This window comes from Candidatus Ulvibacter alkanivorans (genome assembly GCF_003333325.1).
GTDB lineage: Bacteria > Bacteroidota > Bacteroidia > Flavobacteriales > Flavobacteriaceae > Ulvibacter_A > Ulvibacter_A alkanivorans.
Genome location: NZ_QOLC01000025.1, coordinates 1 through 57,384 on the forward strand (window position 1 = coordinate 1; position 57,384 = coordinate 57,384).

The following is a 57,384-nucleotide window of genomic DNA, read 5'->3' on the forward strand; positions in this document are numbered from 1 at the left end:
TAAGTCCAATGTCAAAAGCACCGATAAAATAAACTTCACATATAGATAATGCGTTGAGGATCAATAGGACTTGGATATCCAACACACTTCATTTAATTTTTAACCATATTGTTTTTAAATTATTGAAGATGTCCAATTCATCTAAGACTGCAAACGCCATTACATCTTCAAAGGCAATGAAGAGTGAAACAATAAAAGAAGTTCTAACGCTAATCAGATCAACCTATGAAAATGCTAAATAAACTTCTCTACATTGTTTTTTTCTTGAACGCTTTAAATTGCTATAGTCAACAAATCAAGGAGGATTCACACATCTATAGCGGTTTTACTGTAGGAAAAGCTTCAGACAATAGTTTTACAAGAACAGAACCTGCAATTCTAAATGTTACATTCCCTGGAAACGATAGTATTCCAAACAGCTATAGCATAGATGGTTATTTAGCCTACGACATGAAATTTAATCCAAAATGGTCACTTTCTTTACAGGCAGAAAGACATAAGAACACATTGATCGAGAAAGAACAGGACAATTTTCAATTTGGGATTACCGTAAAAAAGCTTTGGGAAATAGGAAGCAATCCGCCACCAGTAACCTTGTCAACTGGAAAGAAGATAACTTATCCTTGCTTTTATTTAAATTCTGAGCTTAACATTAAATATTCACAAGATGATAAAAAGAATACTAAAGGGCTACAGGTCATTGGTGCGTTCAGTTTTGAACTTCCCAATCCAAGAACTAATTTGAAAGAATTTGAATTTCTCAGACCTTTCCAATATTTTCCTGGGGATACGAGAAAAAATGGAGGCAAAGCTTCTTTTTATCCCTCCGATTTAATCCAAATTTACCATACCCATAATATTGGAGTAGAGCATTTGGAATATGAGAATTTAACAATACTAAATACTAGCTTTGGGATTAAAATTTTCCCTTTCAGTGGTTTGCTTTATAGAGAGTTTGAAAAATATGGAATCATCGAACTGGGCTATAGTTTTGTGGGAAGAACAGATATTTTATCTTCGGACAGTCAGCTTTATGTTGGTCCTCTAAGAACTTACAATGCCAAGATCAATTTTTGGTTTGATGATGACAAGAAAAGAGTTTTGTCGATTGGATATGAGCATATAAATGGTGGAAATCCACTTAAAGGCCTTGAAAAAAATAAATATGGACAAATAGCGATGAGCGCTCTTATAAAACAATAAGTTTTCAGATTGATCGTCCTTGTTCAACATCTTTTGATTGCCTGTTACGAATCTTTTGAAGTTGGATCAACCGTTTGTTGCGCTCTATATCCTGATCCAGCAATTGTAGTTTTTCCAATGGATAACCCAAGGTAGAGAGGCGGTATTTTCTGCCCTTCAAGATTCCATATTGACTACCCCGTTTATATAATTCGTATCCCTTGGATTTCAGTAGTGTTAGGAAGTTTTTCGAGGATATTGCTTTATCATATATCTCCGCAAGGTGGAGTTGCAGTCGTTGCTTTTTGGAAAGCCTACCAGTTCTGAGCTGTAGCTGGTATTCAGCATCTTTTAGAAGTGAGAGGTCTTTTTTTTTGAATGGTCGACCTTACTGTGCTCCAACCTTAAAAACCTGTCCTGATAGCGTTCCATATTCTGCTTCAGTTCCCTAAATTTAGATCGTGATAGCCGTTTTACCTTACCTCCCAGTTCAACAGCAGACACTATTACATGTATATGTAAGTGGTCTTTGTTACGATGCATAGAAGATACTATTAGGGAATTAGGACTACGCTCTTTTGCATACGTCCTTGCTACCTCCAACAAGGCATTTTTAGATAAGTGTTTGGAATCCTTGGCGTGAAAACTCAATATCTCGTGGTAAGCACGATTCGCTTTGGCGTGCGGAATGAATCGCTTATCGTTATTTGTCTCAAACTGCACCAGCATATTGTCAATACGAGCTTCGAGAACAGCTGCTTCCAATGCAGGGTCTCCTTTGGACTGTATAAGCTCCTTGTGATATTTTCGGTCGCCACGAATGGCGCGTGAAAGTACGAAGCCATCTTCCGTCAGATCGTGCCCTACGAGAATATACCGCAGGACATTCGACAAATTTGCTTTGCTCTTAATGGACTTGCTCTTGATAATCATGGTCAGACTATAAGTTTTGAGAACCGCAGTTCAAGTTCTTCTATTCGGTCAAGTATATCCTCTATCTGCGGAGAGTCACCGTTTTCTTCCAAGAGCGCCATGAGTTGCATCAGCTTTTGATGGATTATCGTCAGTTGCTCCCTATCATAGCTTGATGTAACACCAAGGCCCAATCTATCGAAAATGGTTCGGTACAAAAACTTGGAAACACTCATGTCTCCCTTTTGATCTTTGATACGTCTCAGGGCATCAGGGGCAAAACCAAGGGTAAACTCCTTACGAAATTTCCTTCGTTTTCTGTTGTATTCCCTGTGCCATAATCTGTAATACCGCTTTTTTGCCTCGATGACCTCTTCCTTGGTAGGATTGGCATCTGCTTTGAATACAGCGTCTAAATAGTCATGGATACTATTATATTCCATCATACAAACAATTATGGATTACCGATTTTGTGTTCCAAATACCTCTCGAAGACCCGTTCTGCTTGAATATTTGCATAGGTCGCCTGTTGAAAATATGTTCCAGCCCTTTGTGGGGTTGGCAGCGGCACACCACAATATGCACTGTCGCCACGTAGGATGGCTTTTTTGATGTTCTGAATATGAGTATACTTTTCCATTTTTATTGAGTTTTAGTTTGTTCGTTTATCGTATCATATTCCCTGTATTTGTCAAAGTTTAAATATTGGACTGAATAATTTGCGTTCAGGGATTCATCCTGTTCAGGGGCGGGAAGCGCCATATAGCGAACCAATCTGGACTGTTTGTAAAATGGGTACACCTTGCATTTCAAAGGTTGCATGCCACTTGGGACGACCAGTATATGATCTTTGCGCATCGTACGGACTTCATCAGGCGTCATCAGTTTGCGCCTTTTTGTATGCCCATTGTCATCATCATATTCATATTCCCCGAGCGTGTCAGAGATGGCACGGCTCTCATCCGAGAGTCCAGTAAAATATACCTTCACATTGGCATTGTTCAGGATGGTCTTCCCGTTGTGCATACCATAGTTATGGTAGAGCTGGTTCTCCGATTGGATCACCCCCATAATCGGCATCGCAAACTTGCGGGAATTTGAGATTATGTTCGCAAGGTTTGGCAGGTGCAAGCTCGAAAGTTCTTCCAGAATTACAAATACGTCCTTATCATTTTTGCTCGGAAGGCTCCTGAATACATGGGCGAAATATTGCTCCCAGAAGATTGAGAGTATCGTGCTGTAGTACTGAATATCCGATAATGGACAACGGAGGAATATGGCCGTCTTTGTCATGCGCAGGCTTTCAAAATCAATGGTGTCGACACTCGTTAGGTCGCACAGGTTCTCATCCTCTCCCAAGAATGCCAGCGAAGCCTGTGCAGAACTGATGATGGATGCCCTCGTATTTTCACTATTACCCATGAGCGAGAGGAACTTGCGCCATAGGTGTTTCGGGGTGGTATCGGCAAAATAGGCCTCAATTATTTTCGGTTCCCCTGCGAGTACCTCAAGGATACGATAGACATTGGCAAGATTTTGATGGATACGGGGTTCCGTTGCCCGTAGGTGGTGGATGCACAATCCGATAAGCTCGGTTGCCTTGAGCGTCCAGAAATTTGATTCCTTACTTGTGGCACGCACCAGCATACTGGCGACCTTGTTCACATCGGCATTGGTCTGGATACGATGGAGCGGATTATAATACAGGGAATTTGAAGTATCCCCAAAATTGATTTCCTCCACCGTATAGCCACGGTACAAAAGAAAATTCTTGGTTTTGATGAGCTCACCCGATGGATCGTTTATAATGAGGCTCCCACCGTTTTTATCGTTTCCAATGTTGAAGATGGAAGGGTATATTATCGTTGTCGTCTTACCACCTCCGCTCGGTGATATGACCATCAGGTTGTTACGGGACTGGCGCACCGAGAGATGCTTTTTTCCCGTTATTGAAAATCCATTGTACCGTACCGAGATGAGCTTGGATGGCCTTGCATATCTTGCCGTTAGGCTATGGTTCTTGCCTGCTATCTTGAGCAGGATACTGTCAAGGAACTCTTCCGTCCTCTCCAGCGCTCTTATGTTTATGTTCTTTAGATTCATACTATTGATGTTTATGTTAATTTCCTGAGAATTGCTCTAAACAGTTTGTTGAAAGCCTTAAGGAAGAGTTCCGATCCACGCGTCAACATATACAGGCAGATCAGGAACATCTTCAGTAAAAACCGCAGTAAGGTTATTGCTGTGTTCATGGTATATGATTCAGTTCGTTCGGGATTCAAATTCGATCGCGATGCCCAATTCTCCAAAAAGTTCCTCGTAGAGATTGCGCATCATACCGAAGCGCCTGTCCTGTTCCATAGTTTGGGGCTGGTAGACCACTACTACCTTCAGACCCTGCCAGTTTCGGTCTATCTGGGCAGACCGCTCAAGAAACAGCGCCATTACTTCTTCGGGCTTGTTCTGCAACAGTTCCATATCCGCCCTGCGGTGCACCGAGAACCAATCGCTGTTGTTCTCCTGTAAGTCCGAATAGAGATAGAGCAATGTATGGCTTAGGCTATCTTTTTGCAGATGGGCAATCTCTTCCATCAGGGGTATCCAGATAGAAGAAAATCGGTAGGTCTCCTCTTGCTCTGGTCTTTCGAGCAAGGCATCGATTTCCGAGAGAAATTCGCCGACAAGTACATCACGTTCCAATTGGTTCCCCATAAGGGCATTCCCGCCTTCAAGGTGGAGCTGTTGGTGGCCATTGTGCTGGAGGCTGTTGATTGTTCGGTAACGAAAGGTGGCGGATCGCCAAGGCTCCGTATCCAGTCCAAAGCCTTTTTTAATGGTCCCAGGGTCGGGCCTCGCGATAAAATCCACCTCCGTTTTGTCCTCCAAGACCGAGATGACGGTTCCCGTATGTTCCGTATCGGTGCAGGCCGATAGTATCAGCCCGATCACCAGTATATAGCTATAGTGTTTCATAATTCTTGTGTTTTAAATGGTTAAACCTTTATAGAATGATGGGAGCATTGCTATGGGATGCTCAAAGAACTTGGGCACCTTGCCGTCGCTCCGATGGATGCAGTTTGTGCTGTAGAAGGTCTTGAGGGACTCTTCATAGAGCCGCTGTATCAATTCTTCCACATCGTGGGCGTAGATCTGTATCTGGGTGCGGGCAAGCTCGGATTCCTTTTGTTTCTTGTGTACCTGAGCAATGGAAACCTTGAGAGCCTTCACCTCCTTGGCAATCCGCTGCTCGTCCTCTTCTGCGATACGGTAGGTATCCCATATCCTTTTCTCGTTCCGGCTGAGTCCCTTGAAATGGACGACCGCAGCCGCTATGGTCGTAATGAACATATTCAGGCAGGCGAAATAGAAGGCACCAGCACCATTGCCAAATACCATACTGCCTTTTAATGTGGTAGTCCTGAATATGCCGAGTACATAGAACACCATAAAAAGTAGTCCAAAAACCACGAAGGCAATAGCCCTCCGCTGGTTCGGCGTCCTTCCCTTGGCAATGATATCGGGCAGGTGCTCGGCGGTAAAGAAAATCCCGATACCGATGGCAAGCCCAATAATATAGGATGTTAGCAGGGGGTAGCCCATGGCCTGGAGTGCTGCGCTCGATATCAAGGTATCCACCAAGATGAGGAACATCAGTGCGATCCTTGTCCACCGATAGCGTTTGGCTTTCTTCTTTAGGGTATGGTCACATTTTTCTACCTCCCGCTTTTTGATGCGGTGGTCGGTACCCTTCTTCTCAAGTTCACTGTTGAGTTCTTTCAGGGTACGTTTGGTCTCTTCCTTATCGGCAAGGATGTGGTGGGATTCGATCTCCGATTGGAGCTCCTTCTTTGCGGTCATCATCATCTTGCTGTAAGCTCCGCCTATGACACCACTATATACATCCTTCTCGCATTCCGGTTCCGGCTTGCTGGGTTGCATATTCCCGAGGTCTTTGCCCAAGGGAATCGCTATCTCGTTCTTGATCGTTTCGTGCTGCTCCAACAGCTTCTTCTCAAGGTCTTCCACACGGTAGCGGAAGACGGTGATGTTTTCGTTTTCTTTAAGATTGTTCTTGATGTTTGTTTTCATAATTCAATTTTTATGGGATTTATAAATAAAGAGGACATCCCGAAATATTCGGGATGCCCTTAGATCATTAGCTTTTGCCAATCAAGAAGTTAAATCTATGCTCTGCATCTATATAGCTTTTCGCATAAAAAGATTGGCTGCTTTCGCTATCATAGATGACATAAAAGCCCGTCTGCGGGTCTTGAAGAAACTCGATTTGATTTTCTTTATCCAGTATCCTCATAGAGAGGATGCGGTCATTGGTCTGAATTCCAAAGTTTTTGTGGAAAGCACTTTGGGGCTCTTTTCTAACACTACTTTTCATAACTTTTGTTAGCATTAAGGGTTAATAAAAACCGGCTGAGACAAAAGCTTCAAAGAGAGTTCAGGAATTCAATAGATCGATTGTATGGATAAAAAAAGGTATTTTGAATATGAAATTGTGAAGAATAAAAAAAGCTTAATTTGAAACGGTGTCTCAAATTAAGCTTTCAAAAGAGACAAAATTGATTTGACCCGTAAAAAACAGGTGCGAATCCAAAGATTCTAATCAAATTCCCGAATTAATCGCTACGAGTGGCTTCTTATCTCTTTGATGCTAAAGTAGTTATTTTCTGTATAACCGCCAAAAAAAATCTGTACATTTATAAAACTTATGGACATCCAATACAACAGGAAACGTTTTATTTCCGTGATGGAACTGAGCTCATCAGGCATCAAGACAATCTCTGCGGCACCCTTCCATATCAAGAACAGAACCGACCTTTCAAGGTTTTCGGATAACCGAAAGCATATCTTTAGGCTCCATAATCTGATCGACAATGAAAATAATTTAGATATAGATGGCTTCAAGGAAAATCTTCTACCTGAAATAATAAAGCATTACCGTCTGATCAACAATTCGAGAAACCCTCAGGCTTTTCAGATAGTCCTAACAGGTTATTATAGGGAATTAAAGAACAAGGAAGAGGTTTTGGCAATTCTCAATCAATCAATAAAAGAAAAGTCCCTGAGCAGGAGTTATTCTATTTCAATTTTAAAGGAAGCTGATGAATCAAGGTTGCCATTTTTGGCTTGGAAGAACACCGCCTCTTTAGATGAGCGTATTTTTTCCAATGAGGATCAAAAGAAGGATACATACTTACACATTGACATTGGGGGAGCAACGACAGAAATTAGTGTAACAAATGATATTAATGATTTTTCCAATACAATAAGTTTGGAAAATGAAATCACTAAACTAGTTGAACAAATACTTGATACTGAAAAATTAACTGAAAAAATACTCAACAATATAATTTTAGATCTATGCTCAAAGGTTTTGGATGTATTTGTAGATAAATTTAAAAGATTCCACACAATTGACTTTGCCGTGGCCTCTGGGAGTGCTGTTAGTTTACAGCACCAGCTATTGAATCCAGAAGTAAGCGAACTTATACCTATTGATACTCTTGAGGATTCAATTCAGATAGCAAGAATCAAAAACAATCATTCATTTGATAGCATTCAACAAAAAGAGATTTACTACAGAACATTATTGGGTTCTTATGTTTTGAAGACCCTCTTGAAATATGCCAAAGTCGACTCTTACTTTCTTAATATTGCCAATCTGAGAATTGGATGTATCTACGATATGATGCTCAAACTAAGGGAAAACAAAAGCCCTTATTTATAAGGGCTTTTTGGGAAGCTGGATTTTTATGATCATATTCCCCAAATCTTAATTGTCTCCCAGTTTTCTATGTCGCTGTACTTGGCAGCAAAGCCACAGAGAATAGCATCATAGTGAAGGCTAATGGATTTAATCAGTATCCGTTTGGCGTTATTGCCCTCAGTCTCTTTAATCTCGTGTTTGAGGTACGCCAGTCGACGTTCCTTGTTCTCTTTTTCTATTTCCTTCAGGAAGTCTTGCAATGGAATATTCAGTTTTTCGACGTCTATTGCGAGGATCGTTGTAAATTCTTTTTGGCTATTACCCATGATTATGTTCTGTTTTGATTTAATAGAATCATAGCATACATAGGAATATTGTCAAACCTTCAACTCTGGTAGTAGTGGGTTATGCCGAGGGCGATTGCGTCAAAAATTTTTAGGGCATAATGCTCTGGTTCGTGGGATTTTCTCTTGCCGGGAAGTGACACGGGCAATTGCTTTACGTTCTCAGATATGACCTTGGCGATCTCATATTTGGAATGGGCATTAAAGGCCTTGAACACGAACCGAATATCGTTCCTCGAATATTTCGAGACAGGGATTTCCTTGGATTCGGCATATTTTTCAATGCTGGATATCGCGCGCCTGACCCGTTTGCTTTTCCTTGACCCAAAACCATCCGCATCCTCAAGGATGACCAGCTCGGGAAGGTAGAAGGTAATCTTTTCCTTGACCTTCCTAAGAACGTCTCTGTTCCGTATGGGATATTTGTGCAGCACCACATTATAAGCTCCCAATACTGTAAGGGCATCCTTGAGTATCGCCAGACTGAAGCCCCGTGCGTGCACGAATATCGCCATCACGACACGGCTACGCCTATTCTCCTGTATCTCTTGACCCATACGGCTCGATATCCTTTAATCTATTGACAATCTCCGATAAATACGATAATTTATAGACGTTCTTCGATGAGCTATGAGCCTTAAATTCAGCGATGAGTTTTTGGCTCCGCGCTATGAGCGTATCGGCAATGTGCTTATAAATAGGTGCAAACAGCTCCCGTAGCGATGCATCGAAGAGCATATGGTATGTCAGGAGCAATTCTGGCGGCGGATTCCGATGTCCGTGTTCGTAGCGCACAAGGTTACTCGCTTTCATCTCCAGTAGGACGGCAACATCTTTCTGGTCGAGCGGTGACTCGGTGCGTAGGTCTTTTAATAAAGTTCTAGAATGTATCATATAAAAAAGTGCCGTGGGGGTTATGCTCCACCGGCACTTTTTATTGTAACAACACTCGGTATCTGTTCTATGCACCATAGTGTATTCAGGAAATTATCCAAACGGATAATTTTTTCCGCGGTCGCTCGATATTCCGTGGATTGGTTCGGGATAAGTCGGTACGCCCAGTATTTTTACTGGGAAGGGGTTGCGCCCAATGACCGCACATTTTCTGCTTTGGAAATGACCGTATAGTTTTCCTGGTCAATGACACGCCCACAGTCGTGACAGGCATACAAGCCCTCCCAGATACCCTCAAAGGGTTCAACGGAAGCCCCGTTGCCGTCACAGGTACCAAAACCGCTTGCCATCGTGTGGTTTCCACAGAGGCACTCCCAATGGTCACCTCCATTTGACACTTCAATACGTTCGCTTTCTTTCATAGCTTGAATATAGCATCGCACACATTGAGGTCAACAATCACTTTTTCTGTTTTTGCAAGCAAAAACAATTGTGCCCCAAATATGCACTCCATCAGTTCAGGGGATGCTTGAGCATCTGGCCACGCAGGTGTTCGGCAGTAGCAGAAAGATAGATGGTCGTGGTGGAAATATCACTATGTCCCATCATCTTGGAAAGGGAATAGATATCGCACCCACCCTCTATCATCAGGGTGGCAAAGGTATGCCTGAGCCTATGGATGGTAAATTCTATCCTTGAGATATCCTTGAGGGTACGCACGACACGTCTAAGTCCAGAGTCGGTATAGCCTTGGTTCCTGTTGAAAGAGGTAAAGAACTCTGGACAGGTCTTCATCAGTTTCTTACGTTCGTTTACATAGCGTTTGAGGCTCTGTGCAAGGGTATGGCTCATTGGGATAATCCTGTCCTTGGCACCTTTTCCGTTGCGGACGAAGAGCGTCAAGTTCTCGATATCGACGTCCAGAACGTGCAGGTTGAAGAGTTCGGACTTACGGAGACCTGCATAGAGGAAGGTGGCGAATATGGCGTGGTTTCGGTATCGGAGGAAGGAACTTGGGTAGGGATAGTTCAGTATGATTTCCAAGAGCCGCTTAGCATTCTCTGTGGTTATCTTCTTGGGTATTGTCTTAGGTATCTTGGGCGTCTCGATGTCCTCGATGTAATTTTTGGGCAGATGCCCCTTGTCCACGCAATATCGGAAGAAGACGATGAGGGATTTGTGGTAGGTCATAAAGGTGGCGGGCTTCCAGTTGCGGTGTACCCGACCGTTGATAAAAAAGTGCCTGACACCCTCATCGGTGACCTCTTCGATCTTTGTTATCTCAAGTGATTTGCAAAAGAAACTTATGGCAGAGCGGTAGCTCCTGACGGTCTTCTTGGAATATCCCTTTATGTAGAGCGAATGGTCAAAAAAGCCATCCGCGATGATCTGTATATCCATTATTGATTTTTCGGTCGATACGGTTTTGACCAAGTTTGAGCCACCATTGGGAATTGAACCCAACACCTCCGACTTACCATGCCGACGCTCTAACCAACTGAGCTATGGTGGCGAAATAACCCTTTTTGCCCGACCCACTCCTAGGGGTTGGGGGTCGCAAATCGCTTAAAAAAGTTCTGCCAGCCTTATAGAATACCGTAATCCGAACATTTGGGTTAGGACGTTGAATTACCATTTAGGTGGCCCACGTCCTATCTGCCCAATACGTTATTTTATAAGGGAAATCTGATGGTTTGGTAAGTTGGGGGAACGCTAACTTTGGGGGCGCTAACCACCAAGGTTTTCGTAAGCTTCCATTGGTTTCTACCGTATCGCATTAAGTGAATAAAGTGTTCGGATATATCCATTGTAGACCACCTAATACGAATCATCAATACTGAGCTTGAGGATGTCATCGACCAGATGCTCAACGCCCAAAGATCGAACATAACGCTCGGTCATCCGGAGGTCGGTATGTCCCATCAACTGCTGGAGCTTTGGTAGGCTGATATTGTTTCGGGCGAGGTTACAGGCAAAAGTATGGCGCAGTTGGTGCAGGTGGAAACGGACGCCCGACCGTTCGTTCAATCTCCGCACCCAATGCTTGATGCCGTATGCGGTCAGCCGATCGTCCCTTTTTTTCGAGACAAATAGATATTCGCATTGGTAACCCTGTCGTTCCTTCAGATAGTCCGAGAGATGGATGCGCAAGGTCGGGTTGATGGGTATTTGTCGTGTCCGTTTTGATTTTGAGGTCGCACCTCGCACAATCAGATAGTTTTTGTCCAGATTGATATCCCGTACCTGAAGCGACAACAGTTCTGTCTTACGGACGCCCGTAAAGAACAGTGTGCTCAGTATAGCCGTGTCCCTTTTTAGCAGGAATGGGGAACGTGAGAGAAGCGTAACGGTCGAGAACAGTCTTTCAATATCCTTCTTCTTGATGGCGGGCTTGTTCTCGTAATGGCAACGGGGCTTTTTAATATATGCCAACGGGGACTTATCGATATGGCCACCTGTCTCTAGCCAGATAAAGAAAGGATTTAGCTTGTTCCAGTAATTGGCGATGGTCGTATCCTTGACCCCCGTGACCACTTTGTCTCTTCCTACGATCCGCTTGCGGGTCTGGAGTACCTTGAAGAACTCGTTCAGGGCGGTCTCAGTAAGATGGTGGGGATAAGTAATATCTGGCAACAATGTGGTCAGCTGTCGATATGATTCCCTGTAGGTCTTGATGGTCGAGGGTCGCCGTCGTAGGCTGAACTCACAGATTTTTATGTACTGCTCGAAGAGCGTATTGAGTTTTGGTTTTCGAGGGGACATGGGAACAGTCTAGCTCGGCACGGGCAAAAAATCAGCGCACCACATACCCAACCACGGGCATATACAGAAACCCATCGTGTCTATATCTGTGTTGCCTAGAACATAGTTTGAAAGTGAGCGAAACTGGTTCCATGCGCTACCTGAACCCTGAAGTCAGTTATTTTGCCAAGACCAACTTCCGCAACGAGGGGAAGCTTTTTGGCATTTTCCAGAGGGACAGGATGATGCATCTCTATGTACTCGGTAAGACGGGAACGGGAAAGACCAATCTGCTCACTACCCTGATTTTGCAGGATATCATCCACGGGAGGGGCTGTGCGGTATTCGATGTCCACGGGGATCTGCTCCGTAATATCCTTGACCACCTACCACAGAAAAGAATAAAGGATGTTATCCATCTCGATATGGCAGATCCTTATCTCAGCTATAGGTACAACCCGCTCAAAAAGGTTAGCGAGGAAAAGCAGTCCCTTGTGGTGGGTGGATTGCTCGATGCATTCCAAAAGCTCTGGAAAGGGGCGTGGGGGATGAAGCTGGAACATATCCTCCGCTACATAGTATTGACCTTGATTTCACAGCCCAAGGCTGATCTTTCCGATATCCCGAGGATCGTCCATGATAGGGAATTTCGGGAGCAGTGCATCTTGGGAACAACCAACAAGGAGGTTCTCAGATTCTGGCGGGACGAGTTCCCGAACTACAATATCAAGACGGACCTTATGCCCATCCTCAACAAGGTCGGTGCTTTCTTGGCGCATGCGAGCGTCAGACGTTTCTTTATAGGGAATCCAACGGACATTTCCCTGCGCCACGCTATGGATACCTCAAAGATCATCCTTATCGATATTTCCAAGGGAAAGATCGGACGGGACGCCTCTCATATCATTGGCTCGATACTGATTACTTCCTTTGCGAATGCTGCCTTTACCCGTATCGATACCGAGGAAGAGTTGCGTACCCCGTTCCATATTTTCTTGGACGAATTTCAGAATTACACCTCGCCGAGTATCTCGGGAATCCTGAGTGAGCTGAGGAAATTTCGCGTTTCCTTGACGCTTGGGAACCAATACATATATCAGCTTGATACGGACATCAAAAATGCGGTACTGGGAAACGTGGGTACCTTGGTTTCATTTAGGACGGGGCAACAGGACGCAAGCTATCTGACGAAGCAGTTCCATCCGATATTCCAGAGCACCGATCTGACGAGCCTTGAAAATTTTGATATCTACCTGACCCTTATGATCTCGGGAAAGCCCAGCCGACCTTTCTCGGCTACCACCATACCATATAAGGATATTCTCTAAGGTTTTTTTGATGTCGTCTTTGTGTATGGGTCTGTGGTGCCTAACCGAGTCTATTGCTTTCTGTCATACTCTCATTGAAACCAAAAAGAAATACACTATGAAGAAACACAACAAAACGACCATCTGCCATGAAGTGCAGGTACATTATAAACGACCGCTCTTTGACGAACCCAAGAAAGTGACTTCTTCGGAATCCGTGGTAGCTCTGCTCTGGGAATATATCGATCCCGAGCGTCTCGACTATAAGGAATTTTTTTGGCTCCTTCTCTTGAACAACAGCAATACGGTGATAGGCATGAGCGAGATTGGTGTCGGGAACACCACGGCTGTAGCGGTCAATTATAAGGAAGTACTGCAATTGGCTATTTTGACCAATTCGGTCGCTATCATCGTGGCGCACAACCACCCCAGTGGTGCATTGGAACCTTCCAAAGCAGATCGTCAGTTATCGGAAAAATTAGCGGAAGCAACCAAACTGTTGGACATTTCATTGCTCGACCATGTGATCGTGACCTCGGAGGGATATTATTCCTTTATGGATAACGGCCTGCTCTGAGTGTGGAACACCGAAAAAAAGCCGTTAATAACGGCAGATAATTTTTTAGCAGCATTTATTAGTCCTTTTTATCCGTGGCGATTTGTCACCCTACCTATGCCCAAAACACCCATAACCTACTACGGAGGAAAATTGAATATGGTAAAACAGATCCTTCCGCTCATTCCGGAACATCGGGTGTATGTGGAACCCTATTTTGGGGGAGGCGCCATCTTTTTTGCCAAACCAAAATCAGAATCCGAGGTCATCAATGACCTCAATGATATGGTCGTTAATTTCTTTGAAATTGCCAAAACCCGATATCTGGAACTGAAGCTGAAAATAGAGGCGACCCTGTTCTCCAGGGCGACCTACAGCGTTGCTCTTGCAATCTATCGGATGCCCCACCTCTTTACAAGGCTCCAACAGGCCTGGGCATTCTATGTAGGAACGAATATGGGGTTCAGTTGCCAAATCGGTTCTTGGGGGTTTGATAAGTACGGAAAACGGGTCAAGGCGTTCAGGAACAAGAAAATACGTTTCGACAGCTCTATTCAGAACAGGTTGGAAGGTGTCCAGATCGAGCATTTGGACGCTTTAAAGGTCATTGGGAACCGCGATGGCGAGGATGTTTTTTTCTATCTCGATCCCCCGTATCCGAACAGCGACCAAGGGCATTACTCTGGATTCAGCCAACAAGACTTTGAGAATCTCTTGGAGGTTCTTTCCAAAATCAGAGGAAAATTCCTGCTGTCCTCATATCCAAATGAAGCTTTGGATACACATACCAAGCAGTTTGGATGGCATACTCTTGTCTTTGACAGGGCAAAGAGTTCGGTGCACGCGAAATACCGAAACAGCACTACCAGAAAGATAGAGGTGCTCACGGCAAACTATCCATTTGAGCTAAAAGAAGAATAATTGAATATAAACCCGTGGCAATGCCACACTAAAACTATATATTATGAATGACAAAGTAATGATCGAGACATTGATCGACAACCTCAAGGAGGATGTCAAACTATTGGAACAGGTGGAAGAACAATTGGAACCACTTGAGAGACAGAAGCGTGAGATTTCGTCGCGCATCAAGGAACACCAACGTGATGCTGGGGTACTCATAAAATATGCCGATGAGAACGACCAAAAGCAGTTGGAAGAGCTGGGATTTGTAATCCCGAGCTCCATCACGGGGCTCAATGAAGTGGCAACCATCGCTCTTGAAGCGATCATCAAGGCAAAGGACAGAAAGCTCACCAATGAGCAGTTACACCAAGCCTATGAGAAGATCGCAAAGGAACAGGGCGAGGAAGTGGTGAACTATACCGAGTTCAACATCAAGTGCCGTCCGCTGTTCAACTCACAGAAACTCGTGCGGAAAAAAGGCAAGGACCCGAAAACCTCACGGGATGATATGATCTCCTTGAACGGTGGAATTTCTGAGAAGAAATGATGTGCCGATAATTTAATGACAGGCACCCCGACTCTTCGGGGTGTTTTTTTGAATAATTACTCTTCTTTTTTAAGATAACACAACCCATTAATGTCATTAGTATGGTATAAGTCGTAAATATCATTATCTGGCTCTATACAGATATCCGTTTCGATATCATAAGTATAACATTCAATGTCAATGTTGTTGACTGGTTTGATTTTTATACCATTAATTTCAGGAACATTTTCTTTCCGTGAGTTTAAATCTAAATTATATTTTTTTCCGACTTTGATAGTTTCACAAGCATTATTAGAATTTAAAATTTTTCCAGTAATGATTTTGTATTTTTTAGTTTCTTTTTTGGCATAAATAATATTCCAATTATTTAGTTCTTCCAGTTTAGTAATTAAAAAAATTCCAGAATCATTACTTTTAGCTTCAATAGTTGATTTTTTAGTATTGCATCCAAAGAAAAAGATAGAAATAATTAATATAGCAATTCTCATATTATTGTAGTGTTTGGATTATAGTTGTTTTTCCTTTGTTCTTAACAGACCATTCCACTTTTTTAACTCCAGTCGGGTATGTACCACTTGGCGTCATTGACATAACATTCCCTGAAGCATCATATAATGTTTCATATACTTTCCCAGATTGTGGTGTAGCCTTCCTATGAGCTTTATTGTAGACAGTTCCTGCGGCGTTAGCAGCAGGAGAGGACACTCCTTTCTTTTCAGATATCAAAGCACCCTGATATGCTTCGGAAACCTCATGCAGCATGTCAGCACCTGGCTTTCCATTTCCTGTACTCATCTTGTTTAATACATCGGGATTAACTTCTTGTTCAGCTGTAACAGTAGTATTCCCATTAGAATCTTTAGATACTGTATTTCCAGAAAATGCTCCTCCTATGTAAAGATCACCAGCTTTAGTTGTTTTTGTATTTTCTGCGTTAACATTTACAGTAATATTACTATCATCAATAGCATCAACTAATTGTTGAGCATCCTTGGACAGTTTCCCAGATCCGGTTTGACTATATGAAACTTTTCCCTTTGAATCCATAGTAAGCGATAGTTCTGTAGATACTGACGCCTGAAGCTCTTTGAATGCTGCCGCTTTTTCAGTTCCTTTAATTATTACGTCTTCGGGAGCCATTCCGTCAGGATCAACAAAACGAAGAGGATTGTCGAAGGCGTAGTTGTAAGGACTGTGCTTTCTCATCATTTCAGCAAGAGGGTCTATGTTCATCCATCTTCCCAGCGCCGCGTCATAGTTACGCGCTCCAAAATCGTGCCAGTTGAGCCCCAGCTCGTTCTGTTCCTCCTTGCCGTTGTAGCCGTACTTGTAACTACTCCCAAACAGCGGATCAACAGGTGTAAGCACAATAAATCCTCCAGAGATATTAAATCCCTTTTGACTATTGTTATAGCCTTCGTGTTTTAGTCCGAAAGGATAGTAATGGCTTTCCTCTAATATTTTCACTTGATTATCATTAGGATCAGGATCTAAGGCGTACCGTACTCTAATATTTCCTAAGTGATCTAGGTAATGAAACACATAATTATAACTTGGTATTCCGCCACCACTACTATGGGTGACCTCCACAGTACCTTCGGTGTGCGGAAAAAAGTCGAGTTGGGCAGGTCCCGAGCCGGGTCCGTCTTCATCTTGATACTGAAATCCGTCTCTGTATTCGATAGTTGTAGTGTTGCTGCCTTCGGTCACGGCTTTTTGAAGTTTAATACCATCTGCACTATAAAGATAGGTAATATTGCCTTGCGTCCCGAAATCAACTTGTACCGGTAAATTGAGGTGGTTGTAGGTAATATTGGTGATACCTTTGTTTTTGTCTTCGATCATGTTTCCGAAGCTATCATACACAAAGTCTGGATATACACCTGTGTGTCCATCATTAAAACCCTTAGAGTTGCTTTCAGCATCGGTCACCTTAATAAGACGATTACTATTGTCAGTCACATCATATTTATAGGTAAGTGAATCAATTGCAATAGGATTTGCCAGTTCCTGCGAACCATTTCTTTGAAGAGTTAGAATATTTCCGTTACTGTCATAAGAAAGATGTTCGTCATAGCTCTGCGTAAGCGGAGCGGCCGCTTCGGGTTTTTGAAACCAAGCATCTAATAATCGGTTTAGATAATCATAGGAATACCCATACTTACGTTCTAAATTATCACTACTGGTACGCCAAGAGGTTTGAGCAATATTGCCATTGTAAAGCGGTTGGACTGTCCCATTTACAGTGTTGTCCACGGTGGTATAATCAATTTCAAATGCGAAAAAATCGGTAGGTTGACCCGACCCTCCCAAATTACTCATATTGTTAATGTTGGTTAGCCAACCTCGAACATTGTACTGATAATCTACTTTTTGAAAAAAGGTAGCCCCAGAAGTATCGGTCCCACCAACTTTTTTATTTTTAAGTTGTCCTAAGGCATCATATTCGTTTTTAGCTAAGAGTTGCTCAGACATGGTATTTACCTTATGCAAGTGTTTTATAACTCTTTGCTGGTCGTCATAAATATAGGTGTCTCTTATGGTTTGTTCTTGATAGCTGCTTTCTAAACGATGCTTAGTGAGGGTATAGAGGGGATTTCCAATAAAATCATACTTAGTGTCTATTTGTGTATATCCATTTTGAGGATAGTCTGTATGTACTCTCACGGCACGTGCCTTATCATCATAGAGTGTATAGGTTAGCTTATGATCGGTATCGTTTTGCGTCTCTAAAATCCGCACCCAGCTTCCCGTTTGCAATCCTTTGGGTAATTGAGCGTTGTTGTAATATACCGAACTGTCGCCATCGCCTACAGTACCGGGTATGTTAGAAGGAGCATTTGGCCAACTGTAATCATCGTAATAGTTTATGGTGAGTATATGGAAACCAGTAGTAGGAGCCACATTGTTGGTATAGCCAAATTCTACTCCATTTATTGTAGTATAATTAGAAGTTCGCGTTTCAGAATAATCGGTTCCCTGCGTATCTTCAATTGCTTGTCTGTTAGGCTCAGTTATTGTGCCAGTTACCCAACTAGTATAGGCTACGCGTCCAAACGGATCGTACTTGGTACGCAACCAACCCTCAGATCCATCGCCAAAGGGAGAGAGCACCGGTCCTGTTGCAATGGGACGGTCAAGCGGATCGTATGCAATGTACTCCACGTCCTTACCCGGCAACTTTTTTCTTACAAGTCTGTTTCTCTGATCATAAGAGTATTGATAGCCTAATTCATCTAGTAAAGCTTGATGATTTGAAGCTAAGCTACTCCCATCAACAATTAGTTCGGAAGCTTTTGGTGAGAGCACAATGGCTAGATTTCCAAAATCATCGTATACATAATACGTGTCAAGATTGATATTAAGGTTAGGATCTGGAGTTGATGCTCGACCCGAAACAGTAGAATAATGTCTCTTTAAAACCACACGCCCAAGTTTGTCTTTATATTCCACAACACTCCCCCGTACTGCGCTATTTTCATTGTTCTCGTCATAGGTGATTGTTTTATACAATTGATCAGAAGGATAGTAACCATCATAGTCAAGATCTGGCAGAAAGCTACTATTAGGACCAATGGAAAATTTATAAACCTCATTGTTAGCGTTGGTATGGTATTTAAATTTTACTTCATGATTACTTCCCATTGCCCACTCATTACCCGGGGCGGCGTGTTTAAGTACTCGGTTTAGTGGAGAAGGTTCAAACTCCTTTTCACTATAGGGATTTATAGTATTGTCAAACTCAGAGGTATTGTAAAAAGCTTCCGTATTGGATAACCCAGTTCCATCAAATAAGAGCGATGTGGATGATCGTTCATAGGGCAAGTATTCTTTAATTTGTCTACCAAGAGGGTCATACTCTAAGTGTGTAATTAGGTCGCCTCCGGTTCCTCCCTGCTTGTGGGCTATTTGCTGAATGGGACGTCCCAAACCATCATAATAGGTAATGTTAGTAATCACATCACTTGCATTACTTGAGGAAGATGGCGTGGCAACCTTATAGGTCTTAGTCTTTACCCAGTTTTGAGTGTTATCTTGCCCATACACCGCTATGGTAGTAAATAAACACAGTAAGAGTATCAGCGGAAAAGATAAACCCAGATGCTTTAGAGTTTTGATTTTTTGGCGAGCTGTATCAATCATAGTACGATGGTATAAATTTGTGTTCAAAGGGAAAGGTCTAAAAGAATCAGTTTTCAGTTCGGTATCGATACTCATTTTCTTGAAGAATATTTCCGTGTTTATCCTCTATTTGAATGAGCCTCCCAAAGACATCATACATAAAATACTGGATATCTCCTTTGGGGTCAGTAATTGACGTGACCCCTTCAAGTGGCCTATAAATCATAGTTGTGACCAAGACATTGATATTACTTTGGTAGTGATTTCTCAAAGAGGATAGAGCGCTTGTTAAACCACTAGTAGTAGTTGCATTTTCAATGTTTGAACGTAAGTTAGATGGAATATTCAAATAACCTATATTTTCTAGTTTTGCAACAGGATACTGGCCAGTAAAGCTCCATAAGTAAGTAGTTCGTGAACCACCTTCTTGTCCATAATCTACCAAATTGCCATAGTTATCGTATCTATAGTATAAGAGCCTTTCTTCTAAGTTATTATCTTCTTTTGCAAAGAAGATTTTTTGAGGCTGAATATGACCGTTTGAATTAAAAAATTGTTTAAGCTCTTTACTCAATAACTCTTCCACACCTCCTATTTCCTTATAGATAGTTTTCTCCACTAGTTCAGATATCCTATTTTCTGCTATTAAGTTCGACATATACGGTTCGCTTATCATGTCCTTAGGATATTTATAATAGGTATTGTAAATATCTCCATTTGAATTACCAGTAGGGTTGTAGGTTAAACTACCACCGGTATAGTTTGCAGTATATTTGGTATTTAAAGATTCCTTTGAAAGTAATGATTCATCATTATATTCATACCCCTTGACAACAGGCACACACTTGTAGTTAGAGCCACTTCCGTAAAGACTTGTGGATATATTTTGATTCATATACTCTTCTACCTGCTGATATGTGATAAACTGATAATCATTATTATATCCAGACTTTAATGAACTTGTTTGGTCTCCACCACAAGGTTCTTCATACGTAAACTTCATAAGTGATGGTGTCTTAAAAGCATAAGTACTATCAATAGAACTAGTGTAATAATTCTCAATAATTTGTACTGGTTTATTATTGGTGTCATAAACCTTTCGGCTTCTTAAATTACCTCCTTTAATTTTATTGAATCGAATTTTTTCTTCATAGGTTTCAATAATTTTTCCGTTGGACGATAGTCCATTCATTTGCTGAGTTTCCACTTCAGAATAAAGGTATCCAGAAATAACGGGTATGTGTTCACTCATGGGAACTAGATCCGATGTGAAGACGATAGGCGCATTTTGATCTGGATTGATCTTCTTAAAATTCCGGTTGCTGGACGAGTAGATATTTGTATCATCTATGTGATAAGCGTTATAGGAAAATTTCTTATGATTGGCAAGGGTATTGACCTCACTATAATCTTTTATCTCCTTTATCCTAACCCCTCCAAAATAATGTTCTTGATAAACAACGTTTCCGCTAGATTTTTCCTTTTCATACCATTGCAAATTAATATCCAAATAATGGTTAGAGTTTTTAGGATCAAAACTTCCCGCTTTAGGTATTCTTAGGACAATTAAATAGTCACTGGTGTCATCAAAGCTCTCTGTGGATAATACCGACAGATACCCCGAACCACCACAGATGTTACTTTGGGCAATAAGGTCTCCCAGAACAGGATTGGACTGAGTGCCTGAGTATTCGTAAACAGCTAATACAGGTACTTCAGAAGATGTTAGACAATTTTGTGTATAACACTCGGGGCAATAAGAATTAGCAGTAAGACTAAACTTAATTTTTTTTGTGATGGCATCAAAACCAGAAAAGAAATTATAATTATAGAATAAGCCATCTTCACTATATCCTGTAGTATTCGTGTTTAAGTTCAAAGACTTACTTTCTATCATTGGTTCGTATAGGTTAACCCCCATTGCGTTAGGTTCATAGGTAAAGTCAGTTCTTCCACCAGTGGGGTATTCAATACTTTTTAATATCCCGGCTTGTAAATAATTATTGTCAAAATAACGATCGGCAAGATTCTCATAATACACCATGTCCAATTCACTCTCTAGTAGACTTCTTTGAGTTCTTGCCAATAAAGAATTATTGTTTTTGCCGTTATAATACCCGTGATAATCTTTAGATTTCGAACCAATTGCCGGTAAATTCTGTTGGTTATAAGTAAACTTATAAGAAGGTTTAGCAGTTCCATCAAATCCTTTTTCTTGAACCTCTAGTAATTTTAGTCTGCTATCACCATCGAAAGCTCCATAGGTAAAATGAAAGCTCTTGGTTTTATTGTTAATTTTGTCTATAATTTCAATTCTATCCAGTTTATACTTCCATCCCGATATAGTTACACCTGGAGGGTTTGTAGTAGAATAAAAGAACTCAATATCGATGTTGTCTGAGATAATCTTTTTAATTGAATTGTTCCTTGTCTTGTTCTCGATTGCTGTTGTGGATTTTGTGTAATGACGCTGTGATGAAGTTCCTCCAGTTTTACAATCTAGGGGCAAAGTGTACCCAATAACGCAACCCTCTGAGCCACAACCATAGGCATACTCAAGCTGTTCGGACGCTGGGTTAATCATGTAGTCGTATTGATACTTCGAAGTTTGATACTCAAACACGATGGATCTACCATTTTTAGTGTTGATTTGATCTAGGAGCCAACTCACTTCTTGCACATCTCTATCCATTTCAAAACCTGGATCACCATAGGATACGTAAGTGAAAGTGTTCGTTTCATTAAGTTCGATATTACTTGGATCGTTAGCAAATAGAAAGTTATTTCCCATTTGATCTTTGATTTCAAATCCGGGAGTAGTTTTATTAATTATGACTCCATTTTTACTAGCCTTTAAAACATCTCCGTTAGAGGTAAATATAAAATCACCTGAGCCTCCAGGGTAACTATAGTTAAATTCATCTGGCCATTGATCATAGTCCGAGACATGTAACTCTAAATTTGATTGGTTAAATTGATCAGTATAAAATGGTGGACCTGGCTCATTGTAGGTTGCTACCCAACCATCAAAATAAGTTTCCGAGCTATTTCTTATCCAGCCAGCAGGCTTAAAATCATCTAGATCTTTAATGGTTCTATAGACTGCACCCCCTACATTTAAATTCCATTTTAATCCAACCACAGAAGAAATATCATCTACTTTAACGCCCGAGGCGTGGTAGGAAAGTGAAATGGGAACTTCAACACCATCAATAACAAGTGTATAAATAGGAATAGAAATAGTGGGTAAACCGGAGGATAAATCAACCGGCGTGTTACCATACTGTAAGAAACTGGCCGCGGTGGGTGTTGGAGGTACAAAATTTACACTTGGATTTGTATAATAGGTGTTAAATGTTGTACCGTCTTCATTCTGACAAAGTAGTATATTCGAACTAATTAAAAGCACACATAGTGCCAATAAAGTTTTATTGATGCGCATACAATTGTAGTATAATGAATTAATCTTTTTTAAGAATTTTCACCGAGTAGGTGGTATTGTTGGTTTCTACTGAAAACAGATAGACCCCAATGGGAAGACCCGATAGATTCACCGGAACTGTTCTATGTGATATTGGAATTTGTTGCACTTGTCGTCCATTCATATCGTAGAGACCCGCAGTGGCATTTTCAAAATCTTCATTGATAATCACATTGGTATAACCACTGGTAGGATTTGGAAAGGCCTCTAGCATGCCTCCATTAGCAACTTCATCATTTTCTTCATCTAGTAGTTTTACGACCCAAAAATCATGTCGCCCTTGTCCGCTGTTGCGATCCCCTGAAACACTTCCGTTACTGGTACCGGCCAATAGGTATCCTTGGTCACGTGTTAGGATCACTTGCTGTAGAATATCATCGCCATTGCTTCCAATTTCCTTTCGCCATTTTTCTTCTCCCTTCTCATCAATTTTGATGGCTACATAATCGTTTATTCCTCTGCTGTCGGATCGTTTAAGACCTACTCTTTCGCTTTTAGCATAGCCTGCCATTAGCATGCTGCCATCCTTGTTTTCAATAATATTGGACAAAATATCATACTCACCAATATCATAGGTTTTTTCCCAAAGGATAGTCCCCTCTTCATCTAGTTTAAATACCCAAAAATCCGTGCCTTTTTTGTTAGAGGCTTGTTTTGTGTTGCTATTGGGCGAGTTAGAAATACCCCCTAAAAGCAGGCCTTTGTCTTTAAGGCTTAAAACCACATAAGGATGATCATCACCTTCGCCTCCATAGGAGCGTTGCCATAGGGATTCTCCCTCTTTATTGATGCGGACTAACCAAAAATCACCGTTTCCGAAGTTCTCTGTTTTCTTATTGCCAGTATCTGGTGAGTTGCTATACCCTAAAATATAGAAACCATCTTCCGCAGCTTCGGTTATGGATTCTACAGTATCTAAATAAACACCCCCAAAGCTGTTATCCCATAACACCTCTCCAGTTGCATCTATTCGGACGATCCAATAATCACTACTGCCGTAGTTTTTTCCTTTTTTATTTTCCGAAGTAGGAGAGTCGGATGTTCCTGCTAGTAGAAATCCTCCATCTTTTGTTTCTATGGCTGTGTGTAGTTTATCACTTGCGATTCCTCCTAAGGTTTTTTGCCATTGTTCTGAACCATCAGCATTTAATTTTATGACCCAAAAATCTTCAAAACCAAAACCATTGTCTTTCTTATTGCCACTTTTAGGAGAGGCACTGGTGCCGGCAAGTAAAAATCCGCCATCTCGGGTTGTAATAATCGTTTTTAAAAAATCTATGTCAGAACCCCCATAGCTTTTTTGCCAATCGAGTGATCCATTTTGGTCCATCTTCCAAACCCAATAGTCCATGTTGCCAAAGGACTTATCTTGTTTGTTTCCGCTTTTATCGGATATCGAACTACCGGCTAAGATAAACCCATAATCTTGCGTTGGTTTAGCATCAAAAAGATAGTCAGCGTGCAATCCGCCATAGGATTTGTCCCAAAGGATGTCTTGTGCAGATACTGATAAAGAAATAAGAATACATAGGAATGCAATAGAGTAGAAATGCTTCATTAATTAGAGAGTTTAATTGCTGCCAATTAATGAATAAAAAAAGACATTCACAACGGATATTTACAATAACAGGAAAAATCCCCTTTTAAAACAGGAAAAACCCTGTTGCTTAAAAATATTTGAACTTAATCGTACAGTATGAATTGGTTAAACCAAAAATGCTCATGTTCAAACTCAACAAGCCACATCAAAATGGGGTTGAATGCTAAAAATGCGTTTTAAGTGCCTTGTAATTTAAGGTTTAACGATTTTTTACTAATTTTTCGTCTACGCAACAGGAAATCGTTGCGGTGTTGTTGTGCAATTTAGATAATTCATAGTTTGTATTTAAAATAAATTATTGGTACCTAAAAAAGTACCTAAAATTTATTTATATTGTAATATGAAAAAAATTCAAACCACTGAAATATAGCATGTTAATGATTATAGCCACTTGCTTCATGAAACTTAAAATCCAGTGGACAGAAATGTCCGTACGGGTTCAAGTCCCGTCTTCAGTACAAAAGCTCCCTAATACAGGGAGCTTTTTTGTTTTGAGAAGTTAGATCACAAGCTTTATATTAGTTATGTTAGCGCAAGGTTTTATCGCTATCATTCCTCCTCATTTATATCAATATCAAATTCAGATAATAAGCTTTCTAATTTGCCTTTATAATATGCATCCATTCGCTCACGGTTGTACTTGATCCAGCGTTGCATGCCTGCTTTTTTTTCTTCATCACTCCATTCGTTAGCATTGTTGCTTTCTTCGCTATTTTCTTCAGTGCTCATAATCGTTTTTCTTAAAAATTAAACATTCTCACTACAAGAAAGGCGACCTAAAGATAATGAACTGTGACTAAATTTTATTCGATCAAAAAAATCTTTATTTCTTCAACTAATCCTTCCTCCTAGCAATGATAAAGTTAAGAGTTCAACTAAGGCGCTCGAATTCGTGTGTATTCCTAAGCGCTATCCCATTCTATTGAACTATGTGTCGTCGAATGTAAAATACTAAGAAGGAGCGTAAAAGTTTTAGTATATTGTAGCCTGTAAATCTATATCAATATTCGAAGGATTAGGAAAATGATTGATAGATAGATTCCGAAGAAAAGAATAACAAATAAAATTAAAACTATGGGAGTAGGTGGATTAGTAATTGGAACAATCGTATTATGTTTAGCTATCGCTGTCTTGATAGAATTTAAAGAGCGCACGTAAACTTCGGTAACCTATACTTTAAAACGGGCGTTAAAGATCGTCGCTCAAGATCTTGTTGATCTCTTCGTCTACATCGCGTTTTAGAATAGAATCTATTTCGGGCTTCTTGCTAATGCGATACGAAATATACATTAGGAAGAAAAGTATAGGAAGGATTATAGGTAGCGAATACCAAAAATCGAATTCGTCTATGTATTGCAATTCGTGATTTAAGACCCCGATAAATTGAAATAGGAACATAGTGAATGGGATGAGTATCGCATACTTCCACCAATTGTGAGAAGTTAAGAACCAAATCCCGGTTAGACACACAAAAATAGATTTGGTAAAGACTGCGTGCATAAACGACTGTACACTGTTAAAACCACTAGCGGTAATTGTTCCAAAAATAGTATCCCACTCTTTAGAGTCGGCAGGTGCGTACTTATATACATAAAATAAAAAAGGTGTTGCTATCAATATAATTGATACCAACACCCCACTTATAAGTGCGCGTTTTCTATCCGTTTGGCGGTACTTCGTATTGGTCTTTATCGATTTGTTGCTCATCGCTTTCTAAAGATTCTGGGGTACAACTTGCACTGAAAGCAAGAACGGCTAAAATAAACATAAGTTTTTTCATAATAGTAGATTTAGAGATTAAATTCGATACGAATGTAACTACTAATTAGGAAATTTCTTACATTGATTCTCAACTATGTTTGTTGTAGCTTTGCAGGTTATCCCTTGATATTAAAGAAAATAAAACTCAATTTTTTTACTATAAAATTTCCAAGTAGGAAAAATCCTGCAAAAAATAAAGTCATGGTTAAAGCGAATGTATAGGGTCCAAAAAGTTGTATTAGAATATTATTTGGGTACACATAGGAGGTTTCTAATGCATAACCTAGAAACTCTAAAATTCCCATGGCAACCAAGCCATATGCGTATTGTGTAAACGGCGGGAACGGCCGAATTACTATAGAGATTGGTATCATGTAAAGTCCGTAGCATGTAATTACCTGCCACCAGTGCGTAAATTTGGCTATTTCTGCGCTTCGACCTATTTCGTTTGCTATAAAACCAGAACCTATATAGATAATAACATACAAGAAGACTTCTTCTTTGGTGATCGATCTAAATGCGTCGAGAAATTGATGTTTGCTTTTTAGCATTTGCGTCTAATTGTTGCAGTTATAGTATATTAGTCCGTCTAGTAAAAGTAATTAATACCCTCGTTAACCAGGTAGGCTCAAGACTGTGGTCCCAAGCGTGTAAGCGATCTCTTTATCTTTCCGAAGAAGAACACGTAATGATTCGCAGCTAGGAATTTACAATTATATTGATAGCGAATTCGTTTTAGTCCATAAAAAAACCCTTTGTAGCTAAACAAAGGGTTCGTCTTTTGTATCAGAATCTGGAATTAGTTCTCGTCGGTTCCTTCCATTTCCGCTTCTACTTCGTCGGCAGCATTTTCCATGGCATCACCGGTTTCTTCTGCGGCTTCTTCCATTTCATCTCCTGCTTCTTCCATAGTTCTTTCGATGTCTTCTGATGTGTCATCAACTTCAACTTCTGTTTTTTCGTTTGTTTCTCTACAAGAAACAGAAACGACTAACGCTAAAGCTGCTAATGATAAAAATAATTTTCTCATGCTTGTATGATTAGTGATTAATAGTTGTTAAAAGTACTTATTTTTTTTGAACTACAAAGCGAAGACTAATACTCTTCTGATGTAGTCTCGTCTGTTTCGTCAATTTCTTCTTGAATTTCTTCACCGGCATTTTCCATTGCTTCTCCTGTTTCATCGACGGCTTCTTCTATGGCGTCACCTGCTTTTTCAAGGTTTCTCTCGGTGTCTTCTGCGGCAGCTTCTATCGCTTCTTCTGCTTTTTCTCCGGTTGTTTCTCTACAAGAGTAAGTAGCGATCATAAAAGCGCCCATTACTACTATGGCTAAAAATTTCTTCATGTGTTGGTTTTTTTAGTTATCGTAGAATAAAATTACTTAATTTTTTGATTATTTATGCTTTTCGCTCAAATATTTCCAATAGCACTTCGGAATAACTCCTAGAACGTGTAGTGTGATTTTAGATATATGAAAGTGTATTGCTTATAAAAATAATACCTCTTTAGTCGCATTTAGGATCCTAAAATTTGTACCGGTATCAACATTAAATAGCATCCAATGTATTTGCTTTAATTTAAAGGATCGAAGTATCATACTACCAGAAAGCAAGTGTTGGAATTTTACCAAAAATATGGAAAAGGCCCACAATATTGGAATAATTCCTCTAATAATTTGGATTAAATCCAAAATATTGTACATTTGAGTATGGAATCATCGCTATCTATACAAGCCCGACGCTTTAAAAAAGTACGGGAAGAACTAAATTATACGCAACAAGCGTTTGCCGAACTATTAGAGATTGGCTCAAGTACGGCTGATATTGAAAGAGGAAAAACGAGAATAACCGGAAAAGTTGTAACCGAGCTGTTAGAGCGTTTTCAAATCAATCCGTTGTGGTTATTTGGTAAGAGTTTTACACAATATATAGATGTCTCAGGCGGTAATGTAAGTCCTAAGGCCATAACAGTCGACAAGAACGATGAGGAAACCATCCTGTTGGTGAATCAAAAAGCGGCCGCAGGATATCCTCATAACATTCAAGATACCGAGTGGTATGATTCTCTGCCGGGCTTTACTATTCCGTTGCCACAATATCGTAACGCTACCTACCGCGGTTTTCAAGTAGAGGGAGATAGTATGCTTCCTAACATTCGTCCTAACGAATGGGTACTGGGTCGAGCGGTCTCAAGTATCGCAGAGGCCGATAACAGTAGGATCTACATAGTGGTGCTACAAGATTCGGTCTTGGTTAAAAAGCTTCAGAAGATACATGGAAATGCTCAAAAAGTACGACTTATCTCCTTGAATAAGGAATACCTGCCAATAGATGTGGATATATCCTCTATTCAAGAACTATGGTTGGTAAACAGTAAGCTAAGTTTTGGAGTGGATGAGCCTGACGATAGTAGCTTACTGCGTGAACTTCAACAGTCGATGCAAGAACTTAAAGGGCAAATAAACAATTTGCAAGCATAAAAAAACGGCTCCAATTAGAGCCGTTTTTTTTTAAATCTGCGAAGCGTTATGAAGCATCGTCATTTTCAGTTTTAATTTTCATTTTAGATTCTCCGTCTTCGGTTTTGATCTTAACCTCTTTATTTTCGGTTTCCATTTTTATCTTGGTCTCATCACCGTCTTCTTTAACCTTGATATCGGCACCATCTTCTCTCATTTCTTCGATGACAGCTTCTTCTTCTGTCATTTCTTTATTCTCTCTACAAGAAGTAAAAGAAACGCTTAAGAACAGCGCAGATAATGTAATAAGGGCAATTTTCTTCATAATTTTAGTTTAAGTATTAATTGAGGTATTACCTTTTAGCGTCGTCTTTACCGCTTATAGGGATAATGTCCTCTCTTTACGAACTGGTTCCGAATTTTAATTGGCGTCAGTTGCCTCATCATCGACAACTTCTTCTATCTCATCTTCGGCATCATCCAGAGCATCTTCCAAGTCATCTGCTACATCCTCAACATCGTCTGCCTTTGTCGTGTCTCTACAAGATACTAAGGAAGTGCTAAATGCTAGAATTAAAGCCAGACTTACAAGTATTTTTTTCATAACGATAGTGTTAAAATTCGTGTATACTAGTCGTCGTTACCAATTTTGTCGATCTCCTCGTTGATCTCTTCATTAACTTCTTTGTCAACTTCTTTGGCCGTACGTTCTAAAATACCTTCACGTTCCTCCTCGGTTTCAACCTCTACTTCACGAATAACTTCTTTGGTTTCAGTTTTCGTTTCGGTTTCCCTACATGAAGTGGTTGCAAATGTGGCTAGAACAAGCGCTGCTACAATCCATACTTTTTTCATAATACTATTAGTTTAGGTTTAATTATAGAATCAAAATTACTGATTTTAACATTCGACATATTGTAAAGTTTTATTAAATTTTCTGAAAGATACGAACCTATCAATTAGCTTTATATCAAAAACATGAGCTTTAAAAAACTCTACGAATTCTTAGAGGTACTTCAGAAGAACAATTCAAAGGAATGGATGGACAGCAATAGAAACTACTATCATGAGGTTAAGGGTTTTTATGTCGATTGGCTTACTACTATGAATGATAAACTCGCCACTATCGATCCTCATTATTTCGACACTCCGGGTAAAAAAGCGATCAATCGTATCAATAATAACTTAATGTTCCATCCCAATAGACCCATTTATAAAGATCATTTTGGCGCGGGTTTAGATCAAAAAAGCAAACAAGGTGATTTTTATATCGAGTTAGGGAATCATTCTTCTTTTATTGGTGGCGGTTATTGGCATCCGTCCTCCAAAGCCTTACGGAGTATACGTGAGGCGATCGACTATAATGGAGAGGTGCTAAGGGATATTATAGAAAAAAGAAGTTTTAAAGACAGATTCGGTGGCTTGACACAAGACAACTCACTAAAGACCGCACCGAAAGGGTTCTCTAAAGAACATAAGCATATAGAGCTACTTAAAAGACGTTCGTTTGCGGTTACGACCCCAATCACCAGAGAAGAGGTATTTGCGCCCGATTTTGATGACCTTGTGATCCAGATCTATAAAGACATGCTTCCGTTTAGAAGGTACTTAAATAAGGCCGTCACTGTGTAACTTTGCGATATAGTCCATAATTTTTTGAGTTGCTCCGGTGTTTTGATCTACGAAATGCGCGGCGATCATTCCTGTTTTGTTCCTAAAGCTGTCGTTTTCCATTAACTTATTCAATATTTCGCTGCATTCTTCCGAAGATTGAACAGAAAAAAGCCCCGCTAACGATCGCAATCTTTCTGCTTCCGGAAATTCGTCATAGTTCTTGCCAATCACGATCGGCACACCGAAAGTTGCCGCTTCCAATATATTATGCAATCCTGTACTACCCATTGCGCCTCCAATGTAAGCGACATTGGCGTAGCTATAGATCTTGGTGAGTAACCCTATGGTGTCTACAATGAGCACGCTTGCCTGAGATAGATCATCATCGGTATGTTGTGAATATCGAACTGAAGTTTGTTTTAATTTTTTTCTGAAATTTTCAATCTTTTCATCTTCGATCTTGTGGGGTGCGACCACAACACGAAGTGTGTCTGGCATCGAATTCAAGTAGGGAAGGAGTACGGCTATATCTTCCGCCCAAGTGCTTCCGCAGACAAGACATAAATGGTCTTGCTTAAATTGCTCCATAAACCCTAAACTGTTGTCTTGCGCGATTTGATGCGAAACCCTATCAAATCTTGTGTCGCCACTTACCGATACATTAAGCAGATTGTGTTTTTTTAGTAATGCTTCGGAAGCTTTATCCTGTACAAAAATATGATGGAAGCTTTGCAGCGCTTTCCGCATAAAACCACCATAGGATTTAAAGAACAGTTGTTCTTTTCTGAAAAGTCCCGATACCAGCAAGATAGGAATGTTCTCTTTCTGAAGCTCCAATAAATAATTGGGCCAAAATTCATATTTAATAAATAATACCAACGCTGGGTTAATCGCTTTTATAAAGCGTTTAGCGTTCGAGATAGTATCCATAGGTAAATATACCACCACATCTGCCAATGGTGTGTTCTTTTTGTTCTCGTAACCGGAAGGAGAGAAAAATGATACTACGATTTGATGATCGGGAAATTTCTTTTTAACAGCTTTAATAATAGGCACGCCTTGTTCAAACTCGCCTAAAGAGGCGCAGTGAAACCAAATGGACTTTCGAGTTGGGTCTAATGTGCTCTCTAAGGTGTCGAACACCTGAGTTCTGCCCTTTATAAACAATTTCATTTTGTTGCTAAAGAACTGAGCAACCCATAAATGAGCTGTAGTGATGTAGATAAGAAGCGTATACAATGATCGCATGACAATGCTAAAATACCAAATTTGAGGGAGCTCGTTCGAAAATTGAATGTCTTTTTATTGGAAAAGAGGTAACATCAAAATAATACATATCTTCAAGGGGCAATTCATAAAAAACTAGCTACATTTTTGTAGTTTTACGAGATAATCGTTCAAGACAACTTATGCGAAAAATACAAATGGTCGACCTTAAAGGTCAATATGAACATATAAAAGAGCAAGTAAACCAATCTGTCCTAGATGCAATCGAGTCTACGGCCTATATAAATGGTCCTGAGGTGCATCAATTTCAGAAAGAACTGGAAGATTACTTAGGCGTAAAACATGTAATTCCATGTGCCAATGGCACCGATGCATTACAGATCGCCATGATGGGCTTGGGCCTCGCGCCCGGAGATGAGGTGATCACTGCCGATTTCACCTTTGCAGCAACTGTAGAAGTTATTGCCTTATTAGGACTAACACCGGTCTTGGTAGATGTAGACCCTGTTACTTTTAATATCGATGTGGAAGCAATAAGAAAAGCAATCACACCACGAACCAAAGCGATAGTGCCTATACATCTCTTCGGATTGGCAGCGGAAATGGATGCAATTATGGACATTGCCAAAGAACATGATCTATTTGTTATAGAAGATAATGCCCAAGGCATAGGAGGAACCTATACCACAAGGGATATGGCAAAATTAAAAACAGGAACTATTGGTCACGTAGCGTCTACCTCATTCTTCCCTTCGAAGAATTTAGGCTGCTATGGTGATGGAGGAGCTATTTTCACCAATGATGACGATTTGGCGCATACCATTCGAGGTATTGTTAATCACGGTATGTACGAACGTTACCATCATGATGTGGTTGGAGTGAACTCTAGGTTAGATTCGATTCAAGCTACTATTTTGCGTGCTAAACTACCTAATTTGGATAATTATAATGCCAAACGTAGAGATGCGGCACGAAAATATAGTAAGGCGTTCCAGGGAATCGATTCCATCGTAACCCCTACCGGATTTTGTGATGCCGGTGCGACTATTTGCGATGTATGCGATTGTCATGTGTTTCACCAATATACATTGCGCGTACTCGATACCGATCGCGATGCATTGGTAAAGCACCTAAATGAAAATGATATTCCATGTGGGGTTTATTATCCTATCCCTTTGCATTTGCAAAAAGCGTACAGCGATGCACGCTATAATGAAGCAGATTTTACCGTGACAAATCAGTTAGTGAAAGAAGTTATTTCACTTCCAATGCACACCGAACTTGATGATGAACAAATAAACTATATTACAAAGACTGTCATCGAATTCGTAACTCGTTAATCTAGATCGATAAACCCTAATTGTATGAAAAAAATTCTTGTTACCGGCGGGTTGGGTTATATTGGTTCGCATACGGTGGTTGCCCTTCAAGAAGCAGGATTCGAGGTGGTTATTGTCGATAATCTCTCGAATTCAAGCATTAATGTGCTAGAGGGGATTACGAACATTACTAGTACCTCGCCTATTTTTGAGCGATTAGACCTTCGTGTAAAACAAGATGTGGTCGATTTCTTTAAACGACATACCGATATAGAGGGAATTATTCACTTTGCAGCCAGTAAAGCCGTTGGGGAAAGTGTCGAAAAACCTTTGCTATATTATGAGAATAATCTTAATACCTTAATTTATTTACTTCAGGAATGCATGGCGCATTCTATTCATAACTTTATTTTCAGTTCGTCTTGTACAGTGTATGGAGAGCCGGACAAGTTGCCCATAACCGAAAACGCAGCAGTAAAAGAGGCCATTTCTCCGTATGGCAACACTAAGCAAATAAGTGAGGAGATTATTCTTGATACTTGTCAAGTTTCAGAAATTAAATCGATCGCATTGCGATATTTTAATCCGATAGGAGCACATCACTCGGCCGAAATTGGAGAACTTCCAGTAGGAGTGCCTCAAAACCTCGTGCCCTTTATTACGCAAACTGCAGCCGGATTACGTGATACACTTTCTATTTTTGGAAATGATTATCCAACCCCAGATGGCAGTTGTATACGAGATTATATTCACGTAATGGACCTGGCCCATGCGCACGTAGTGGCCCTTCAACGCTTACTAAGTGTTAAGAATACCGCTAATTACGAAATTTTTAATGTAGGTACGGGGCGTGGCAGTTCGGTGCTCGAAGTGGTTAACGCATTTGAAAAGGTTACCGGTGAGAAATTAAACTATAAAATTGTCGATCGCCGCCCGGGCGATGTTGTTTCTGTGTATGCAGATACGACCAAGGCAAATACAACATTGGGCTGGAAGGCTGAACGATCTATGGAAGAAGCCTTGGCTTCAGCATGGAAATGGGAACAAAAAATTAGAAACCTCTAACTATGAAAAATTATATATTATTTGTTATTGTGTTGTTTTGCTTCGGAATGCAAGCGCAACAAACGTATCTGCACTGCGGAAAGATAGTCGATACGAAGAATGGTCGCGTAATCGAAAATAAGACCTTGATCGTTTCAGAAGACAAAATCGTGGCAATTGAAGATGGCTTTGTAAGTCCGTCTTCCGAAGAAGCCACGGTAATCGACCTGAAAAATAAGACCGTGCTACCCGGACTAATCGATATGCACGTTCACTTAGAGAATGAAACCAGTGCGAATAATTACTTAAAACCATTTATTCTGAATGAAGCCGACGTTGCGTTCAATGCAACCGATTATGCCTATAGAACACTTTTGGCTGGCTTTACCACGGTTCGTGATCTTGGAGGTAGCGGTGTAAACGTATCGCTTCGGAATGCTATAAACAACGGTACTGTCACCGGTCCGCGAATTTATACTGCAGAAAAATCACTGGCAACTACAGGAGGACACGCCGACCCTACCAATGGTAGAAAACGGGAGCTTATGGGAGATCCTGGACCTGCCGAAGGAGTAGTGAACAGCGTAGAAGACGCTCGAAAGGCAGTCCGTCAACGGTATAAAAATGGTGCGGATTGGATAAAGATCACCGCTACCGGAGGTGTATTAAGTGTGGCTAAGAGTGGAAAGAATCCTCAGTTCTTAGAAGAAGAAATCGCAGCCATCGTACAAACTGCCAAGGATTACGGAATGTACGTGGCGGCACATGCACATGGAGATGAAGGGATGCAACGCGCAATAAGAGCAGGAGTGAAAACCATAGAACATGGAACTTTAATGAGTAAAGAGACCATGCAACTCATGAAACAATACGATGCTTATTTAGTACCCACCATTACAGCGGGGAAGTATGTAAGTGAAAAGGCAAAGGTGCCTAATTATTATCCGGCGATAATTGTTCCTAAAGCCTTAGAAATTGGTCCGAAGATTCAAAACACCTTTGGTCAGGCATACGATACGGGTGTAAAGATCGCATTTGGAACCGATGCCGGTGTATTTCCACATGGTGAGAACGGTAAAGAGTTCGGATATATGGTGGAAGCCGGTATGCCCGCAATGAAGGCCTTGCAATCGGCTACCATTACCAATGCCGAATTACTACAAGCTGAAGATGAGCTTGGCCAGCTCGAGGTAGGATTTTTGGCCGATATAGTGGCGGTAAATGAAGATCCTACAGAAAATATCAATACCATGGAAAATGTGATATTTGTAATGAAGAATGGAGTGATTTATAAGCAATAATCAGGATTAACCTAGGTTTAACACCTTGATTTTGTGATTGCCAATTAGGTTTTGTTTCTTTGCACTTCATTAAAAATCAAATGATGAAACTAGTTTCAGTAAAACGAAAAACGAAAAGAGAAAAACGATTTACAGAAAAAATGGGAATGTTAACGGCCAATGTGGTCTACATAAAAAAGACATTTATGAGCATCCCGTACAAAACAATCCATAAGTATCGAGAAACCTATTATGGTGAAATAAAAGATTGTGATATTTGTAGACTAAGTGCTTAATATCACTATCTCAAAAATTAAAAAGCCCTGTGAAAATTTTCACAGGGCTTTTTTTTAAGCGATAGTTGCTTTTTCGGTTTCGACACTTCTATCGATCTTTTTTACCAGCCCTTGAAGTACATTTCCCGGTCCAACTTCAATAAAATGTGTAGCGCCGTCTTTTATCATATTCTGTACGCTCTGTGTCCATTTCACTGGGGCGGTCAATTGGAAAATTAGATTCTTTTTTATTTCTGAAGGGTCTGTAACTGCGAAGGTAGATACGTTTTGATAAATTGGGCAGGCGGGATTCGAGAATTGAGTCGCTTCTATAGCAGCTGCCAATTCTTCGCGAGCCGGCTCCATTAACGGACTGTGAAAAGCGCCTCCTACTGGTAATAATAATGCACGTTTTGCGCCGGCTTCTTTTAAGTTTTCGCAGGCATTGTTTACAGCTTCTACGGCACCGCTAATTACTAATTGTCCCGGGCAATTGTAATTTGCAGCAACTACGGTCCCGTCGATGTCGGCACATATTGCCTCCACCAAATGGTCTTCCAGTCCTAGGACTGCAGCCATAGTAGATGGTTTTGCTTCACACGCTTTCTGCATAGCTAAGGCTCGTTTATACACTAATTGAAGCCCATCGCCAAAAGCTAATGTTTTGTTGGCTACCAGTGCGGAAATCTCCCCTAAACTGTGCCCGGCCACCATGTCGGGTTTAAACGCGTCGCCCATAACTGTTGCTAATATTGTAGAATGCAAGAAGATAGCAGGCTGTGTTACTTTGGTTTCCTTAAGATCGTCTGCAGATCCTTCGAACATTATTTTGGTGATGTCAAAGCCCAAAATATCGTTGGCTTGCTCAAACAATTGTCTGGCTTCTTGGGATGCATCGTATAGGTCCTTGCCCATTCCTGTAAATTGCGCTCCTTGTCCGGGGAAAATATATGCTTTCATAAAGGTTGAATTTTTGGTTTTGATCCGAATGCGAATACGTATTGCTTCGGAATAGATTGTAAAAATAAAAATAAATTCCCCTATGCCATAAACAAAGGGGAATTAAAGCTGTTTTGATATTGTGATTAAATGTTGAGTTTTCCGGAAGTGCCAATATCTTTTTGATCTCCGGTCACTGCTGCCATGCCTAATTTAAACAACGTCACTAACTTATTGTGATCGTTGCTCCAATAGGCAGCTTCTCGAGGTGTGAACTTGATAGCCGATACGTTCTTGTCGTTGGGGCCATCAAACCAAGCATTGTCTAAGTCGCTGTATAATTCCTCAATTATAGGGTGGTCTGTGATTATTATTGCCTCCCCGTAGATACTTAGAAACTTCATCGATCCGGTATCACTGTATAACAATTGCACCGCACTGCTGCGCGTAATGTCTGTATTGTGATCGCTGTCTGCGGCACTTAGAAACCAAATGGTTCCATCATCATCCACTCTTTTCGTGTGCATTGGCACGACAGAGATGGGTCGTTTACCTAGGTCGGTGGCCATCATCGCTACTGTTACGTCTTCAACGATATTCGTTAATTTTTCTTTCGCTTCTTCGTTATATAAATTCTTTGTGCTCATAGTTTTCTTTTAAAGGTACTTAATAAGGGTGTCTAAATGCCCCAAAGCTTTGCTAAACTATGTTGAAAGTTATGTTAAGAATACCGTTTTAGTATCGATTTTACCTGCGAAAGGTAACTGCTTCCGAAGAGATTTAAATGCACCAATAAATAATACAGCTGCCATATTGGGATGCGATCTTTCCAATTTTCTTGAAGTGGAAACTGAGAGTTGTAGCTGGTAAAAACTTGGGAAGGAAAGCCGCCAAACAATTGCATCATGGCAAGGTCCATCTCGCGAGGTCCGTAGGCGACAGCAGGATCGATTAGTGCCGGTTCTCCGTGATGGGAAACCATATAATTTCCACTCCAAAGATCTCCATGGAGTAGCGAAGGGGGTTCTTTGGGAATACGGTCTGAAATACTTCGAAAAAATTGAGCTTCATCTCCTAGCTGGAACCCCTTATCGTATCCTAACTTCCATTGAGGCAAAAGACGTTGCTCTATGTAGAAGACAGAAGCACTTTCGCGATGTGCATTGTATTGTGGGAGACTGCCTATGTAATTGTCATGATCGAGTCCAAAGGAAGCTGCAGTGTTCTTGTGTAGCTCTGCCAAACTATGACCGAACGTTTCCCAAAAATTAGTGGTTGGCGTTTTAGAATCAATATGCTCCAATACTAAATAGGCTTTATCGTTGATACAGCCTCGGTTAATTACATTGGGAACAAAGAAAGTTTGTGTGTTCTGCAAGAGTTTTAGTCCTTTTTCTTCGGCTTCAAACATGCCCGGGAATTTGGAAGCACTGTTCGTTTTTAATACAAATGTTTCCGAAGCCGTTTTCAACAAGAACACATCGTTGATGTCTCCACCGCTTAATGATGTTACCTGCAAATTTTTTTTTGAAAGTGATTGTTCTAAATGCGCAATTACTTTTTTCATCATTAGCGTGCTATGAGCTACGAACCCAAGTTTGATAAGTAAAGCCGTAGGCATGTCTTTCGTCGGCAGGGTGATAGTCTTCTTTGGTCAATTCCCAATCTTTCATCGGTATGTCTGGGAAATAGGTATCGGCATCAAAAGTTCCATGCACACGAGTCAACTCGATCTTATCGGCAACTTCCAATCCCATCGAATAGATCTCACCACCGCCAATAATGAACGGTTGTGAGTCTTCTTTCGCCTTTTTTAGCGCTGCCTCCATACTGTGAACAACGACTGCACCGTCTTTTTGGTAATTACTATTTCGTGTAATTACCACATGCGTACGATTGGGTAGCGGTTTGGGAAATGATTCGAAGGTCTTGCGACCCATTATAATAAAATGACCCGTGGTTAGCGCTTTAAATCGTTTAAAATCATCGGGTAAATGCCAAACCAGATCGTTGTTTTTGCCTAGTTCATTATTTTCACCTGCTGCTGCTATAATTGTAATCATTCTACGTCTGGAGGAAGTAAGTTCGGATCTTGATTTTTTTTTAAGTCGCTATTGGACGGAAGTTGAACCTCCTTGTCTACTTGCTTTTGTAGCTGCGACATGCGATCTGCTTGTTGCGCCTTTAATTTTTCCAACTGTCGATCTTCCCACTCTTTACCCATGAATTTATTCATTATAAAAACGTTGAATGCATGAATTAAAAAGAGGAAGGCCCAAATTAGTATTGCCCAGACAAACCAATCTTTTATAAAAAATTCATTCCCGTAGCCCAATACCGGGTTAAGAATGATTAAAAAAACCGAACCGACCAAGAAGATAATAAAATGGCGCATCAAGCGCTTCTTCTGTTTAATGCGTCTTCTGGCATATTCGTATTGCTCGCGCTGTTCCGAATCGATTCTTTCGCTTTTATTGGTTTTTGAAAACATAGTTGGTTACTTTTATATCTATGGTAAAATTACCGAATTTTCAACGCTAAACCTATGACTGCGCTAAAAAAAGAGTTTCCCGCACTTGATTCCTACACCTATTTAAATACTGCGTCCTGTGGCTTGCTGTCTCAAAGTTTGGTCGACTGGCGACACCAACATGACCGTAAGTTGCTAGCAGCCGGAAGCGAGTTTAGAGATCAACACAGAGCGCATGTAACTCGTATTAAATCGACGGTTGCCAGAATTTTCAATGCGTCGGAAAATGAGATTGCCTTGGTCCCCAACTTCTCATTTGGCTGTAATACGTTTTTAGAAGGGCTGCCAAGAAAACAAAAAATACTTTTACTAGATCAAGATTATCCGTCGGTAAATTGGGCGGTAGAACATCGGGATTTCGATGTTTGTTATGCAGCCATAGATGCGAACTTGGAACAGAATATCGAACAGGCGATTGCCACACACCAACCGGATGTCTTTATGTTTAGTATCGTACAGTATTTAAGCGGTATCAAGATCGATATGGAATTCTTGACGCGGATTAAAGCATACCATCCCAATTTATTACTAGTAGCCGACGGAACTCAATATTTGGGAACCGAGCCCTTTTCATTTGCTGACAGTCCGTTCGATGTGCTTGGCGCCAGTGGTTATAAATGGTTGTTGGCCGGTTACGGGAATGGAATCTTTATGGTTAAGGAAGGGATACATCAACAGGTTTATCCCAGTACCATCGGATTTAATTCGGCTGAAGCTGCTTACAGTAAGCGCGAAGAGATCGATTTTATTCGGCACTTCGAGCCGGGACATCAGGACACGCTAAATTTTGGTAGTTTAGAACAATCGCTTCTGTCTTTGGAATCAATTGGTCTCGCTAAGATTCAGGAAAAATTAAGCATGCTAAAACAGTATGCTTTCACAAAATTTTCCGAAGCAAACCTATTAGAACTTGCAATACTAGCACGAAAAGATCATGCTCCTATTTATACGATTAAAGGAAATGAAACCTTATTTCGACGTTTTAAAGAACACGGTATTATCTGTTCGCAACGTGGAAATGGGATACGTGTGAGTTTTCATTATTACAACACCCAAAAGGATCTGGATCAATTGCTCGATTTGGTGTAATTATTCGATGACCGTAACGCCTTTCCAAAAGGCGATATAGTTTTCAATTTTTTTCGCTGCCTCCTTTGGATCAGGGTAGTACCATGCAGCGTCCCGATTTACTTTTCCCTGAACTTCTAATGAATAGTAGGAAGCTTCACCTTTCCAAGGACAAGAAGTATGGGTATTGCTTTTTTTTAAATACATGTCATTTACAGCTTCGGGCGGAAAATAATGATTATTCTCTATCACGATAGTTGCATCGCTTTCGGCTATTATTGCGTTATTCCAAATGGCTTTCATGGGTGGGTATTTTTAATTATCGTTTTCGGATACCTCTGGTTGTAAATGAGAGCCCTTGTTGTCCCGCGGTCGATATCATAATTGCTTCAAAGAAGGGTTCAAGCCCATTTTTTTTCATACTCCAATCGAATACAAAATTAGCACCGGTTCCTCCGTCTTTGTCTTCTTCGTCTACAACAATTTCGATTGTTTCCATGGGTAACACATAGATTGTGTTATCCAAATAATTTCTAATCAGCGTTCCATGGGTGTCGTAATAATCGGCTTTAGAGATATAGATCGTGTCCTTTAAGCTAATATTTCGAATGCTTACGGTAGCCGTCAAGTTAAAGGTGAAATTCTTGTTTTGCTGGTATATTTCAGAATAGACCGGTAGATACGTGCTTCCAAATGTCATTAGACTGTCAGCCTTTGTTGGAAGTCCTTCACGAACTACCCAATCGATTGTTTGATGGGTAGGCTCCAGCTCTTCCTTCTTAATCGGATTTTGGCAGCTAGTGAGTAGAACGAAAACACTTAAAAAGAGTAAAATTCTCATAAGAGGTGGTTTATTTTTTACTAAAAATATAATTTTTATAGTACTTCTTGCCGTCTGCATATTGGGCGACAGCTTTTAGTCCAGCTTCTCCGGCAAGCCAATCTACCGTTTTATCGTCATATTTTTGAGATATTTCGGTATGAATAGTTTCCCATTGCTCAAAATCTATATGTAGTCCTAACGCAGGGATTTCGACTTGTTGGGCTTTCGTGGCCACCAAAAAGCTCTTTGCCGTGCCGGTTTCGGGATCGTATCGCTCCCAATGTTTAAAGGCTGCTACATCGAAATTAGCGCCTAATTCAGTATTGATCCTCACCAATAAATTCTTGTTAAATGCAGCCGTAACGCCTGTAGGGTCATTATAAGCGTCTAATATTGTTTGGGGGTCCTTTTTTTGGTCGAACCCCATAAACAGAAGATCTTCATCGCTCATTACATCCTTCAATTTGGTGAGGAATGAGATGGCTCTAGGGTGTAATAGATTCCCAATATTGGAGCCTAACACCATGATTACTTTTTTTCTTTCTGTAAAACTTTGAAGTCGCTCAAGCACTTGAAAATACTCTCCTTTTTCGGCGTCTACCCTCACTTTGGGCAGTTCTTGCGACAAGGTTTTGGTAAGACTGTCTATGGCGTTCTGGCTAATATCTATGGGCTTATATCGAAAGTTAAAATCGTTTTCAGATAAATATCGTAATAGGATCTTAGTTTTTTTTCCATCTCCGGCACCTAGCTCTATAAGGTCGAATCCTTTGTTATTGCTTCGGAAAAATTCTGCAATGGCCTTGGTGTGGGTAGATAAGATCTCGAATTCGCAGTTAGTGAGATAATATTCCGGAAGCTCCATGATCTCCTGAAACAATTTGTCGCCTTTTTTGTCGTAAATGTATTTTGAAGAAAGGTACTTGGGGTAACTACTAAGTCCGTCGTACACCTCTTTCTTAAAAGGTGTGTCCAATGCTATTTCGCGTGAGGTTTCATTCATAAATTAAGATATTGCGATCATTTTGCCAATCGCAATCCTGTAAATTGCCAGCGTAATTCAGGTTGAAAAAAGTTTCTATAAGTAGGTCTTGTGTGGTTGGGAGCTGTTGCTACAGAGCCTCCGCGTAAGACTTTTTGGTTTACCATAAATTTCCCATTGTATTCGCCAATTGCTCCGGGGGGTTTTTTATAGCCCGGGTAGGGTAAATAGGCACTTTCGGTCCACTCCCAACGGTCCCCCCAAGAAAACTGATGTTGTGCGGCCTCCCATTCAAATTCGGTAGGTAGTCGGCAGTCTTTCCATTGGGCAAAAGCAAAAGCTTCATAGTAAGATAAATGCGTTACTGGGGCATCGAGTTCTAAGGGTTTTAAACCTTGTAAGGTGTAATGCTTCCATTCATCATCTATAGCATACCAATACATTGGGTGTCTAATGTTTTGTTGCTGTATCCATTCTAAACCATCGGCATGCCAATAATTAAAATTAGAATACCCTCCATCTTTAATAAAGGCAAGATATTCTCTATTCGTAACTAATTTATTCGATATGCTGTATGAATGCAAATACACCTTGTGTCTGCCATGTTCGTTATCGTAACTAAAACTAGAAGGGTCGTTATGGCCTATTTCAAATATGCCTTCGGAAACATTGATCCATTCCTGAGTGTTTTCTTGAAACTTGTTCTCGCTAAATGAATCGTTGTATTTGGGTTGTATAGGATTGTTTCCTAGAATGTACTTAATGTCGGTTAGTAACAGCTCTTGGTGTTGCTTTTCATGATGAATACCGATGCGTAGTAAATGTTCTACTTCATCTGTTATGGGCTGTTGCAATAGTTCCTTTAACTCGTTCGTCACATAGTGGCGGTAGTCGTATACTTTTGCGACTCCCGGTCTCGTGAGGTTTCCGCGATCACTTCGTACAACCCGCTCTCCAACGGTCTCATAATAACTATTAAAAAAATACGCAAAGTCTTTGTGAAAAAGCTGATAACCCGGTTTGTGATGTTTTAATATAAACTCTTCAAAGAACCATGACGTATGACCTAAATGCCATTTGGGTGGAGAAACATCTAAAATTGGTTGTACTACATAATCCTCGATCTCCAATGGTTTACAGAGCGTTTCGGTTCGTTGGCGTGTTTCAGAAAAAAGCGTTAATAAATGGTCGGTTTCTATCATAAAAAAAGTGCCAGATCAACATTTGTATTGATACGACACTTTAAATATACATATTATCTAAACTTCTAACTGTTTAGAAGTTGTTAAAGGCGACTGCCTTCGGATTAAACGTTTCTTATTTTCCTGTTTTAAACGTAAAAGGAACTGTGTAGTTTATGGCTCTTGGCTTACCGCCCATCATCCCTGGTTTTGTCATTTTAGGAATCGCCATGATATTTCTTTTGGCTTCGTTTTGAAGTGCGGTGGTCCCACCGGTCACTTTTTTTATCTCAGGTAGTCCTTGCTCGTTTATAATAAAGTTGACGACCACTTTACCCTCTACATTGTTCTTGTATTCGGCTGCAGGATATTTGAAATTCTTTGCGATGTGCTGTGCTAATTTTTGCTTGAAACAGGCATTTCTTTGGTCTGCATTTCCACTACACCCCGGCCAGATAGGAGCAAGCTCCTTCATGGTCAATACATTTTTTTCTACATCACCCCATTCTTCTTGGGCAAAAAGGGTTGTGCTAATTAGTAAACTGAGGATAAAAATTGTTTTCTTCATAAATCTAGATTTCATTTTGACATTTAGATCGCTACGGCTGCTTTAATATGTGGATGCGGATCGTAATCGACCAAGGTAAAGTCATCAAAATTGAAGCCAAATATATATTTTATTGATGGATTTAGCAACATTTTGGGTAGGGGACGTGGTTCTCGAGAAAGTTGAAGCTCAACTTGCTCCATGTGATTGCTGTAAATATGAGCATCACCAAAGGTATGCACAAAGTCGCCGGCTTCATACCCACATACTTGTGCCATCATCATGGTGAGCAAGGCATAGGACGCAATATTAAACGGTACTCCTAGAAAAATATCGGCGCTACGCTGATATAACTGACACGATAATTTCCCATTGGCAACATAGAATTGAAAGAATGCATGACAAGGGGGGAGTGCCGCTTTTCCGTTGGCTACATTTTCTGAAAAGGACTTAGACGTGTCGGGAAGTACACTTGGATTCCACGCACTTACCAACATTCTACGACTGTCGGGATTCGTTTTTAAGGTCTCAATTATATCGGCGATCTGATCGATCTCTTCGCTATTCCAATTTCGCCATTGGTGACCGTATACAGGGCCTAGATCTCCATTTTCGTCGGCCCATTCGTTCCAAATTCGAACGCCGTTATCCTGAAGGTACTTTACATTTGTATCACCATGTAAGAACCACAATAATTCGTGAACGATCGATTTTAAATGTAGTTTTTTGGTAGTTACCATAGGAAACCCTTCGCTGAGGTCGAATCTCATTTGGTAACCAAACACACTTTTAGTGCCGGTGCCCGTTCGATCTTCTTTTTGGTTTCCATGTTCTAACACATGTTTTAGTAGGTCGTGATATTGTTGCATAGCATTAATTTTCAGATTTTAAATGTAAAAAACCTGAAGTTGTTATAAAACTTGAAAAATAGACTTTTATTATAAGTTATTAACGCCTTATCCAATTAGCATTCCTGCGATGGTCGCAGTAAGCAGTGCGGCAACGGTTCCTCCAATTAATGCTTTTACTCCAAAGCGTGCTAAGACCGTACGTTGGGTAGGTGCGAGAACCCCAATCCCTCCGATCTGAATACCAATGGAAGCAAAATTTGCAAATCCACATAAGGCATAGGTCGCGATCACTATCGATCGATAGTTGCTAATGGCACCTGCTTGTTTGAGGTCGCTTAAAGATGCGTAGGCAAAGAATTCGTTCAAGATGGTCTTTTCTCCAAGCAGTTGGCCAACAACGGTAATATCTTCGGCGGGAACACCAATGATCCATGCTACCGGAGCGAATATGTTCCCTAGAATATACTGCATGGAAAAACCGTCATATCTGCCTTCTGTAGCCGAAGCGATGGTGTCGTTCAATCCGGTTGGACCACCGATCCAGTCTACCGTGATCCAATTAAATACTGCAATTACCGCTGTAAAGACAAGTAGCATTGCACCCACATTAACGGCTAGTTTTAATCCTTCAGTAGTACCTCGAGATATGGCATCTAACATGTTAGAACCGATCTTTTCTTTGCTAATGTCTAGCTTTCGGTCTACGCTTTCAGTTTCAGGATAAAGCATTTTAGCAATAAGGATGGCTGCCGGTGCCGACATGATAGAAGCTGTAAGCAAATGCTTTGCAAATATGATCTTTTCCGCATCGCTATCACCACCCAAAAAAGCGATAAATGCAGCTAATACACCTCCTGCAATGGTTGCCATTCCGCCTACCATAAGACATAACATTTCCGACTTGGTCATACGGTCTAGATAGGGTTTTACTACCAAAGGCGCTTCTGTCTGTCCTATAAAAATATTGGCTGCTGCTGCTAAACTTTCAGCTCCAGACAAACGCATGGTCTTGCTCATAACCCAAGCAAATGCCTTTACGAACAGTTGAAGAATTCCGAGGTAATACAACAAAGAGGTAAACGCAGAAAAGAAAACGATGGTTGGTAATACCTTAAATGCAAAAATATATCCAAAGGTATCCATGTCGGTAACGAGACCGCCAAAAAGGAATTCGGCACCTTTCTCACTAAAGTTCAAAAAGGTCACTACTTTGTCTGAGATCCAATCGAAGATGCTAGCGACGAAGGGCACTTTTAATACAAGTACAGCGAATACTAATTGAAGCGCCAATCCTGTTCCCACCAATCTCCAATCGATCTTTCGTCGATTACTACTTAACAGAAAGCATACGAGTAAGAGGAAGAACATTCCTAGCGCCCCCCGCCCAATGCTATTCAAACTTACCCCTAGGCCTTGCGACGGATCAAGTGCTATGGTGTCAGTTTCTTCATCTGCAGTGACATTGGTGATTTCGGTAGCCGTTGGGGCTGTAAATTTATAGGTCACTTTGTTTTCCGAAAAGATCAAGGTGCTATCGGTCAACTCTTTGACACGGTATCTACGAATGGTATCATTAGGTGTGTTGTAAAATAATACCAATAAGTTATTCTGAAAGATATAGTCGCCGGATGCTTTTAGACTGTCTTTTGCGAGCAGACTATAATTGAATGTGCCATTCGATAAATTAAAGGTGTCTTCTGAAGAGTCCACTTCAAATAGGGACGATCCGCTCTCAGATTCGATGGCTGAAAATTGCCAGTTTTTTTCGATGGTTTGTGCAAAGCTATTTCCGAAGAAAAATAAGGTGACGATGAAAAGCAAAAATTGCTGCGTAACGGAAGATTGATTCATTAATTACAGTTCATTTATCTAAAGCAGGCCAACTAGAAAGGCGTACTCGATCTATTACTTTCGTTTTGAAATTTCGTCCCGTATGCGTGCCGCTTTTTCGTAGTCTTCGTTGGCAACCGCTTGGTCGAGCATTTTGTTGAGTTCTTTTAACGTATATTTAGTGTAGCTTTCGCCTTTTGGTGCGACCGATTCTTTGTCTTCGCCTGCAATTAGCTCTTCAATTACTGCATCTTCCTCTTTAGCGCTTTTTTGCTTCCTCTTTTTAGGCGTGGTTTTTAAATAAATTCCTGCCTTATCGAGAATTGCCTTATAGGTAAAAATAGGAGCGTTAAATCGTAATGCCAAGGCTATGGCGTCACTAGTTCGCGCATCGATGATCTCTTCTATCTTGTCGCGTTCGCATATGATGCTTGAATAGAAAACACCATCGACCAACTTGTGAATGATCACTTGTTTGATCACGATCTCAAATCGGTCTGAAAAGTTTTTAAAAAGATCGTGAGTTAATGGGCGTGGAGGTTTAATTTCTTTTTCGAGAGCAATCGCGATCGATTGTGCTTCAAAAGCGCCGATAACAATAGGAAGTTTGCGATCACCGTCTTCTTCACTCAAAATAAGTGCGTAGGCGCCATTCTGTGTTTGGCTGTACGAAATTCCCTTAATATTTAGCTTTACTAAACTCATGACATTCTAATAAAAAAGGCTGTTTAACAAGGACGTTTCCTCAATTAAACAGCCCTTTTTTCAAGGCACAAAGTAACAAAAAATTACGCGTTTTGCGCCTTAAAGGCTTTTAATTTTTCGTTCAATTTAGGAAGTACCTCGAAGGCATCTCCAACAATTCCGTAGTCGGCAGCTTTAAAAAATGGTGCCTCGGGGTCGTTATTTATAACCACTTTTACCTTAGAAGCGTTAATTCCGGCCAAGTGTTGAATGGCTCCACTAATACCAACAGCAATGTATAAATTAGAGGCTACAGGTTTTCCTGTTTGCCCCACGTGTTCGCTATGAGGTCTCCAACCCATATCACTTACAGGTTTTGAACATGCAGTTGCAGCGCCGAGAATTTCTGCTAATTCTTCGATCATGCCCCAATTTTCGGGTCCTTTTAGTCCGCGCCCACCAGATACTACGATCTCGGCATCGGCGATGGTTACCTTGTCTGTGGCCTTATCTACAGACACAACTTCTACCGAGAAATCTTCCGAAGAAAGCTCTGGAGAAAAGGCTTCGGTGCTAGCGTCTACATTACTTTCTTTAAGTCCGAAAGCATTTTTAGCCAAACCAATCACCTTTGTGTCGGTTGTAATTTCGGTAGTGGCAAATGCTTTATTGGTAAATACACTGTGCGTAACTTTAAATGGTGCTGTACTTACCGGAAGTTCGGTCACATTGGATACATATCCCGCGTCGAGGTTTACGGCAAGCATAGGCGCCATAAATTTGCTGTTTGCGCTGGATGTAAGTACCACGACCTGTGCTCCTTCGGCTTTGGCCGCCTGAGCAACCACATCGGCATAGGCTTCTGCATTGAACGGACTAAGTTTATCGTTAGAAACTTCTAATACTTTATCGGCTCCATACTTCCCTAACTGGGAAGCATCACCTCCGTTAATTGCGATGGCGGTAACCGAAGTGCTCAAGGTTTCTGCGATTCCTTTGGCATACGAAACGGCTTCGAATGCAATCTTTTTAAATGTTCCTTCTTCTGATTCTGTATATACTAAAACTGACATATAATTTAATTTTTTATTCCCGAAATGAATTGATGTTCTAAAATATCGGGATTTAAATAACTTTTGCTTCGTTGTGTAAAAGGTCTATCAAGGTGTCGACGTCATCTACTAATTTAACCGAACCTTTTGGCGCTGGTTTCTGAAAAGAAACTGTTTTGGTTTCTGCACTTGCGTCTACCGGTTCTTTTACATGAAGTGGTTTCGATCTTGCTTGCATGATTCCGCGCATGTTTGGTATGCGAAGGTCACTTTCTTCCACCAATCCTTTTTGTCCGCCTACCACTAACGGAAGTGAAGTACTTACGGTTTCTTTCCCACCGTCGATCTCACGAATTGCGGTGGCGCTATTACCTTCAATCTCGAGGTTTATACAGGTATTGATAAAATTAGCATCGATTAACTGTGCAAGCATACCTGGAACCATTCCACCGTTGTAGTCGATCGATTCGCGTCCTCCAATAATGAGGTCGTAGTTGCCTTCTTTAACCACATTTGCCAACTGTTTCGCAACCGAAAAACCATCGGTAGCTTCAGTGTTTACTCGAATGGCCTCATCGGCACCAATAGCCAAGGCCTTTCGCAAGGTTGGTTCGGTTTCGGGTCCTCCTACATTTACAACATGCACAGTAGCACCTTGCTTTTCTTTAAACCACATGGCGCGAGTAAGTCCGAACTCATCGTTAGGGTTAATTACAAATTGAACTCCATTGGTATCGAATTTCGTATCGCTCTCTGTAAAATTAATTTTTGAGGTAGTGTCTGGTACGTGACTAATACACACTAATATTTTCATAGTTGATCGTAATTTTAATCTGTAAATAATTGGGTAATCTGTGGTTGAAAATGCTTCAGATTACAAGGCTACGAAGATACATATATATTTAATAATTTTGCTATGCATGCATAATAAAATTGCGTTAAATCTTCTCAAAAAATGACTACACACATATAAATAATACTATTTTTGTGCTTTCTTGTTCGCAACGAGAGGGGTTCTATCCTTTTTCAGAAAAAATAAAGATCCGAAACACATGAAAACATTACAATTTAGAGAGGCTATCTGCGAGGCGATGAGTGAAGAAATGCGTCGTGATGAATCTATCTACCTTATGGGAGAAGAAGTGGCCGAATACAATGGAGCATATAAAGCAAGTAAAGGAATGTTGGATGAATTTGGTGCCAAGCGGGTAATCGACACACCCATATCGGAACTTGGCTTTTCGGGAATTGGTGTTGGATCTGCTATGAACGGGAACCGACCTATCATCGAATTTATGACCTTTAACTTTTCACTGGTAGGGATCGATCAAATTATTAACAACGCCGCCAAGATGCGACAAATGAGCGGCGGTCAAATCAATATTCCAATCGTTTTTAGAGGACCTACCGCTTCTGCCGGGCAGTTGGCGGCAACACACTCTCAAGCTTTCGAGAGCTGGTTTGCAAACACCCCCGGTCTTAAAGTAGTAGTGCCTAGTAATCCGGCCGATGCCAAAGGATTGCTTAAAAGTGCTATTCGAGATGATGACCCGGTGATCTTTATGGAAAGCGAGCAAATGTATGGGGACAAAGGAGAAGTGCCTGAAGGGGAATATCTTATTCCTTTAGGTGTGGCCGATATTAAGCGGAAAGGCGATGATGTGACTATTGTTTCCTTCGGAAAAATTATAAAAGAAGCGTATAAGGCTGCCGAAACACTTTCCGAAGAAGGCATTGAATGTGAAATCATCGACCTTCGAACAGTGCGCCCAATGGATCATGACGCTATCTTAGAATCGGTTAAGAAGACAAATCGGTTGGTAATCCTAGAAGAAGCCTGGCCATTTGGAAATGTGGCAACAGAAATTACCTATCAAGTGCAAAGCAAAGCATTCGATTATTTAGACGCTCCTATCGTAAAATTAAATACCGCAGATACTCCGGCTCCTTATTCGCCGGTATTGTTAAAAGAATGGCTTCCTAACAGCGAGGATGTAATAAAGGCTGTGAAAAAAGTGTTATACAAAGAGTAGGTTTACGACCTACACTTCAGTATACATACAATTCTAATCACGTCACCCGAATCTACATAGTCTTTATGAAGCAAATACTTTTTTTCTTGTTTATGGGACTGGCCACTGTTGCCATGGCCCAAACCAAGGTAAGTGGTGTGATTAAAGATACCGCTGGAACACCTATTGCATTTGCTAACGTTATATTTAAAGATTCTAACGAAGGAACCATTTCGAACGAAGAAGGGCGGTTCTACCTCGAAAGTGATGATAACTATACAGAGGTCGTATTTTCATTTATAGGTTTTAGCAGTACCGAAGTAACGCTTACAGACCGAAGCACCTACAATATGGAGATCGTTCTAGAGGAAGAAGCAGCAGCCTTAGATGAGGTTGTGATCTTTACAGGGAAACAATCTAAAAAGAACAATCCTGCTATCGATATTCTTCGCAAGATCTGGGAAAATAGGAGAGAAAATGGCGTTAAAAAGTTTAAGCAATACCAATACGACAAGTACGAAAAATTAGAGTTCGATCTCAATACCATCGACAGCGCTTTAATTAACAGTCGAGTGTTCAACGGGATGGAATTTATCTTCGATCAAACCGATACTTCAAATATTACCGGAAACACCTACTTGCCTATCTTTATTAATGAAGCCTATGCTAAGGTCTACGGCGACAATCTATTGAATGAAGAAAAAGAGGTCTTAGAAGGGAATAAGAACTCCGGATTTGACAACAATAACACACTTATCGCTTTTATCAAGGACCTCTACAGCGAATACAATGTGTACGACAATTACCTCAAATTTTTCGACAAGGCCTTCACAAGTCCGTTATCAACCACCGGTATCGATGTTTATAACTACGTGCTTTTAGACAGTGCCTATCGCGATAATAAATGGTGCTATAACATCGTCTACTACCCGAGGAGAAAGAACGAGCTAACTTTTAAAGGTGATTTTTGGGTGAACGATAGCACTTGGGCTATCAAGGAGATCAACCTTCAGGCGTCTAAAAGTGCCAATTTAAACTGGGTCCGTGAAGTGTATATCGAACAAGAGTTCGATGTATTGAACGATTCAACTTTTTTAATTACTCGGGATTATTTTTTAAGTGACTTTAGTTTCAGAAAAAAAGAAGGCGCCAGAGGTGTCTATGGCAAGCGAACCACTTTATACGATAATTACGAATTCGACATTAAAAAGGACAAATCCTTTTACAAAGAACAGGTAGACCCATATCAATATGAAGTCTACAACCGTCCCGACGACTATTGGGAAGAAAAACGCATGGAATCCTTAAGCAAGGATGAGAAAGGAGTGTATAAAATGCTCGACACCTTAAAAACGGTTCCTCGATTTAAAACACTGTACAATTTAGGGGCAGTTCTAGCCACCGGCTATTATGAAACCAATAATTTTGACGTTGGCCCGGTGTTTTCCATTTTTGGCTTCAACGAAGCAGAAGGACTCCGAATTCGACTCGGAGGCCGCACCTATTTTAGTCAGAACGACCCTTGGCGTATCGAAGGGTTTGGTGCCTACGGATTTAAAGACGAACGATTCAAGTACGGTATTTCGGCCAAATGGTTGCTGGACCGAACTTCGAGGCTTACGGTTTTTGCAGGCAACCGAAAGGATGTCGAACAAACAGGGGCTAGTCTCACTAACAGCAACGATGTACTAGGAAGAAGTCTTGCTTCATCCTCTTTGATCTCGGTAGGTGCAAACGATCGTTTAAGCAGGATCAATCTAACGACCGTAGGTTTTGAAGTGGAGCCGGTAAAGAATCTTGTTCTCCGTCTTACGGGTTCTTACCGTAATTTAGAATCGGCAACAGACACATTTAGCATCGATTATTTTGATGAAGACGGCACCATTAGAAGCACTGTTTCCCAGCCAGAGATCGAATTGGCTTTTAACTACACCCCACGCAGAAAAACATCGGGCTATGGGGTAGAACGAACCATAATCAATGACGGAGATTTTCCTGTTTTTTATGTGGCGTATACCTATGGATTAAAGGATGTGTTGAACGGCGATTTTGAGTATAAAAAATTACAAGGTCTCTATACCAGACCATGGAATATTGGTGGTCTAGGGCGTTTGCTTACCACGGTTGAGGTTGGAAAGATCTTCGATCCGGTACCACTAAGTTTGTTAAGTCCCATCCCTGGTAACCAAACATATTTTAGTTTGTACAACACCTTTACGCAATTGGATTATTACGAATTTGTTAGCGATACCTATGCCTCTCTTCATGTTCAACATAACTTTGGCGGGCGCTTATTTTCACGTATTCCAGGTTTGCGTAAGCTCAATCTAAGAGAAGTAATTGGCTTTAGGGCAGTGTACGGAGAGATTTCCGAAGAAAATATCGCGCTAAATGCATCCAACATCATTTACCAAGCACCAGGTGATATCTATTATGAATACAGTGTTGGTATTGGTAATATCTTTAAGATTTTTCGCCTCGATTTTAATTTTCGAGGAAATTATCTAAACAATCCCGATGCTCGAAAATTTGGAGTTACCGGTGTATTTGGATTCTCCTTTTAATTACTTTTTTCACTTCGGAAGCGGAAGTGTTATTTCAAAATCCAAAAATTAGTTTACCTTTATCCTATTATGAAGCTGCCTGTTATTGTATAACGACCGCATCTGAAAGAATTATTCTACCGGATGGCCATCGCCCATGAGGCGAAATTCTACTATACATAAATTTTAATTGCAAAGCATGGCTTCATCAAATTTCACTGCTACAACTGTATTTCAACTTATAAAAGATGCTATTTCCGGTAAGGAGATAGATTATACCAAAGGCAGCATTCGCAAAGCGATCATTCTGCTGTCCATACCCATGATACTCGAAATGTGTATGGAGTCCATTTTCGCCTTGGTCGATATTGCATACGTTTCTCAGGTAAGCACAAACGCGGTAGCGACCATCGGGCTAACCGAGTCTGTGTTAACGTTGGTTTACGCTGTCGCAGTAGGGCTTAGTATGGCAGCTACCGCGGTTGTCGCACGACGAATAGGCGAAAAAGATAAAGAAGGAGCCAATCGTGCCTCAGTACAAGTAATTTTTCTCGGTATAGCCGTTGCAGCTGTGGTAAGTTGCATTGGGATCATGTACCCGAAAGAGATTTTGCAACTTATGGGTGCGGAAGCTTCTTTAGTAGAAGAAGGGTATCGCTATACTCAGATCCTTTTTGGCGGCAATATCACAATTGTATTACTCTTTTTGATCAATGCTATATTTCGCGGTGCGGGCAATGCTTCCATCGCTATGTGGGTCTTGATCCTTTCCAATGGATTGAATATAATTCTAGACCCCATATTTATATTTGGTTGGGGCCCAATCCCTGAGTACGGTGTGGCCGGTGCCGCAATTGCCACTACTATTGGTAGAGGAACAGCCGTACTGTTTCAGCTGTATCTTTTGTTCTTCGGAAGCACCCGCATAAAATTAGCCCTGCATCATATTAAATTAAATCTCACGATAATGTTCAACCTTATTCGTGTGTCCTTGGGTGGGATAGGACAATTCTTAATTGGAACCTCCAGTTGGATCTTTTTGATGAGGATCATGAGTGAATTTGGGAGCGAAGTGTTGGCCGGTTATACCATCGCTATTCGTGTCATGATGTTTACCCTAATGCCGGCCTGGGGAATGAGTAATGCAGCCGCAACTTTAGTAGGTCAAAATCTCGGAGCCAATCAACCAGATCGCGCCGAGATCTCGGTTTGGAAAACCAGTAAATATAATGCTTGGTTTATGGCTGTAATATCTGTGCTTTATTTGGTGTTTGCAGCGCGTATTATTAGCTGGTTTAGTGATGAGCAGGACGTGGTGTATTACGGAGCGCTTAGTTTACAGATCATTACCGCCGGCTATGTGTTCTATGCCTATGGTATGACCATCACCAATGCGTTTAATGGTGCAGGGGACACCAAGACACCAACCATTATTAATTTCTTTTGTTTTTGGCTAATTCAGTTGCCGTTTGCATACACTGCTGCTCTTTTATGGGATTGGGGGCCTATTGGAGTTTTTACTGCAATTACGTTAGCAGAAGTATTAATTGCAATTATTGCGATTCTTTGGTTTAAAAAAGGTTCTTGGAAGTTAACAAAGGTGTAAGTTGATTACGAGTTGTAAAAAGCATTCTACTTATTGTGCTTTAATAGGTGTTTTTCGGTGAAAGATCCGTACTTTTGCACCCCCAAAAAATGACAGGGGAGTGTAATCTTTTCAGAATAAATAAATAAAATGACAGTAGACAAAAAAGGAAGCTTCGATGTATTGATCGAAATTCCCAAAGGAAGCCGAAATAAATACGAATACGATTTTGAACTAAAGAAAATACGATTCGATCGTATGCTATTCTCTTCTATGATGTATCCGGCCGATTATGGCTTTATTCCGGAGACCTTGGCATTAGACGGTGACCCGCTAGATGTATTGGTGCTTGGTAGCGAACCTACCTTCCCCATGTGTGTGATGGAAGTAAAACCCATTGGTGTTTTTCACATGGCCGATGAAAAAGGTCCGGATGAAAAGGTGATTTGTGTACCCGTTTCAGACCCTATCTGGAATAGCTTGAACGACTTGTCCGATATGAACCCACACATCGTCAAAGAGATCGAGCACTTTTTTCAGGTCTATAAGGATCTAGAGAAGAAGCGCGTCGATGTAGGAGGATGGGGCGATGCCAAAGAAGCGTACGATATCTTATATAAATGTATCGATCGATACGATAACAGTGTACATAAAAAGAACAAGAACTTCACCATATAATTCACTATTTGGAAAGATCTCAACCCCTTCGAATTACAATTCTTAGGGGTTTTTTAATTCTCTTTAATTTCTTACTTTAGCTGCCGATTTAACAAAACCTTTAACTACATGGAACAGAACATTATTTATGTACCCATTGGCCTTGCGATCTTAGGATTGTTGTTCATGCTCATCAGGATGAGCTGGGTAAAAAAACAACCTGCAGGAAGTGAACGCATGCAGTCTATATCTAAAAGTATTAAAGAAGGAGCCTTGGCGTTTTTAAATGCTGAATACAGGCTCTTACTTATTTTCGCTGTGATCGCAAGTATATTATTATATGTGGTTTCCGCATTGGTCGACACTACTAGTTGGATGATCGTACCTGCTTTTATTTTTGGAGCAATTTTCTCGGCATTGGCCGGTAATATCGGTATGCGAATCGCTACAGAAGCCAATGCAAGAACAGCAGAAGCTGCTAAAACTAGCTTGCCACAAGCCTTAAAAGTTTCTTTTGGCGGTGGTACTGTTATGGGACTTGGTGTTGCAGGATTGGCCGTACTGGGATTAAGTTTGTTCTTTTTGTTCTTCTTAGGGCAGTTCATCACCGAGGGTGGTGATTTTTATAACGACATGACCATCGTACTGGAAGCCCTAGCCGGTTTCTCTCTAGGAGCAGAGAGTATTGCACTTTTCGCTCGTGTGGGTGGTGGAATTTATACCAAAGCGGCCGATGTAGGTGCCGACCTTGTAGGTAAGGTGGAAGCAGGCATCCCTGAGGATGATCCGCGTAATCCAGCAACCATCGCAGATAACGTTGGTGATAATGTTGGTGATGTTGCCGGTATGGGCGCCGATCTATTCGGGTCCTACGTAGCGACTGTACTTGCAGCAATGGTGTTAGGTAATTACGTAATTCGAGATATTAGCATTTCGAATGCCGAACAATTTACCGATGCCTTTAACAATATGGGACCTATCTTACTTCCGTTGGTAATTGCCGGTGTGGGAGTGTTAGCTTCTATAATTGGAACGTTCTTAGTAAAAATTAAGAGCAACGATGCAAAAGAACCAACCGTACAACGCGCTTTAGATACGGGAAACTGGGTAGCTATTATTCTAACTTTAGCCGCTAGTTGGTTTTTGATCGATTGGATGTTGCCTGCAGAGATGAACATGAAATTCTTCGGTGAAGGATATCAAACCATCCCTTCTATTAATGTGTTCTGGTCTGCCTGTATCGGATTGGCGGTAGGAGCTTTGATCTCGTATGTAACAGCACATTATACCAGTCTCGGTAAAAAACCGGTAATGGATATTGTAAAAAATTCTTCTACAGGAGCTGCCACTAATATTATTGCAGGTCTTGCAGTTGGGATGAAATCAACGTTTTGGTCGGTATTGCTTTTTGCTGCCGCAATCTATGGCTCGTATGAGTTTGCCGGATTCTATGGTGTGGCATTAGCCGCTTCTGCAATGATGGCAACCACCGCCATGCAATTAGCGATCGATGCTTTTGGTCCTATTGCCGATAACGCAGGAGGTGTTGCCGAAATGAGTGAACTTGAAGATCACGTTCGTGAACGTACCGATATTTTAGACTCGGTTGGAAATACTACCGCAGCCGTAGGAAAAGGATTTGCGATCGCGTCTGCTGCCCTAACAGCATTGGCACTTTTTGCTGCCTATGTAACCTTTACCGGCATCGACGGAATTAACATCTTCCGCGCCGACGTATTAGCGATGCTATTTGTTGGTGGAATGATACCGGTTGTATTTTCCGCCCTTGCCATGAAATCGGTAGGAAAAGCTGCTATGGAAATGGTTCAAGAAGTGCGCCGTCAATTCCGCGAAATTCCTGGAATTATGGAAGGAACAGGGACACCCGAATACGCAAAATGTGTCGATATTTCTACCAAAGCGGCCTTAAAAGAAATGATCCTGCCTGGACTACTTACTATTATTACACCTATCGTTATCGGACTCGTTTTTGGTGCTGAACCCTTAGGAGGATATATGGCCGGAGTTTGTGTTAGTGGAGTGATGTGGGCCATCTTCCAAAACAATGCCGGAGGCGCTTGGGACAACGCCAAGAAATCGTTTGAAGCAGGTGTGATGATCGATGGAGAAATGACCTACAAGGGAAGTGATGCGCATAAAGCCGCTGTCACTGGAGATACTGTTGGAGATCCTTTTAAAGATACATCGGGACCTTCTATGAACATCTTAATTAAGCTAACTTGTTTGGTTGGATTGGTGATCGCGCCTATCCTCGGTGGACATTCTGCTTCAGAAAGTGCAGAAGCAATGAATACTTCGGAAGCGATGTACTTTATCGATGAGGATGGTAACAAGACCTTGCTAACAGACAAGCAAGCAACTCAACTTTCCGAAGCAAACAGATCGGAAATTAATAAAGAAATAATCGTAAATATGACTTCGGAAGGCGATGTTACAACCGCAGAAGTTACGATCGAAACAACCATAGATGGTGAGACAACTACCGAAACAAAGACTTTTACCGGAACAGAAGAAGAAGTGCGTGCTCAAGTTGATGCATTAAAAGAATCAACGACAAAAGTGACCAAAAAAGAAGTGATCAAAGAAGTAGAAGTGATCGAAGAGAACTAAGCATATTCGTTAAAGTATTTTTAAAACCCTGCCCTTCGAGCAGGGTTTTTTTATGGTTTGTAGTATCTTGTATCTAGGATGAACTACGACGATATTATTACATTAGGAATTGCGTTTGGTCTTGGGATGCTCGTTGGGCTGCAACGCGAGCGAACCGACAGCAAAATTGCCGGC

The 57,384-nt window shown here is 40.9% G+C and carries 60 protein-coding genes and 1 tRNA gene (1 of these 61 only partly in view); 19 read left to right on the forward strand and 42 right to left on the reverse strand.

The window, feature by feature from the left end:
- The first annotated feature begins 225 nt into the window (after positions 1–225).
- Positions 226–1,203: a hypothetical protein gene (locus tag DWA30_RS01205; protein ID WP_136073123.1), complete on the forward strand. Its 978-nt coding sequence runs from the start codon at positions 226–228 to the stop codon at positions 1,201–1,203.
- A gap of 330 nt (positions 1,204–1,533) precedes the next feature.
- Here the strand turns inward: DWA30_RS01205 and DWA30_RS01210 are convergent, their stop codons facing one another.
- The 7 genes from DWA30_RS01210 to DWA30_RS01235 form a co-directional block, all read right to left on the reverse strand.
- Positions 1,534–2,115, reverse strand: coding sequence for a relaxase/mobilization nuclease domain-containing protein (locus DWA30_RS01210; RefSeq protein ID WP_114490711.1), 582 nt, complete (start codon positions 2,113–2,115; stop codon positions 1,534–1,536).
- A 2-nt stretch (positions 2,116–2,117) separates the two neighbouring features.
- A complete protein-coding gene (locus tag DWA30_RS01215; protein WP_114490712.1) occupies positions 2,118–2,540 on the reverse strand; it encodes a hypothetical protein in 423 nt (140 codons plus the stop codon).
- Positions 2,541–2,548: 8 nt separating this feature from the next.
- Positions 2,549–2,734, reverse strand: a complete 186-nt coding sequence (locus tag DWA30_RS13170; protein ID WP_136073124.1) for a hypothetical protein — start codon at positions 2,732–2,734, stop codon at positions 2,549–2,551.
- Positions 2,735–2,736: 2 nt separating this feature from the next.
- Positions 2,737–4,197: a type IV secretory system conjugative DNA transfer family protein gene (locus DWA30_RS01220; protein ID WP_114490713.1), complete on the reverse strand. Its 1,461-nt coding sequence runs from the start codon at positions 4,195–4,197 to the stop codon at positions 2,737–2,739.
- A gap of 159 nt (positions 4,198–4,356) precedes the next feature.
- Positions 4,357–5,067 carry a hypothetical protein gene (locus DWA30_RS01225; RefSeq protein WP_114490714.1) on the reverse strand — a complete coding sequence of 237 codons (711 nt, stop codon included), beginning with the start codon at positions 5,065–5,067 and terminating at the stop codon, positions 4,357–4,359.
- A gap of 12 nt (positions 5,068–5,079) precedes the next feature.
- Complete coding sequence (locus DWA30_RS01230) at positions 5,080–6,183, reverse strand: hypothetical protein (RefSeq protein ID WP_114490715.1); 1,104 nt, start codon at positions 6,181–6,183, stop codon at positions 5,080–5,082.
- A 67-nt stretch (positions 6,184–6,250) separates the two neighbouring features.
- Positions 6,251–6,487 (reverse strand): hypothetical protein, encoded by a 237-nt coding sequence (locus DWA30_RS01235; RefSeq protein ID WP_136073125.1) that lies wholly within the window; start codon positions 6,485–6,487, stop codon positions 6,251–6,253.
- Positions 6,488–6,817: 330 nt separating this feature from the next.
- Here DWA30_RS01235 and DWA30_RS01240 point away from each other — a divergent pair, with 330 nt between their 5' ends.
- Positions 6,818–7,837: a Ppx/GppA phosphatase family protein gene (locus DWA30_RS01240; protein WP_114490717.1), complete on the forward strand. Its 1,020-nt coding sequence runs from the start codon at positions 6,818–6,820 to the stop codon at positions 7,835–7,837.
- Between the two features lie 29 nt (positions 7,838–7,866).
- Here the strand turns inward: DWA30_RS01240 and DWA30_RS01245 are convergent, their stop codons facing one another.
- The 7 genes from DWA30_RS01245 to DWA30_RS01275 all read right to left on the reverse strand — a co-directional run bounded on the left by DWA30_RS01245 (position 7,867) and on the right by DWA30_RS01275 (position 11,688).
- Positions 7,867–8,142: a hypothetical protein gene (locus DWA30_RS01245; RefSeq protein ID WP_114490718.1), complete on the reverse strand. Its 276-nt coding sequence runs from the start codon at positions 8,140–8,142 to the stop codon at positions 7,867–7,869.
- Between the two features lie 59 nt (positions 8,143–8,201).
- Positions 8,202–8,717: a hypothetical protein gene (locus DWA30_RS01250; RefSeq protein WP_114490719.1), complete on the reverse strand. Its 516-nt coding sequence runs from the start codon at positions 8,715–8,717 to the stop codon at positions 8,202–8,204.
- Entirely contained in the window at positions 8,692–9,054 is a 363-nt protein-coding gene (locus tag DWA30_RS01255; RefSeq protein ID WP_114490720.1) for a helix-turn-helix domain-containing protein, read from the reverse strand. The genes DWA30_RS01250 and DWA30_RS01255 overlap by 26 nt, the downstream gene beginning before the upstream one ends.
- A gap of 173 nt (positions 9,055–9,227) precedes the next feature.
- The gene (locus DWA30_RS01260) at positions 9,228–9,476 is read right to left on the reverse strand and encodes a hypothetical protein (protein ID WP_114490721.1); all 249 of its coding nucleotides are present in this window, start codon (positions 9,474–9,476) and stop codon (positions 9,228–9,230) included.
- Positions 9,477–9,567: 91 nt separating this feature from the next.
- Positions 9,568–10,455 carry a tyrosine-type recombinase/integrase gene (locus DWA30_RS01265; protein ID WP_114490722.1) on the reverse strand — a complete coding sequence of 296 codons (888 nt, stop codon included), beginning with the start codon at positions 10,453–10,455 and terminating at the stop codon, positions 9,568–9,570.
- A 38-nt stretch (positions 10,456–10,493) separates the two neighbouring features.
- Positions 10,494–10,567, reverse strand: a tRNA-Thr gene (locus DWA30_RS01270).
- 305 nt (positions 10,568–10,872) lie between these two features.
- Complete coding sequence (locus tag DWA30_RS01275) at positions 10,873–11,688, reverse strand: tyrosine-type recombinase/integrase (protein WP_168421710.1); 816 nt, start codon at positions 11,686–11,688, stop codon at positions 10,873–10,875.
- 260 nt (positions 11,689–11,948) lie between these two features.
- On the opposite strand from DWA30_RS01275, the gene DWA30_RS01280 reads away from it, so the two are divergent.
- From DWA30_RS01280 to DWA30_RS01295, 4 genes are all read left to right on the forward strand, one after another.
- A complete protein-coding gene (locus tag DWA30_RS01280; protein WP_136073126.1) occupies positions 11,949–13,124 on the forward strand; it encodes a type IV secretory system conjugative DNA transfer family protein in 1,176 nt (391 codons plus the stop codon).
- Between the two features lie 97 nt (positions 13,125–13,221).
- Complete coding sequence (locus DWA30_RS01285) at positions 13,222–13,680, forward strand: JAB domain-containing protein (protein ID WP_168421711.1); 459 nt, start codon at positions 13,222–13,224, stop codon at positions 13,678–13,680.
- 96 nt (positions 13,681–13,776) lie between these two features.
- Complete coding sequence (locus DWA30_RS01290) at positions 13,777–14,580, forward strand: DNA adenine methylase (RefSeq protein WP_262510093.1); 804 nt, start codon at positions 13,777–13,779, stop codon at positions 14,578–14,580.
- Positions 14,581–14,623: 43 nt separating this feature from the next.
- Positions 14,624–15,112: a hypothetical protein gene (locus tag DWA30_RS01295; RefSeq protein WP_136073127.1), complete on the forward strand. Its 489-nt coding sequence runs from the start codon at positions 14,624–14,626 to the stop codon at positions 15,110–15,112.
- A 56-nt stretch (positions 15,113–15,168) separates the two neighbouring features.
- Here DWA30_RS01295 and DWA30_RS01300 read toward each other — a convergent pair whose 3' ends face one another.
- The 9 genes from DWA30_RS01300 to DWA30_RS01340 all read right to left on the reverse strand — a co-directional run bounded on the left by DWA30_RS01300 (position 15,169) and on the right by DWA30_RS01340 (position 27,423).
- Positions 15,169–15,600, reverse strand: coding sequence for a hypothetical protein (locus DWA30_RS01300; protein WP_114490728.1), 432 nt, complete (start codon positions 15,598–15,600; stop codon positions 15,169–15,171).
- 1 nt (position 15,601) lies between these two features.
- The gene (locus tag DWA30_RS13405) at positions 15,602–19,255 is read right to left on the reverse strand and encodes a DUF6443 domain-containing protein (RefSeq protein ID WP_245933837.1); all 3,654 of its coding nucleotides are present in this window, start codon (positions 19,253–19,255) and stop codon (positions 15,602–15,604) included.
- A gap of 46 nt (positions 19,256–19,301) precedes the next feature.
- Complete coding sequence (locus tag DWA30_RS01310) at positions 19,302–22,676, reverse strand: hypothetical protein (RefSeq protein WP_114490730.1); 3,375 nt, start codon at positions 22,674–22,676, stop codon at positions 19,302–19,304.
- 19 nt (positions 22,677–22,695) lie between these two features.
- Positions 22,696–24,273 carry a T9SS type A sorting domain-containing protein gene (locus tag DWA30_RS01315; protein ID WP_114490731.1) on the reverse strand — a complete coding sequence of 526 codons (1,578 nt, stop codon included), beginning with the start codon at positions 24,271–24,273 and terminating at the stop codon, positions 22,696–22,698.
- A 591-nt stretch (positions 24,274–24,864) separates the two neighbouring features.
- Positions 24,865–25,044, reverse strand: coding sequence for a hypothetical protein (locus DWA30_RS01320; protein WP_114490732.1), 180 nt, complete (start codon positions 25,042–25,044; stop codon positions 24,865–24,867).
- A 459-nt stretch (positions 25,045–25,503) separates the two neighbouring features.
- Positions 25,504–26,022: a hypothetical protein gene (locus DWA30_RS01325; protein WP_114490733.1), complete on the reverse strand. Its 519-nt coding sequence runs from the start codon at positions 26,020–26,022 to the stop codon at positions 25,504–25,506.
- Positions 26,023–26,192: 170 nt separating this feature from the next.
- The gene (locus DWA30_RS01330; RefSeq protein WP_114490734.1) at positions 26,193–26,627 is read right to left on the reverse strand and encodes a hypothetical protein; all 435 of its coding nucleotides are present in this window, start codon (positions 26,625–26,627) and stop codon (positions 26,193–26,195) included.
- Between the two features lie 248 nt (positions 26,628–26,875).
- Complete coding sequence (locus DWA30_RS01335) at positions 26,876–27,106, reverse strand: hypothetical protein (protein WP_114490735.1); 231 nt, start codon at positions 27,104–27,106, stop codon at positions 26,876–26,878.
- A gap of 65 nt (positions 27,107–27,171) precedes the next feature.
- Positions 27,172–27,423, reverse strand: coding sequence for a hypothetical protein (locus tag DWA30_RS01340; RefSeq protein WP_114490736.1), 252 nt, complete (start codon positions 27,421–27,423; stop codon positions 27,172–27,174).
- Positions 27,424–27,786: 363 nt separating this feature from the next.
- Here DWA30_RS01340 and DWA30_RS01345 point away from each other — a divergent pair, with 363 nt between their 5' ends.
- Complete coding sequence (locus tag DWA30_RS01345) at positions 27,787–28,557, forward strand: XRE family transcriptional regulator (protein ID WP_114490737.1); 771 nt, start codon at positions 27,787–27,789, stop codon at positions 28,555–28,557.
- Positions 28,558–28,603: 46 nt separating this feature from the next.
- Here the strand turns inward: DWA30_RS01345 and DWA30_RS01350 are convergent, their stop codons facing one another.
- The 3 genes from DWA30_RS01350 to DWA30_RS01360 form a co-directional block, all read right to left on the reverse strand.
- Complete coding sequence (locus DWA30_RS01350; RefSeq protein ID WP_114490738.1) at positions 28,604–28,861, reverse strand: hypothetical protein; 258 nt, start codon at positions 28,859–28,861, stop codon at positions 28,604–28,606.
- Positions 28,862–28,957: 96 nt separating this feature from the next.
- Entirely contained in the window at positions 28,958–29,140 is a 183-nt protein-coding gene (locus DWA30_RS13230; RefSeq protein WP_168421713.1) for a hypothetical protein, read from the reverse strand.
- Between the two features lie 26 nt (positions 29,141–29,166).
- Complete coding sequence (locus DWA30_RS01360) at positions 29,167–29,391, reverse strand: hypothetical protein (RefSeq protein ID WP_114490739.1); 225 nt, start codon at positions 29,389–29,391, stop codon at positions 29,167–29,169.
- A gap of 123 nt (positions 29,392–29,514) precedes the next feature.
- Between DWA30_RS01360 and DWA30_RS01365 the strand changes: the two genes are divergently transcribed.
- Positions 29,515–30,168 (forward strand): DUF2461 domain-containing protein, encoded by a 654-nt coding sequence (locus DWA30_RS01365; RefSeq protein ID WP_114490740.1) that lies wholly within the window; start codon positions 29,515–29,517, stop codon positions 30,166–30,168.
- On the opposite strand, the gene DWA30_RS01370 is transcribed toward DWA30_RS01365, so the two are convergent.
- Entirely contained in the window at positions 30,145–31,323 is a 1,179-nt protein-coding gene (locus tag DWA30_RS01370; RefSeq protein WP_245933838.1) for a 3-deoxy-D-manno-octulosonic acid transferase, read from the reverse strand. The two genes, DWA30_RS01365 and DWA30_RS01370, sit on opposite strands and share 24 nt — an antisense overlap.
- 236 nt (positions 31,324–31,559) lie before the next feature.
- On the opposite strand from DWA30_RS01370, the gene DWA30_RS01375 reads away from it, so the two are divergent.
- The 4 genes from DWA30_RS01375 (at position 31,560) to DWA30_RS01390 (ending at position 35,316) form a co-directional block, all read left to right on the forward strand.
- Positions 31,560–32,717, forward strand: coding sequence for a DegT/DnrJ/EryC1/StrS family aminotransferase (locus tag DWA30_RS01375; RefSeq protein WP_114490742.1), 1,158 nt, complete (start codon positions 31,560–31,562; stop codon positions 32,715–32,717).
- 24 nt (positions 32,718–32,741) lie between these two features.
- Entirely contained in the window at positions 32,742–33,761 is a 1,020-nt protein-coding gene (galE, locus tag DWA30_RS01380; protein ID WP_114490743.1) for a UDP-glucose 4-epimerase GalE, read from the forward strand.
- Between the two features lie 2 nt (positions 33,762–33,763).
- On the forward strand, positions 33,764–35,041 hold the full coding sequence (locus DWA30_RS01385) for a metal-dependent hydrolase family protein (protein WP_114490744.1): 1,278 nt from the start codon (positions 33,764–33,766) through the stop codon (positions 35,039–35,041).
- An 83-nt stretch (positions 35,042–35,124) separates the two neighbouring features.
- Positions 35,125–35,316: a hypothetical protein gene (locus DWA30_RS01390; protein WP_114490745.1), complete on the forward strand. Its 192-nt coding sequence runs from the start codon at positions 35,125–35,127 to the stop codon at positions 35,314–35,316.
- Positions 35,317–35,370: 54 nt separating this feature from the next.
- Here the strand turns inward: DWA30_RS01390 and fabD are convergent, their stop codons facing one another.
- The 5 genes from fabD to DWA30_RS01415 form a co-directional block, all read right to left on the reverse strand.
- Positions 35,371–36,255 carry an ACP S-malonyltransferase gene (gene fabD, locus DWA30_RS01395; RefSeq protein ID WP_114490746.1) on the reverse strand — a complete coding sequence of 295 codons (885 nt, stop codon included), beginning with the start codon at positions 36,253–36,255 and terminating at the stop codon, positions 35,371–35,373.
- Positions 36,256–36,380: 125 nt separating this feature from the next.
- Positions 36,381–36,881, reverse strand: a complete 501-nt coding sequence (locus DWA30_RS01400; RefSeq protein ID WP_114490747.1) for a pyridoxamine 5'-phosphate oxidase family protein — start codon at positions 36,879–36,881, stop codon at positions 36,381–36,383.
- A 74-nt stretch (positions 36,882–36,955) separates the two neighbouring features.
- On the reverse strand, positions 36,956–37,804 hold the full coding sequence (locus DWA30_RS01405; protein WP_114490748.1) for a fructosamine kinase family protein: 849 nt from the start codon (positions 37,802–37,804) through the stop codon (positions 36,956–36,958).
- Positions 37,805–37,811: 7 nt separating this feature from the next.
- Positions 37,812–38,297: a dihydrofolate reductase gene (locus DWA30_RS01410; RefSeq protein ID WP_114490749.1), complete on the reverse strand. Its 486-nt coding sequence runs from the start codon at positions 38,295–38,297 to the stop codon at positions 37,812–37,814.
- Positions 38,294–38,725, reverse strand: a complete 432-nt coding sequence (locus tag DWA30_RS01415) for a 2TM domain-containing protein (RefSeq protein WP_114490750.1) — start codon at positions 38,723–38,725, stop codon at positions 38,294–38,296. Before DWA30_RS01415 ends, DWA30_RS01410 begins: the two co-directional genes overlap by 4 nt.
- Positions 38,726–38,779: 54 nt before the next feature.
- Here DWA30_RS01415 and DWA30_RS01420 point away from each other — a divergent pair, with 54 nt between their 5' ends.
- The gene (locus DWA30_RS01420; RefSeq protein ID WP_114490751.1) at positions 38,780–39,853 is read left to right on the forward strand and encodes an aminotransferase class V-fold PLP-dependent enzyme; all 1,074 of its coding nucleotides are present in this window, start codon (positions 38,780–38,782) and stop codon (positions 39,851–39,853) included.
- On the opposite strand, the gene DWA30_RS01425 is transcribed toward DWA30_RS01420, so the two are convergent.
- From DWA30_RS01425 to DWA30_RS01470, 10 genes are all read right to left on the reverse strand, one after another.
- A complete protein-coding gene (locus DWA30_RS01425; RefSeq protein ID WP_114490752.1) occupies positions 39,854–40,135 on the reverse strand; it encodes a DUF427 domain-containing protein in 282 nt (93 codons plus the stop codon).
- 16 nt (positions 40,136–40,151) lie between these two features.
- Complete coding sequence (locus tag DWA30_RS01430; RefSeq protein WP_114490753.1) at positions 40,152–40,673, reverse strand: DUF3124 domain-containing protein; 522 nt, start codon at positions 40,671–40,673, stop codon at positions 40,152–40,154.
- 10 nt (positions 40,674–40,683) lie between these two features.
- Entirely contained in the window at positions 40,684–41,658 is a 975-nt protein-coding gene (locus DWA30_RS01435) for an L-histidine N(alpha)-methyltransferase (RefSeq protein WP_114490754.1), read from the reverse strand.
- Positions 41,659–41,675: 17 nt separating this feature from the next.
- A complete protein-coding gene (gene egtB / locus DWA30_RS01440; RefSeq protein WP_114490755.1) occupies positions 41,676–42,839 on the reverse strand; it encodes an ergothioneine biosynthesis protein EgtB in 1,164 nt (387 codons plus the stop codon).
- A 115-nt stretch (positions 42,840–42,954) separates the two neighbouring features.
- Positions 42,955–43,386 carry a TonB family protein gene (locus tag DWA30_RS01445; protein WP_114490797.1) on the reverse strand — a complete coding sequence of 144 codons (432 nt, stop codon included), beginning with the start codon at positions 43,384–43,386 and terminating at the stop codon, positions 42,955–42,957.
- 23 nt (positions 43,387–43,409) lie between these two features.
- The gene (locus tag DWA30_RS01450) at positions 43,410–44,234 is read right to left on the reverse strand and encodes a thymidylate synthase (protein ID WP_114490756.1); all 825 of its coding nucleotides are present in this window, start codon (positions 44,232–44,234) and stop codon (positions 43,410–43,412) included.
- An 87-nt stretch (positions 44,235–44,321) separates the two neighbouring features.
- Positions 44,322–46,067, reverse strand: coding sequence for a nucleoside transporter C-terminal domain-containing protein (locus DWA30_RS01455; RefSeq protein ID WP_114490757.1), 1,746 nt, complete (start codon positions 46,065–46,067; stop codon positions 44,322–44,324).
- A 54-nt stretch (positions 46,068–46,121) separates the two neighbouring features.
- Complete coding sequence (locus DWA30_RS01460) at positions 46,122–46,751, reverse strand: bifunctional nuclease family protein (protein ID WP_114490758.1); 630 nt, start codon at positions 46,749–46,751, stop codon at positions 46,122–46,124.
- A gap of 83 nt (positions 46,752–46,834) precedes the next feature.
- Positions 46,835–47,803 (reverse strand): electron transfer flavoprotein subunit alpha/FixB family protein, encoded by a 969-nt coding sequence (locus tag DWA30_RS01465; RefSeq protein WP_114490759.1) that lies wholly within the window; start codon positions 47,801–47,803, stop codon positions 46,835–46,837.
- Positions 47,804–47,855: 52 nt separating this feature from the next.
- Complete coding sequence (locus tag DWA30_RS01470; protein WP_114490760.1) at positions 47,856–48,596, reverse strand: electron transfer flavoprotein subunit beta/FixA family protein; 741 nt, start codon at positions 48,594–48,596, stop codon at positions 47,856–47,858.
- Positions 48,597–48,834: 238 nt separating this feature from the next.
- On the opposite strand from DWA30_RS01470, the gene DWA30_RS01475 reads away from it, so the two are divergent.
- The 6 genes from DWA30_RS01475 to DWA30_RS01500 all read left to right on the forward strand — a co-directional run.
- The gene (locus DWA30_RS01475) at positions 48,835–49,815 is read left to right on the forward strand and encodes a pyruvate dehydrogenase complex E1 component subunit beta (RefSeq protein WP_114490761.1); all 981 of its coding nucleotides are present in this window, start codon (positions 48,835–48,837) and stop codon (positions 49,813–49,815) included.
- 65 nt (positions 49,816–49,880) lie between these two features.
- Positions 49,881–52,358, forward strand: coding sequence for a DUF5686 family protein (locus tag DWA30_RS01480; RefSeq protein WP_114490762.1), 2,478 nt, complete (start codon positions 49,881–49,883; stop codon positions 52,356–52,358).
- Positions 52,359–52,536: 178 nt separating this feature from the next.
- On the forward strand, positions 52,537–53,943 hold the full coding sequence (locus DWA30_RS01485) for an MATE family efflux transporter (protein ID WP_114490763.1): 1,407 nt from the start codon (positions 52,537–52,539) through the stop codon (positions 53,941–53,943).
- A gap of 129 nt (positions 53,944–54,072) precedes the next feature.
- Positions 54,073–54,600 carry an inorganic diphosphatase gene (locus tag DWA30_RS01490; protein WP_114490764.1) on the forward strand — a complete coding sequence of 176 codons (528 nt, stop codon included), beginning with the start codon at positions 54,073–54,075 and terminating at the stop codon, positions 54,598–54,600.
- Positions 54,601–54,708: 108 nt separating this feature from the next.
- Positions 54,709–57,210, forward strand: coding sequence for a sodium-translocating pyrophosphatase (locus DWA30_RS01495; protein WP_114490765.1), 2,502 nt, complete (start codon positions 54,709–54,711; stop codon positions 57,208–57,210).
- A 78-nt stretch (positions 57,211–57,288) separates the two neighbouring features.
- A protein-coding gene (locus tag DWA30_RS01500) for an MgtC/SapB family protein (RefSeq protein ID WP_114490766.1) crosses the window boundary here: on the forward strand, positions 57,289–57,384 show its 5' end (the start). 1,170 nt of this gene lie beyond the right edge of the window; only the first 96 of its 1,266 coding nucleotides appear in the window; its start codon is at positions 57,289–57,291; its stop codon lies beyond the right edge, outside the window.

Coding starts and splice junctions, on each gene's coding strand:
- DWA30_RS01375 (WP_114490742.1), top strand. CDS start 31,560: ATGCGAAAAATACAAATGGTCGACCTTAAAGGTCAATATGAACATATA.
- DWA30_RS01320 (WP_114490732.1), bottom strand. CDS start 25,044: ATGAGCACTGAAGAAAATAGCGAAGAAAGCAACAATGCTAACGAATGG.
- DWA30_RS01365 (WP_114490740.1), top strand. CDS start 29,515: ATGAGCTTTAAAAAACTCTACGAATTCTTAGAGGTACTTCAGAAGAAC.
- DWA30_RS01285 (WP_168421711.1), top strand. CDS start 13,222: ATGAAGAAACACAACAAAACGACCATCTGCCATGAAGTGCAGGTACAT.
- DWA30_RS01410 (WP_114490749.1), bottom strand. CDS start 38,297: ATGATTACAATTATAGCAGCAGCAGGTGAAAATAATGAACTAGGCAAA.
- DWA30_RS01265 (WP_114490722.1), bottom strand. CDS start 10,455: ATGGATATACAGATCATCGCGGATGGCTTTTTTGACCATTCGCTCTAC.
- DWA30_RS01430 (WP_114490753.1), bottom strand. CDS start 40,673: ATGAGAATTTTACTCTTTTTAAGTGTTTTCGTTCTACTCACTAGCTGC.
- DWA30_RS01435 (WP_114490754.1), bottom strand. CDS start 41,658: ATGAATGAAACCTCACGCGAAATAGCATTGGACACACCTTTTAAGAAA.
- DWA30_RS01495 (WP_114490765.1), top strand. CDS start 54,709: ATGGAACAGAACATTATTTATGTACCCATTGGCCTTGCGATCTTAGGA.
- DWA30_RS01340 (WP_114490736.1), bottom strand. CDS start 27,423: ATGAAGAAATTTTTAGCCATAGTAGTAATGGGCGCTTTTATGATCGCT.
- DWA30_RS01425 (WP_114490752.1), bottom strand. CDS start 40,135: ATGAAAGCCATTTGGAATAACGCAATAATAGCCGAAAGCGATGCAACT.
- DWA30_RS01315 (WP_114490731.1), bottom strand. CDS start 24,273: ATGAAGCATTTCTACTCTATTGCATTCCTATGTATTCTTATTTCTTTA.
- DWA30_RS01300 (WP_114490728.1), bottom strand. CDS start 15,600: ATGAGAATTGCTATATTAATTATTTCTATCTTTTTCTTTGGATGCAAT.
- DWA30_RS01310 (WP_114490730.1), bottom strand. CDS start 22,676: ATGCGCATCAATAAAACTTTATTGGCACTATGTGTGCTTTTAATTAGT.
- DWA30_RS01470 (WP_114490760.1), bottom strand. CDS start 48,596: ATGAAAATATTAGTGTGTATTAGTCACGTACCAGACACTACCTCAAAA.
- DWA30_RS01235 (WP_136073125.1), bottom strand. CDS start 6,487: ATGAAAAGTAGTGTTAGAAAAGAGCCCCAAAGTGCTTTCCACAAAAAC.
- DWA30_RS01210 (WP_114490711.1), bottom strand. CDS start 2,115: ATGATTATCAAGAGCAAGTCCATTAAGAGCAAAGCAAATTTGTCGAAT.
- DWA30_RS01450 (WP_114490756.1), bottom strand. CDS start 44,234: ATGCAACAATATCACGACCTACTAAAACATGTGTTAGAACATGGAAAC.
- DWA30_RS01360 (WP_114490739.1), bottom strand. CDS start 29,391: ATGAAAAAAGTATGGATTGTAGCAGCGCTTGTTCTAGCCACATTTGCA.
- DWA30_RS13405 (WP_245933837.1), bottom strand. CDS start 19,255: ATGATTGATACAGCTCGCCAAAAAATCAAAACTCTAAAGCATCTGGGT.
- DWA30_RS01330 (WP_114490734.1), bottom strand. CDS start 26,627: ATGCTAAAAAGCAAACATCAATTTCTCGACGCATTTAGATCGATCACC.
- DWA30_RS01415 (WP_114490750.1), bottom strand. CDS start 38,725: ATGTTTTCAAAAACCAATAAAAGCGAAAGAATCGATTCGGAACAGCGC.
- DWA30_RS01280 (WP_136073126.1), top strand. CDS start 11,949: ATGCGCTACCTGAACCCTGAAGTCAGTTATTTTGCCAAGACCAACTTC.
- DWA30_RS01220 (WP_114490713.1), bottom strand. CDS start 4,197: ATGAATCTAAAGAACATAAACATAAGAGCGCTGGAGAGGACGGAAGAG.
- DWA30_RS01255 (WP_114490720.1), bottom strand. CDS start 9,054: ATGATACATTCTAGAACTTTATTAAAAGACCTACGCACCGAGTCACCG.
- DWA30_RS13230 (WP_168421713.1), bottom strand. CDS start 29,140: ATGAAAAAAATACTTGTAAGTCTGGCTTTAATTCTAGCATTTAGCACT.
- DWA30_RS01345 (WP_114490737.1), top strand. CDS start 27,787: ATGGAATCATCGCTATCTATACAAGCCCGACGCTTTAAAAAAGTACGG.
- DWA30_RS01335 (WP_114490735.1), bottom strand. CDS start 27,106: ATGAGAAAATTATTTTTATCATTAGCAGCTTTAGCGTTAGTCGTTTCT.
- DWA30_RS01230 (WP_114490715.1), bottom strand. CDS start 6,183: ATGAAAACAAACATCAAGAACAATCTTAAAGAAAACGAAAACATCACC.
- DWA30_RS01290 (WP_262510093.1), top strand. CDS start 13,777: ATGCCCAAAACACCCATAACCTACTACGGAGGAAAATTGAATATGGTA.
- DWA30_RS01400 (WP_114490747.1), bottom strand. CDS start 36,881: ATGAGCACAAAGAATTTATATAACGAAGAAGCGAAAGAAAAATTAACG.
- DWA30_RS01390 (WP_114490745.1), top strand. CDS start 35,125: ATGAAACTAGTTTCAGTAAAACGAAAAACGAAAAGAGAAAAACGATTT.
- DWA30_RS01475 (WP_114490761.1), top strand. CDS start 48,835: ATGAAAACATTACAATTTAGAGAGGCTATCTGCGAGGCGATGAGTGAA.
- egtB (WP_114490755.1), bottom strand. CDS start 42,839: ATGATAGAAACCGACCATTTATTAACGCTTTTTTCTGAAACACGCCAA.
- DWA30_RS01480 (WP_114490762.1), top strand. CDS start 49,881: ATGAAGCAAATACTTTTTTTCTTGTTTATGGGACTGGCCACTGTTGCC.
- DWA30_RS01465 (WP_114490759.1), bottom strand. CDS start 47,803: ATGTCAGTTTTAGTATATACAGAATCAGAAGAAGGAACATTTAAAAAG.
- DWA30_RS01370 (WP_245933838.1), bottom strand. CDS start 31,323: ATGAAATTGTTTATAAAGGGCAGAACTCAGGTGTTCGACACCTTAGAG.
- DWA30_RS01460 (WP_114490758.1), bottom strand. CDS start 46,751: ATGAGTTTAGTAAAGCTAAATATTAAGGGAATTTCGTACAGCCAAACA.
- galE (WP_114490743.1), top strand. CDS start 32,742: ATGAAAAAAATTCTTGTTACCGGCGGGTTGGGTTATATTGGTTCGCAT.
- DWA30_RS01405 (WP_114490748.1), bottom strand. CDS start 37,804: ATGATGAAAAAAGTAATTGCGCATTTAGAACAATCACTTTCAAAAAAA.
- DWA30_RS01205 (WP_136073123.1), top strand. CDS start 226: ATGAAAATGCTAAATAAACTTCTCTACATTGTTTTTTTCTTGAACGCT.
- DWA30_RS01325 (WP_114490733.1), bottom strand. CDS start 26,022: ATGAGCAACAAATCGATAAAGACCAATACGAAGTACCGCCAAACGGAT.
- DWA30_RS01260 (WP_114490721.1), bottom strand. CDS start 9,476: ATGAAAGAAAGCGAACGTATTGAAGTGTCAAATGGAGGTGACCATTGG.
- DWA30_RS01240 (WP_114490717.1), top strand. CDS start 6,818: ATGGACATCCAATACAACAGGAAACGTTTTATTTCCGTGATGGAACTG.
- DWA30_RS01215 (WP_114490712.1), bottom strand. CDS start 2,540: ATGATGGAATATAATAGTATCCATGACTATTTAGACGCTGTATTCAAA.
- DWA30_RS13170 (WP_136073124.1), bottom strand. CDS start 2,734: ATGGAAAAGTATACTCATATTCAGAACATCAAAAAAGCCATCCTACGT.
- fabD (WP_114490746.1), bottom strand. CDS start 36,255: ATGAAAGCATATATTTTCCCCGGACAAGGAGCGCAATTTACAGGAATG.
- DWA30_RS01490 (WP_114490764.1), top strand. CDS start 54,073: ATGACAGTAGACAAAAAAGGAAGCTTCGATGTATTGATCGAAATTCCC.
- DWA30_RS01245 (WP_114490718.1), bottom strand. CDS start 8,142: ATGGGTAATAGCCAAAAAGAATTTACAACGATCCTCGCAATAGACGTC.
- DWA30_RS01250 (WP_114490719.1), bottom strand. CDS start 8,717: ATGGGTCAAGAGATACAGGAGAATAGGCGTAGCCGTGTCGTGATGGCG.
- DWA30_RS01385 (WP_114490744.1), top strand. CDS start 33,764: ATGAAAAATTATATATTATTTGTTATTGTGTTGTTTTGCTTCGGAATG.
- DWA30_RS01455 (WP_114490757.1), bottom strand. CDS start 46,067: ATGAATCAATCTTCCGTTACGCAGCAATTTTTGCTTTTCATCGTCACC.
- DWA30_RS01350 (WP_114490738.1), bottom strand. CDS start 28,861: ATGAAGAAAATTGCCCTTATTACATTATCTGCGCTGTTCTTAAGCGTT.
- DWA30_RS01420 (WP_114490751.1), top strand. CDS start 38,780: ATGACTGCGCTAAAAAAAGAGTTTCCCGCACTTGATTCCTACACCTAT.
- DWA30_RS01295 (WP_136073127.1), top strand. CDS start 14,624: ATGAATGACAAAGTAATGATCGAGACATTGATCGACAACCTCAAGGAG.
- DWA30_RS01225 (WP_114490714.1), bottom strand. CDS start 5,067: ATGAAACACTATAGCTATATACTGGTGATCGGGCTGATACTATCGGCC.
- DWA30_RS01485 (WP_114490763.1), top strand. CDS start 52,537: ATGGCTTCATCAAATTTCACTGCTACAACTGTATTTCAACTTATAAAA.
- DWA30_RS01445 (WP_114490797.1), bottom strand. CDS start 43,386: ATGAAGAAAACAATTTTTATCCTCAGTTTACTAATTAGCACAACCCTT.